The organism is Vicinamibacterales bacterium (assembly GCA_036504215.1).
Lineage (GTDB): Bacteria > Acidobacteriota > Vicinamibacteria > Vicinamibacterales > Fen-181 > FEN-299.
The window spans coordinates 1-57,671 of sequence record DASXVO010000037.1 but is presented as its reverse complement, the minus strand read 5'-3'; the positions used below and the strand labels follow the sequence as shown (position 1 = coordinate 57,671).

General features: G+C 65.5%; 48 protein-coding genes (1 of these 48 running past the window's edge). 24 read left to right on the top strand and 24 right to left on the bottom strand.

Annotation, left to right across the window (positions count from 1 at the left end; all coding sequences use genetic code 11):
• From VGK32_10570 to VGK32_10560, 3 genes are all read right to left on the bottom strand, one after another.
• Window positions 1-184, bottom strand: the start of a protein-coding gene (locus tag VGK32_10570; GenBank protein HEY3382202.1) for an ABC transporter permease subunit. The gene continues 656 nt to the left of window position 1, outside the view; the window shows 184 of its 840 coding nt (coding positions 1-184); its start codon is at window positions 182-184; its stop codon lies beyond the left edge, outside the window.
• Window positions 185-250: 66 nt separating this feature from the next.
• Complete coding sequence (locus VGK32_10565) at window positions 251-1,228, bottom strand: ABC transporter ATP-binding protein (protein HEY3382201.1); 978 nt, start codon at window positions 1,226-1,228, stop codon at window positions 251-253.
• 15 nt (window positions 1,229-1,243) lie between these two features.
• Window positions 1,244-1,816, bottom strand: a complete 573-nt coding sequence (locus VGK32_10560; protein HEY3382200.1) for an HD domain-containing protein — start codon at window positions 1,814-1,816, stop codon at window positions 1,244-1,246.
• A gap of 89 nt (window positions 1,817-1,905) precedes the next feature.
• Here VGK32_10560 and VGK32_10555 point away from each other — a divergent pair, with 89 nt between their 5' ends.
• Window positions 1,906-3,399, top strand: a complete 1,494-nt coding sequence (locus VGK32_10555; GenBank protein ID HEY3382199.1) for an amino acid permease — start codon at window positions 1,906-1,908, stop codon at window positions 3,397-3,399.
• The gene (locus VGK32_10550; GenBank protein HEY3382198.1) at window positions 3,399-3,821 is read left to right on the top strand and encodes a secondary thiamine-phosphate synthase enzyme YjbQ; all 423 of its coding nucleotides are present in this window, start codon (window positions 3,399-3,401) and stop codon (window positions 3,819-3,821) included. The genes VGK32_10555 and VGK32_10550 overlap by 1 nt, the downstream gene beginning before the upstream one ends.
• 14 nt (window positions 3,822-3,835) lie before the next feature.
• Here VGK32_10550 and tsaD read toward each other — a convergent pair whose 3' ends face one another.
• From tsaD to VGK32_10520, 6 genes are all read right to left on the bottom strand, one after another.
• Entirely contained in the window at window positions 3,836-4,903 is a 1,068-nt protein-coding gene (gene tsaD / locus VGK32_10545) for a tRNA (adenosine(37)-N6)-threonylcarbamoyltransferase complex transferase subunit TsaD (protein ID HEY3382197.1), read from the bottom strand.
• Window positions 4,904-4,975: 72 nt separating this feature from the next.
• Window positions 4,976-6,022, bottom strand: coding sequence for an S-methyl-5-thioribose-1-phosphate isomerase (gene mtnA, locus VGK32_10540; protein HEY3382196.1), 1,047 nt, complete (start codon window positions 6,020-6,022; stop codon window positions 4,976-4,978).
• A gap of 47 nt (window positions 6,023-6,069) precedes the next feature.
• Window positions 6,070-6,462, bottom strand: coding sequence for a cytidine deaminase (cdd, locus tag VGK32_10535; protein ID HEY3382195.1), 393 nt, complete (start codon window positions 6,460-6,462; stop codon window positions 6,070-6,072).
• 101 nt (window positions 6,463-6,563) lie between these two features.
• A complete protein-coding gene (locus VGK32_10530) occupies window positions 6,564-7,406 on the bottom strand; it encodes a purine-nucleoside phosphorylase (GenBank protein HEY3382194.1) in 843 nt (280 codons plus the stop codon).
• 48 nt (window positions 7,407-7,454) lie between these two features.
• Window positions 7,455-8,891 carry a NupC/NupG family nucleoside CNT transporter gene (locus VGK32_10525; protein HEY3382193.1) on the bottom strand — a complete coding sequence of 479 codons (1,437 nt, stop codon included), beginning with the start codon at window positions 8,889-8,891 and terminating at the stop codon, window positions 7,455-7,457.
• A gap of 228 nt (window positions 8,892-9,119) precedes the next feature.
• Window positions 9,120-10,424 (bottom strand): thymidine phosphorylase, encoded by a 1,305-nt coding sequence (locus tag VGK32_10520; GenBank protein HEY3382192.1) that lies wholly within the window; start codon window positions 10,422-10,424, stop codon window positions 9,120-9,122.
• A gap of 58 nt (window positions 10,425-10,482) precedes the next feature.
• On the opposite strand from VGK32_10520, the gene VGK32_10515 reads away from it, so the two are divergent.
• Both VGK32_10515 and VGK32_10510 read left to right on the top strand, forming a co-directional pair.
• On the top strand, window positions 10,483-12,672 hold the full coding sequence (locus VGK32_10515) for a HEAT repeat domain-containing protein (protein ID HEY3382191.1): 2,190 nt from the start codon (window positions 10,483-10,485) through the stop codon (window positions 12,670-12,672).
• 18 nt (window positions 12,673-12,690) lie between these two features.
• The gene (locus VGK32_10510) at window positions 12,691-14,067 is read left to right on the top strand and encodes an HD domain-containing phosphohydrolase (protein ID HEY3382190.1); all 1,377 of its coding nucleotides are present in this window, start codon (window positions 12,691-12,693) and stop codon (window positions 14,065-14,067) included.
• Between the two features lie 402 nt (window positions 14,068-14,469).
• Here the strand turns inward: VGK32_10510 and VGK32_10505 are convergent, their stop codons facing one another.
• The 6 genes from VGK32_10505 to VGK32_10480 all read right to left on the bottom strand — a co-directional run bounded on the left by VGK32_10505 (window position 14,470) and on the right by VGK32_10480 (window position 20,394).
• On the bottom strand, window positions 14,470-15,267 hold the full coding sequence (locus tag VGK32_10505) for a PEP-CTERM sorting domain-containing protein (protein ID HEY3382189.1): 798 nt from the start codon (window positions 15,265-15,267) through the stop codon (window positions 14,470-14,472).
• 760 nt (window positions 15,268-16,027) lie between these two features.
• Window positions 16,028-16,408 (bottom strand): response regulator, encoded by a 381-nt coding sequence (locus VGK32_10500; GenBank protein HEY3382188.1) that lies wholly within the window; start codon window positions 16,406-16,408, stop codon window positions 16,028-16,030.
• Window positions 16,405-17,538: a sigma-54 dependent transcriptional regulator gene (locus VGK32_10495; GenBank protein HEY3382187.1), complete on the bottom strand. Its 1,134-nt coding sequence runs from the start codon at window positions 17,536-17,538 to the stop codon at window positions 16,405-16,407. Before VGK32_10495 ends, VGK32_10500 begins: the two co-directional genes overlap by 4 nt.
• Before the next feature lie 223 nt (window positions 17,539-17,761).
• Window positions 17,762-18,373, bottom strand: coding sequence for a PEP-CTERM sorting domain-containing protein (locus VGK32_10490; GenBank protein HEY3382186.1), 612 nt, complete (start codon window positions 18,371-18,373; stop codon window positions 17,762-17,764).
• Between the two features lie 18 nt (window positions 18,374-18,391).
• The gene (locus VGK32_10485; protein HEY3382185.1) at window positions 18,392-18,961 is read right to left on the bottom strand and encodes a PEP-CTERM sorting domain-containing protein; all 570 of its coding nucleotides are present in this window, start codon (window positions 18,959-18,961) and stop codon (window positions 18,392-18,394) included.
• A 284-nt stretch (window positions 18,962-19,245) separates the two neighbouring features.
• Complete coding sequence (locus VGK32_10480; protein ID HEY3382184.1) at window positions 19,246-20,394, bottom strand: sensor domain-containing diguanylate cyclase; 1,149 nt, start codon at window positions 20,392-20,394, stop codon at window positions 19,246-19,248.
• Window positions 20,395-20,763: 369 nt separating this feature from the next.
• On the opposite strand from VGK32_10480, the gene VGK32_10475 reads away from it, so the two are divergent.
• The 10 genes from VGK32_10475 to VGK32_10430 all read left to right on the top strand — a co-directional run bounded on the left by VGK32_10475 (window position 20,764) and on the right by VGK32_10430 (window position 34,459).
• Entirely contained in the window at window positions 20,764-20,994 is a 231-nt protein-coding gene (locus VGK32_10475; GenBank protein ID HEY3382183.1) for a hypothetical protein, read from the top strand.
• Between the two features lie 58 nt (window positions 20,995-21,052).
• On the top strand, window positions 21,053-22,912 hold the full coding sequence (locus VGK32_10470; protein HEY3382182.1) for a TIGR03790 family protein: 1,860 nt from the start codon (window positions 21,053-21,055) through the stop codon (window positions 22,910-22,912).
• Window positions 22,913-23,174: 262 nt separating this feature from the next.
• Window positions 23,175-23,846, top strand: a complete 672-nt coding sequence (locus tag VGK32_10465; protein HEY3382181.1) for a PEP-CTERM sorting domain-containing protein — start codon at window positions 23,175-23,177, stop codon at window positions 23,844-23,846.
• 405 nt (window positions 23,847-24,251) lie between these two features.
• On the top strand, window positions 24,252-24,941 hold the full coding sequence (locus tag VGK32_10460) for a PEP-CTERM sorting domain-containing protein (GenBank protein ID HEY3382180.1): 690 nt from the start codon (window positions 24,252-24,254) through the stop codon (window positions 24,939-24,941).
• Between the two features lie 365 nt (window positions 24,942-25,306).
• On the top strand, window positions 25,307-25,996 hold the full coding sequence (locus VGK32_10455; GenBank protein HEY3382179.1) for a PEP-CTERM sorting domain-containing protein: 690 nt from the start codon (window positions 25,307-25,309) through the stop codon (window positions 25,994-25,996).
• Window positions 25,997-26,357: 361 nt separating this feature from the next.
• Window positions 26,358-27,014, top strand: a complete 657-nt coding sequence (locus VGK32_10450; GenBank protein ID HEY3382178.1) for a PEP-CTERM sorting domain-containing protein — start codon at window positions 26,358-26,360, stop codon at window positions 27,012-27,014.
• A gap of 288 nt (window positions 27,015-27,302) precedes the next feature.
• Window positions 27,303-28,754, top strand: a complete 1,452-nt coding sequence (locus VGK32_10445) for a PQQ-dependent sugar dehydrogenase (protein HEY3382177.1) — start codon at window positions 27,303-27,305, stop codon at window positions 28,752-28,754.
• Between the two features lie 76 nt (window positions 28,755-28,830).
• Window positions 28,831-31,086 (top strand): tetratricopeptide repeat protein, encoded by a 2,256-nt coding sequence (locus tag VGK32_10440; GenBank protein ID HEY3382176.1) that lies wholly within the window; start codon window positions 28,831-28,833, stop codon window positions 31,084-31,086.
• Between the two features lie 28 nt (window positions 31,087-31,114).
• The gene (locus tag VGK32_10435) at window positions 31,115-33,388 is read left to right on the top strand and encodes a tetratricopeptide repeat protein (GenBank protein HEY3382175.1); all 2,274 of its coding nucleotides are present in this window, start codon (window positions 31,115-31,117) and stop codon (window positions 33,386-33,388) included.
• Between the two features lie 252 nt (window positions 33,389-33,640).
• Window positions 33,641-34,459 carry a PEP-CTERM sorting domain-containing protein gene (locus VGK32_10430; protein ID HEY3382174.1) on the top strand — a complete coding sequence of 273 codons (819 nt, stop codon included), beginning with the start codon at window positions 33,641-33,643 and terminating at the stop codon, window positions 34,457-34,459.
• 74 nt (window positions 34,460-34,533) lie between these two features.
• On the opposite strand, the gene VGK32_10425 is transcribed toward VGK32_10430, so the two are convergent.
• Complete coding sequence (locus tag VGK32_10425) at window positions 34,534-35,847, bottom strand: nucleotide sugar dehydrogenase (protein ID HEY3382173.1); 1,314 nt, start codon at window positions 35,845-35,847, stop codon at window positions 34,534-34,536.
• 166 nt (window positions 35,848-36,013) lie between these two features.
• Here VGK32_10425 and nadE point away from each other — a divergent pair, with 166 nt between their 5' ends.
• From nadE to VGK32_10375, 10 genes are all read left to right on the top strand, one after another.
• Window positions 36,014-36,994: an NAD(+) synthase gene (gene nadE, locus VGK32_10420; protein HEY3382172.1), complete on the top strand. Its 981-nt coding sequence runs from the start codon at window positions 36,014-36,016 to the stop codon at window positions 36,992-36,994.
• Window positions 36,994-38,982, top strand: a complete 1,989-nt coding sequence (gene asnB, locus VGK32_10415) for an asparagine synthase (glutamine-hydrolyzing) (protein ID HEY3382171.1) — start codon at window positions 36,994-36,996, stop codon at window positions 38,980-38,982. Before nadE ends, asnB begins: the two co-directional genes overlap by 1 nt.
• Before the next feature lie 12 nt (window positions 38,983-38,994).
• A complete protein-coding gene (locus tag VGK32_10410; GenBank protein HEY3382170.1) occupies window positions 38,995-40,575 on the top strand; it encodes an AMP-binding protein in 1,581 nt (526 codons plus the stop codon).
• Window positions 40,572-40,880 (top strand): acyl carrier protein, encoded by a 309-nt coding sequence (locus VGK32_10405; GenBank protein HEY3382169.1) that lies wholly within the window; start codon window positions 40,572-40,574, stop codon window positions 40,878-40,880. Before VGK32_10410 ends, VGK32_10405 begins: the two co-directional genes overlap by 4 nt.
• 15 nt (window positions 40,881-40,895) lie before the next feature.
• Complete coding sequence (locus VGK32_10400) at window positions 40,896-41,510, top strand: serine acetyltransferase (GenBank protein HEY3382168.1); 615 nt, start codon at window positions 40,896-40,898, stop codon at window positions 41,508-41,510.
• Window positions 41,507-43,057, top strand: a complete 1,551-nt coding sequence (gene xrtW / locus VGK32_10395; protein HEY3382167.1) for an exosortase W — start codon at window positions 41,507-41,509, stop codon at window positions 43,055-43,057. Before VGK32_10400 ends, xrtW begins: the two co-directional genes overlap by 4 nt.
• Window positions 43,054-44,085: a FemAB family XrtA/PEP-CTERM system-associated protein gene (locus VGK32_10390; protein ID HEY3382166.1), complete on the top strand. Its 1,032-nt coding sequence runs from the start codon at window positions 43,054-43,056 to the stop codon at window positions 44,083-44,085. Before xrtW ends, VGK32_10390 begins: the two co-directional genes overlap by 4 nt.
• Window positions 44,082-45,266: a DegT/DnrJ/EryC1/StrS family aminotransferase gene (locus VGK32_10385; GenBank protein ID HEY3382165.1), complete on the top strand. Its 1,185-nt coding sequence runs from the start codon at window positions 44,082-44,084 to the stop codon at window positions 45,264-45,266. The genes VGK32_10390 and VGK32_10385 overlap by 4 nt, the downstream gene beginning before the upstream one ends.
• Window positions 45,266-46,396 carry a glycosyltransferase family 2 protein gene (locus VGK32_10380; protein ID HEY3382164.1) on the top strand — a complete coding sequence of 377 codons (1,131 nt, stop codon included), beginning with the start codon at window positions 45,266-45,268 and terminating at the stop codon, window positions 46,394-46,396. Before VGK32_10385 ends, VGK32_10380 begins: the two co-directional genes overlap by 1 nt.
• Window positions 46,397-46,565: 169 nt before the next feature.
• A complete protein-coding gene (locus tag VGK32_10375; protein HEY3382163.1) occupies window positions 46,566-47,030 on the top strand; it encodes a hypothetical protein in 465 nt (154 codons plus the stop codon).
• A gap of 273 nt (window positions 47,031-47,303) precedes the next feature.
• Here VGK32_10375 and VGK32_10370 read toward each other — a convergent pair whose 3' ends face one another.
• The 8 genes from VGK32_10370 to VGK32_10335 form a co-directional block, all read right to left on the bottom strand.
• The gene (locus tag VGK32_10370) at window positions 47,304-48,680 is read right to left on the bottom strand and encodes a hypothetical protein (GenBank protein ID HEY3382162.1); all 1,377 of its coding nucleotides are present in this window, start codon (window positions 48,678-48,680) and stop codon (window positions 47,304-47,306) included.
• Between the two features lie 231 nt (window positions 48,681-48,911).
• A complete protein-coding gene (locus tag VGK32_10365; protein HEY3382161.1) occupies window positions 48,912-50,588 on the bottom strand; it encodes a hypothetical protein in 1,677 nt (558 codons plus the stop codon).
• Between the two features lie 229 nt (window positions 50,589-50,817).
• The gene (locus VGK32_10360; protein ID HEY3382160.1) at window positions 50,818-51,795 is read right to left on the bottom strand and encodes a glycosyltransferase; all 978 of its coding nucleotides are present in this window, start codon (window positions 51,793-51,795) and stop codon (window positions 50,818-50,820) included.
• Window positions 51,796-51,798: 3 nt separating this feature from the next.
• Window positions 51,799-52,929 (bottom strand): glycosyltransferase family 4 protein, encoded by a 1,131-nt coding sequence (locus tag VGK32_10355; protein ID HEY3382159.1) that lies wholly within the window; start codon window positions 52,927-52,929, stop codon window positions 51,799-51,801.
• Between the two features lie 52 nt (window positions 52,930-52,981).
• Window positions 52,982-53,863, bottom strand: coding sequence for a hypothetical protein (locus VGK32_10350; GenBank protein HEY3382158.1), 882 nt, complete (start codon window positions 53,861-53,863; stop codon window positions 52,982-52,984).
• A 64-nt stretch (window positions 53,864-53,927) separates the two neighbouring features.
• Entirely contained in the window at window positions 53,928-55,151 is a 1,224-nt protein-coding gene (locus VGK32_10345; GenBank protein ID HEY3382157.1) for a CapA family protein, read from the bottom strand.
• Window positions 55,152-55,254: 103 nt separating this feature from the next.
• Window positions 55,255-56,283, bottom strand: a complete 1,029-nt coding sequence (locus VGK32_10340) for a polysaccharide deacetylase family protein (protein HEY3382156.1) — start codon at window positions 56,281-56,283, stop codon at window positions 55,255-55,257.
• 19 nt (window positions 56,284-56,302) lie between these two features.
• Complete coding sequence (locus VGK32_10335) at window positions 56,303-57,412, bottom strand: sugar-transfer associated ATP-grasp domain-containing protein (GenBank protein HEY3382155.1); 1,110 nt, start codon at window positions 57,410-57,412, stop codon at window positions 56,303-56,305.
• Window positions 57,413-57,671: the final 259 nt, after the last annotated feature.

Here is a 57,671-nt window from a genome sequence, read left to right as displayed (position 1 = left end):
TCGCGTTGAGGTACACCATCACCGCGCCGACGACGAACGGAATCCAGGCCAGCAGCAGCAGGCCCAAAAACAGGCGCTTCTGGATAATGGTGCGGATGCCGCTGATGGCGATGACCATCCACGCCTGGCCCGCCTGCTCGCGCTGGCCCGCGTAGCGCCGATAGGTTTGATCATGTATGGGCACGGTTCGCAGCCCTCACGTCCTTCGATCAACACGGATCGCAGGGGCGGTATTCAAACCGCCCCTGCGTCATTCTTCCCCGACCGCCTTCGCGAAGACGTCCTCGAGCGTCGGCAGGCTCGGGCGCAGGTGGCGCACCTGGACCTTCTCCCGGGCCGCCAGCGCGAACAGGTCGCGCGCGGCCTCTTCTGCCGGCGCGAACACGCGCATCACGTCTTCGTCCGTCTCGTGGCACTCGAGGCCCGCGGCGGCCAGCGTCGCCGCGAACGCGTGCCGGTCGCCCTTGATGCGCATCTCGAAGACCTGCCCGCGCGGCCCCTTCAGGTCGTCGATCGGGCCCTGCGCGACGACGCGTCCCTTGTCGAGCACGACCACGCGGTCGCACGTGAACTCGACATCGGGAAGCAGGTGCGACGACAGGATCAGGTTGATCTGCTTCTCGTGTGCGAGGTCGCGCACGAGCTCGAGCATCTCGTCGCGCCCCTTCGGATCCATGCCGTTGGTCGGCTCGTCGAGGAAGAGCAGGTCCGGATCGTGCACCAACGCCTGCGCGAGCTTGATGCGCTGCTTCATCCCGGTCGAATACGTCTCGACGTTGCGGTACCGGGCCTCGCCGAGGCCCACGTAGTAGAGCACCTCGTGCGCGCGCTGCATCGCGTCGACGGCGGGCAGACCGGCCAACTGGCCGCAGTAGGCCACGAATGACACGGCGTTCATGCCGGGGATGTGTCCGTCGGTCTCGGGCATGTACCCGAGGCGGGAGCGGATTTCGAGGGGCGCCCGGGCGACGTTCAGGCCGAGCACCGTCATGTCGCCCTCGGTCGGCACGAGGAACCCGAGGAGGGCCTTGAGCATCGTGCTCTTGCCGGCGCCGTTCGGCCCAAGCAGGCCGATGGCCCCGGCCGGGAACGACGCGGTCACCTCGCGCAGCGCGGCGTTCTTCCCGTACGCCACGCTCACGTTCTTCAGTTCGACAACGGTGTTGAGATACGGCTCGGCCATGTCACTTACCAGATACGAAGCGTGAAGCGTATTGGTTCTGGCCACGCGGGCCGCCGGAGGTCACAGGCTGCCCCTGAGGCCGAGCGCGTCCGCGTGCTCCCGCATCCCGGCGATGACGTTGGTGATGTGGTCCGCGAGCGGCAGACCGAGCTCTTCCGCACCCTTCTTCAGATCCTCTCGCTTCACGGCACGGGCGAACGCCTTGTCCTTCATCCGCTTGACGACCGACGAGGCCTCGAGATCGAGGACACTCTTCGACGGCCGCACGAGGGAGGCCGCGGTGACGAAACCCGCCATCTCGTCGCACGCGAACAGCGTGTGCTCGAGGCGCGATGCTCGCGGGGTATTGGTGTGGTCGGCATGCGACAACACGGCACGGACGACCCACTCGGGGTATCCCTTCTCGCGCAGGACCTCGGCGCCGCGAAACGGGTGGTCCTCGAGCGTCGGATACCGCTCGTAGTCGAAGTCGTGGAGGAGCGCCACGGCGCCCCATTCCTCCTCGTTCTCGCCGAACGACCGGGCGTAGTAGCGGACGGCCGCCTCCACCGCCAGCGCGTGCTTGCGCAACGCCTCGTTCTGCGTGTATTCGGTCAACAGGGCCCAGGCCGCATCGCGTGTCGGAGTGTTCATGGTCCCGCCATGATATATTCGCCCCCCGACAGGTGACAACCACGGCGACCGGACACCGGCGGTGAGCTATCTCGAAGGAGCGGGTGACCATGGCCAGTACGCCTCAGGCGCAGCAGACGACGGCGACGACGCTCGACACCGAATTCAAACGTGGGCTGGGCCTCTTCGATTCGACGATGGTCGTCGTCGGCTCGATGATCGGCTCGGGCATCTTCATCGTGTCGGCTGACATGGCGAGGCGCGTCGGCAGCCCGGGGTGGCTGCTCGTGGCCTGGCTGGTCACAGGCGTCCTGACGATCACTGCAGCCCTCTCGTACGGCGAGCTGGCGGCGATGATGCCGCGGGCCGGCGGACAGTACGTCTACCTGCGGGAGGCCTTCTCTCCGCTCTGGGGGTTCCTCTACGGCTGGACGCTGTTCATGGTGATCCAGACCGGCACGATCGCCGCGGTCGCCGTCGGGTTCGCCAAGTACCTCGGTGTGCTGTTCCCGTGGATCTCCGATGACGTGTTCATCATCCCCGTCGTGCACGTGTCAACCGGCTATGCGATCTCGCTCTCGCGGGCCCAACTGGTCGGCGTGGTCCTGATCGGCGTGCTCACCTGGACGAATACGCGTGGCCTCGACTACGGCCGGATCATCCAGAACGTCTTCACGAGCGCGAAGACGCTGGCGCTCGCGCTGCTCATCGGCATCGGCCTGCTGATCGGATGGCACGCGAGTGCGGTGGCCGAGAACTTCGGCAATTTCTGGACGCCACGCGGCTTCGAGCCCATCGTGCCGGGCCTCGATGCCACGAGCGTCTTCGGCCTGTTCGTGGCCGTCTGCGTCGTCCAGACCGGGTCGCTCTTCTCGTCGGACGCCTGGAACAACATCACGTTCACCGCGGGCGAGGTCAAGAACCCGCGACGCAACATCCCGCTGTCGCTGGCGATCGGCACGTCGGTCGTCATCGGGCTCTACCTGCTCGCGAATCTCGCCTACCTCGTGATGCTGCCGCTCGGCGCCATTCAACACGCCCCGGCCGACCGCGTGGCCACGGCAGGCCTCGAGACCGTGTTCCCGGGCCTGGGCGTCATGATCATGGCCATCGCCATCGTCATCTCGACGTTCGGCTGCAACAACGGCCTGATCCTCGCCGGCGCGCGGGCGTACTTCGCGATGGCGCGTGACGGCGTGTTCTTCAAGGCGGCGGGGCGGCTCAACCAGGCGAAGGTGCCGGCCTGGGGGCTGCTGCTGCAGGGAATCTGGGCGGCGCTCCTGGTGCTGCCGCGCACGTACAACCCGGCGACCAAGACGTACGGCAGCCTCTACAACGATCTGCTCGACTACGTGATCTCGGCGGCGTTCATCTTCTACATCCTGACGATCGGCGGGATCTTCCGCCTCCGGGCGACGCGCCCGGACGCCGACCGGCCGTACAAGGCGTTCGGCTACCCGGTGGTGCCGGCCCTCTACATCGTCGGAGCGACGACGCTGCTGGTGGTGCTGTTCGCGTACCGCACGTCCACGACCTGGCCGGGCCTCGTCATCGTGCTGCTCGGCGTGCCGGTGTATTTCCTTTGGCGCCGTCGGGAGGTGTGATGAAGGTCTTCACCGACTACCTCTTCTTCAACACCCGCGAGGAGCGGGAGATGGTGCGCATCACCGACGAGGTGGCGGACATCGTCCGGCGGAGCGGGGTCGGCGAGGGCATGGTGCTCGTGTCGGCGATGCACATCACGTCGGGCGTCTACGTGAACGACTGGGAGGACGGCCTGATTGCCGACTTCGGCGAGTGGCTCGAGAAGCTGGCGCCCTCGGGGCGCAACTACCGGCATCACCAGACCGGGGAGACCAACGCGGACGCGCACCTGAAGCGGACGCTGATGGGCCACCAGGTGATGCTGCCGATCACGAACGGCAAGCTCGACCTCGGCCCGTGGGAGCAGGTCTTCTACGCGGAATTCGACGGCCGGCGGAAGAAGCGGGTCGTCGTGAAGGTGATGGGGGAAAGTCGGAGCTGACGCTGGTCGGTCGCCTATAGTGCCAGCGCGGGGTCCGCGTTGAGGTCCCAGCCCGCGCGAACGCCTTCGTGGAAACGGCGCAGGCCGGCCGCGGCAATCATCGCGGCGTTGTCGGTCGAGAGCGCGAGCGTCGGCAGGTAGACCGGCAAGGCGAGTTCCTCGCCGCGGGTGGCGGCGTCCTTCCTGAGCCGGCTGTTCGCCGACACGCCGCCTGCGATTCCCACGCTCCGCGCGCCGGACCTCCAGGCGGCCTCGAACAACCGATCGAGCAGCGCCTCGACGACCACCCGCTGGAAGCTGGCGCAGATGTCGGCGCGCTCCTTCGGCGAGAAGACCGACGCGATGTCGGTCGCATCCCCCGCCCGCCCTCTCACGTGCCGCAGCACCGCGGTCTTGATCCCGCTGAAACTGAAGTCGAACCGGCCCGCGGCCTCGGGCGCGTTGCGATCGCGATGGGTGATGCGCGTCGCCGGGAACGGGATCGCGCGGTCGTCGCCCTCGCGCGCCAGCGCGTCGATAATCGGCCCACCCGGATACCCGAGGCCCAGCAACCTGGCGACCTTGTCGTAGGCCTCCCCCGCCGCATCGTCACGGGTGCGCGCGAGCCGGCGGTAGACGCCGGGCGCGGGAACCAGGTACAGGCTGGTGTGGCCGCCGGAGACCACGAGAACGACGGCCGGGAGCGGCAGCGGACCGTTGTCGAGGAAGAGCGACTCGATGTGGCCGGCCAGGTGGTGGACCGGGATCAGCGGGCGCTCGATCGTCGCCGCGAGCGACTTGGCGAACGACACGCCGACGAGCAGCGAGCCGACGAGGCCCGGGCCTTGCGTGACCGCCACCGCATCGAGATCCGTCAGCGCGATCCGCGCGTCCGACATGGCGCGTTCGACCACGCCGCAGATGTCGCGCACGTGCTGGCGCGACGCGATCTCGGGAACGACGCCGCCCCACTCGCGATGGATGTCCACCTGCGAGGCGACCGCGCTCGACCGGATCACCCACGGCCGCGCCACGTCGTCGGTTTCCTCCACGACCGCGGCCGCCGTCTCGTCGCACGAACTCTCGATACCAAGGATCAACATTGGGAAGTCGGAACCGACGCTTCTCAGCCGGAGCGGCATCTTCGACCGACCCGCGCCTTCGCCTGACCAGTATCACCGACCGACCATCGCCTGCCTCAGCGTTTCGTCGTACGGGGCGCGCCACACGCCGCGCTCCGTGATGATCGCCGTCACGTATGTGTTCGGTGTCACATCGAAGGCCGGGTTCCGGACCTTCGCCTGTTCCGGTGTCAGCCGGGTCGTGCCTACGTGGGTCACCTCGCGGATGGGGCGCTCCTCGATCGGAATGCCGGACCCATCGGCCGTGGCGAGGTCGATCGTCGAGCTCGGCGCCGCCACGTAGAACGGGATGCCGTGCACGTGCGCCAGCACGGCCACGCCGTATGTTCCCACCTTGTTCGCCACGTCACCGTTGGCCGCGATGCGGTCGGCGCCGACGACGACCAGGTCGAGGAGACCCTGGCGCATGAAGGTGGCCGCCATGTTGTCGGTGATGACCGTCGTGTCGATGCCGTCGTGCGTGAGTTCCCAGGCCGTCAGCCGCGCGCCCTGGAGGAACGGCCGCGTTTCGTCCGCGAACACGCTGATCGTCTTGCCCTGCTCCACGGCCCCGCGGATGACGCCGAGCGCCGTGCCGTAGCCGGCGGTCGCGAGCGCGCCGGCGTTGCAGTGCGTCAGGATACGCGCCGTGGCGGGGACCAGGTCGGCGCCGAACCGCCCCATCGCGCGGCAGAACTCGATGTCCTCGTCGTGGATGGCGCGGGCCTCCGCGGCGAGCTTCAACTTGATCTCGTCCACCGAGGCGCCAGCCTGCGCCGCCGAGGCGAAGCACTTCTTCATCCGGTCGATCGCCCAGAAGAGGTTGACGGCGGTCGGCCGGGTCGCCGCCAGCAGGTCGCACGTCTTCTGGAACTCCGCCGTGAAGCGGCCCGTGCCCGTGGCCTTGCTCTTCCGCATGCCGAGCGCGATGCCCATCGCCGCCGACACGCCGATTGCCGGAGCCCCGCGAATGACCATCGTCTTGATCGCGCGGGCCACCTCGGCCGCGGTCCGGCATTTCACGTACACCTCAGCGCCCGGCAACTTGCGCTGATCGATCATGACCACGACATCGTCCTGCCACGCGACGGTTGGAAGCATAGAACCAATGATACTGAAAAGTACTGAGCACTGAGCGCCTTCTTCCGCTACGTTTCCAGGCTCCTGGCATCGAACGGCATCGGCAGCAGATCCTTGAGCCGGTAGCGGCCCTTCTCTTCGGTGAGGTTGGCGAGGACGACCTCGATGTCGCCTGCGAACTCCCAGAGGATCTGGCGGCATGGGCCGCACGGCGGCGTCGGCTGACCGGTGTCGGCGACGACGGCCACGCGGCGGAAGGTGTCGTGACCCTCCGAGAGGGCCTTGAACATGGCGACGCGTTCCGCGCAGAGCGTCAGCCCGTACGTGGCGTTCTCGATGTTGCAGCCGGTGATGATCTGGCCGTCCGCGGTCTCGAGCGCGGCCCCGACCTTGAAGTGCGAGAACGTCGCGCGGGCACGCTCCCGCGCCTCACGCGCCGCTCTCACCAGAGGATCAACCATATCCACGTTCTCTCCTCGCGGCCCAGCCCAGCCCCGACTGATCCGCCCGTCCTCCGACCGACAAGTGTCATCGACTGACTTGGATCTTCGACTGACCCCCGTCAGCCCAGACTGACTGCGTCAGCCCCGACTCCTTCAATCACTCCTTCGAGCAGCGCGATGAACTGGTCCTTCACGCGCGCCGCGGTCGCCATCACCTCGGCGTGGTTCAGCGGCGCGTCGAGCACGCCGGCCGCCATGTTGGTGATGCAGGAGATCGCCAGGACCTCGATGCCCATGTGGCGGGCCACGATCGTCTCGGGCGCCGTGGACATCCCGACCGCGTCGGCCCCGATCGCCCGCAGATACCGGATCTCGGCCGGCGTCTCGTAGCTCGGGCCGTGCAGCGCCGCGTACACCCCGTGGGCCACTGTCACGCCGCGCGCCCGCGCCGCCGCATCCGCAATCGCCCGCAGGCGCTTCGAATACGCGTCGGTCATGTCCGGGAACCGGGGACCGAACCTGTCGTCGTTCGGCCCCACGAGAGGGTTGGTGCCCATCAGGTTGATGTGATCGTCGATCACCATCAGCGCGCCCGATTCGAAGGCCGTGTTGATTCCGCCCGCCGCGTTCGTCAGGATCACCGTCTTGACGCCGAGCAACCCGAGCACTCGGATTGGAAACGTCGAACGCTTCAGGTCGTGGCCCTCGTAGTAGTGGGCGCGGCCGGCGAGCACCGCCACACGTTTCCCGCACAACTCACCGAGCACCAACTGGCCGGCATGACCGACGACGCCCGACGGCGGCCAATTGGGGATCTGGCCGTACGGCAGGATCACCGCGTGCCTCACCCGCTCGACGAAATCGCCGAGGCCGGAACCGAGGACCACCGCCACGTCTGGCATGGCGCCAGCCTTGCCCTTCACGAACGCCGCTGCGTCCGCCGCCTGCTCGTAGTAGGCCATGTGCTGCCTCTCAGAAGGAGCCAGGAGTCAGAATTCAGGAGCCCGCTCTCACAGCAGGAACCCGGCGATGGTCGCGGTCACGAAGTTCGCCAGGGTGCCGGCCAGCATCGCACGCAGTCCCAGGCGGGCCAGGTCGTGACGCCGGTTCGGCGCCAGCGCCCCGATGCCGCCGATCTGGATGCCAATCGAGCTGAAGTTCGCGAAGCCGCACAGCGCGAACGTCGCAATCGTGAACGACTTCGCATCGAGCTGCCCGAACAGCGGTCCGGCCGCGTGGATGGCGGTCGCCCCGGCGTACTGCCCGAGGCTCGCATACGCCACGAACTCGTTCAGCACCATGCGCGTGCCGAGCAGGTTCCCGATGATCTGCGAGTCCTTCCACGTCACGCCCATCGCCCATGCGACCGGCGCGAACGCCCAGCCCAGCACCTGCTGCAGGCTCAGGTTGGCGATCGACGTCATGCCGAACTGCGTCGCCGCGAAGCCGCCGACGACGCCGAGCAGCGCGTTGACGAGCGCCACGAGCGCGAGGAACGAGATGAGCATCGCCCCGACGTTGAGCGCCAGGTGCAGGCCCTCCCCGGTACCCCGGCCGGCGGCGTCGATCACGTTCACGTCCGTCCTCGGCACATCGAGCTTCACCGTGCCCATCGTCTTCGGCGAGTCGGTCTCGGGCACGAACATCTTCGCCATCATCAGCGTGCCCGGCGCCGTCATGATGACGGCGGTCAGCAGGTGCTTGGCATCGATGCCGAACAGCACGTAGGCCGCCATGATGCCACCCGAGATGTGCGCCATCCCCGACGTCATCACGGTCATCAGCTCGGACTCGGTCATCTCCGGCAGGTACGGCCGGATCGTCAGCGGCGCCTCGGTCTGCCCCATGAAGATGCTGGCGGCGACGTTCAGCGACTCCGCGCCGCTCGCCTTCATCACCCGGCGCATGCCCCATGCGAAGATGCGAACGACGAACTGCATCACGCCGAAGTAGTAGAGGATCGCGAACAACGCCGCGATGAAGATGATCGTCGGCAGCACCTGGAACGCGAAGATCGTCGAGTACTGCGCCCCTTCGGGACCGAGCACCGTCGTCATGATCTTCGGCCAGGCCTGCTTGTTGCCGAGCGGGCCGAACACGAACGACGACCCGACGCTGGCAAACTCGAGCAGCGCGGTGATGCCCTCGCTCAGCTTCTGGAAGACAGCCTGCCCCGCCTCGGTTTTCAGCACGAGCAGCGCGAACACGATCTGAAGGCCAAGGCCCCAGGCTACGGTCTTGATGTCAATCGCCCGCCGGTCGGTCGAGGCCAGGTACGCAATCCCGAGGATGACGACCAGCCCGACCACGGCCTGGGCCCGTGGCATGCCGCCGAACTGCGCCGCCAGCGCCGCGAGCACGGCGATGAGGACGGCCGCGGCGACGATCAGGAATTCGGTCCGGCGGGACTTTGGTGGCGCGACCGGCTTGGATTTGGCTCTGCTCACGATGACTCCTTGAACTCGGTCAACGCACTGCTTCGACGACAACCGGCCGCATCCCTCGACTCACTGCGCTCGCTCGGCGACACGCCTCCCGGCTCGGCTTATGACCCCGAGCCGTGTGCGTATCTCCTCCCGAGCCGGCTCCGCCGCCGAGCCGTGGGCCCCGCAGTTGCGCTTTGCCAGATCGCCCAGCTTCCCCGGCAATCGGCACAGGTCTCCGCTCGGCGCTTCCTACTTCACCTCTTCGATGACCAGCGGCAGCACCGTCGGCGCTGCCTCGCTGATTTCAATCGCCCGCCCGACCAGGTCGAGCGCCGCCGGCAGGTCGCGTTCCCGGCGATAGTGCAGCTCGAGAATGGGGTCGCCCTTGGCCAGCCGGTCACCCGGATGTGCGAAGACGACGGCACCGACCGCCGGATCCACCTGGTCGTCCACCCTGCTCCGGCCGGCACCGAGCGCGAGCCCCGCGCGTCCGACCAGTTCCGCGTCGAGCACCGACAGGAAGCCCGCGCGGTCCGCGGTCACCATCCGGCGCGTCGTCACAGACGGCATGCGCGAGTAGTCGTCCACCGTCCGCGGGTCGCCGCCCTGCTGCGCCACGATCTCCCGCCACTTCTCGACTCCCGCGCCCGACGTCAGCGCGGCACGCACCCGCCGCTCGGCCTCCTCGGGCGTCGTGGCAATCCCGGCGAACAGCACCATGCGCGCCGCGAGAAGAACCGACAGATCCTCGAGGTCCTTCGGGCCGCGTCCCTTGAGCGTCTCCACGCACTCGATCACCTCGAGCGCATTGCCAACGGCCGCGCCGAGCGGCGCGTCCATCGCGGTGATGAACGCCTCGGTGCGCACGCCCGAGCGGTTGCCGATGTCCACCAGCGACCGCGCCAGCCGCCGCGAATCATCCACCGTCTTCATGAAGGCGCCGCGGCCGGTCTTCACGTCGAGCACGAGCGCGTCGATCCCTTCGGCGATCTTCTTGCTCATGATCGACGCCGTGATGAGCGGGATGCTCTCGACCGTCGCCGTCACGTCGCGCAGGGCGTACAGCTTCTTGTCCGCGGGCGCAATCTGCCCGGTCTGCCCGATCATCGCCACGCCAGTCTGCTCGAGCGCCGCGGTGAACTCCTCGAGCGACAGGTCCACCCGGAACCCGGCAATCGACTGCAGCTTGTCGAGCGTGCCGCCGGTGTGACCCAGCCCCCGGCCGGACATCATCGGCACTTTCACCCCGCATGCCGCCGCGAGCGGCGCGAGGATGAGCGACGCCTTGTCGCCCACGCCACCAGTGCTGTGCTTGTCGACCTTGATGCCCGGGATTCTCGACAGATCGACCTTGATTCCGGACCGGACCATCGCATCGGTCAGCCACGAGGTCTCCTCCGGCGTCATCCCCCGCAAGACGACGGCCATGAGCAGCGCCGAGGCCTGGTAATCGGGCAGCGATCCGTCGGTGACGCCGGCGACGAAGAACTCGATTTCCTCCCGGCAAAGCGCTCCGCCGTCCCGTTTGGTCCGGATGATGTCGGTCACACGCATAGGGCGGAAGTATAGTCGATATCAAGCTTCGGCCGGCCCACGCCGATAATCCGGTAGGATGGAGTCTGCTCTCGCCCCGGACGTCGCTGCCCAGCTGACGGCCTTCGCCCGCGCCTGCAAAGCTGCGGCGCGGGTTTTCGCCCTCTATCCGCCCGAGCACCCGGCCATCGAGGAGTCGCTCGGCCGCCTGGCCCGCGTGGCGACCTCCATCACCGAGCACGGGGTCTTCTCGATGGTGGTGCTGCCCGACAACCTGCTGGTCGGCGGCCGCGCGCCCGCACGCCCCGATTCCGCCATTGCCGAGTTTGCCCGGCTCCTCCACGGCCACCTCGTCGGCGAACTGGTCGTCGGCGCGGACGTGGACGCCGGATCGTGGCGGATCTTCCTCGGCCTGGTCGGACGCGATCCGCTCGAGTTGCGAACCAAGGGCGGCATCGTCCGAGCCTGGACGACGGCCGGCGGGTACGGGCTCGAGCTGACCGAGCTGGACTACAGCAGCATCGTCCGCGAGCGCCTGTCGGGCGAGCGGGCGTCCTGGGACGTCATCATCGCGCGCTGCCTGCGATCGGACGCGCTCGACCTCGACGAGGAGACGCTCCGCGCGCTGACCGAGATTGCGGGCGATCCGGACCGGCTCGGCGAGTTCTTCGCGCAGTCCGAACAGGCCCATCCCGATCACGACCTGCGCGCGCGCACCAGCGGCCTCCTGCGCGCGATGCGGGGCGTCAAGGGGTTCTTCATGCGCCACGATCCCGGTGGCCTCGACAAGGCGCTCGACAACATGGCTGGCGCCACCAGCCGCCTCTCCCCGGCATTCGTGCTCGACCTGCTGGCGGCGCGCGGTGCGACCAACGAAGAAGAGGCCCAGTTCGCGGCGCAAGTCACCGACAGGATCACCGAATCGACCGTGGCCCGCCTGGTCGCCCGAACCGTCGCCGCCGAGCACGGAGGCACCGCCCGGCTGGCCGACGCCTTCCGGGCGCTCGTGCCCGACGCACAGCGGCGCGAGAGCGTCGCCCGGCGCGCACGCGTGGAGCTCGAGGCCTCGGCGCTCGGATCCGAGCCCGACTTCGACCAGATGTGGTCCCACGTCGAAGAGATGCTGGTGTCGTACAACGACGCCGCGTGGGTGTCGGACTCCTACGACCAGGAGATGACCGCGGCGCGAGCCCGTGCGCTCGAGCTCGAGCACGTGAGGGACGATCCGCCGGAACGGATCTCGGCCTGGCTCAAGAGCGTCAGCGACGTTGCCGTCCGAAGGCTCGACTTGCGGCTCCTGCTCGATCTGCTGGCCGTCGAAACCGACCTCGATCGCTGGCGGGAACTGGCCGCGATCGTCGTCACGGGCACCGACGACCTGGTGGCCATCGGCGACTTCGCCGGAGCCCGACAGCTCGCCGAGGCGCTGTCCGCGCACGCCCGCGACGCCTCGCCGCGCGCCCAGCCCGCCGCCGCCGCCATCGAGACGCTCGTGGCGGGCCAGATGATGCCGCAGCTCGCGTTCCACCTCAACACCGCGCGCGACGACGAGTTCACCGAGATCATGGCGATGTGTACCGCGATTGGCCCGTCGCTGATCCCGCGCCTGGCCGAGACGCTGTCGGCCGACGGCCGGGCCCGCGCGCGCCAGCGCATGACGGATCTCCTCCTGGCATTCGGCGCCGACGGCCGGCACTCCGTGGACCAACTGCGGCAGTCACCGCTGCCGAGCGTGCGCCGGACGGCGGTCCAGTTGCTTCGCTCGTTCGGCGGCCACGAGGCCACCGTCGTGCTCGAGGAGATGCTGAACGACGCGGACCCGACCGTTCAGCGCGACGCGGTGCGGGCGCTCATCGCCATCGCCAGCGACGAGGCGTTCGGTCTGCTCGAGCGCGTGCTGCTATCGGATACCGGGCGGGTGCGGGCTGCCGTGGCGCAGGAAATGGACTCCACGCGCGACCATCGCGCCACGCCGCTCTTCTGCCACATCGTGCGCACCTGCGACGCGCGTGGCCCGCTCCGCGAGGTGTATTTGAGCGCGCTGTCCCGGCTTGGCGCGCTAGGCGGACCTGACGCCGTGGCGGTCCTCACCGAGGCGCTCCACATGGGTCGCTGGTGGACCCCGTTCGCCACCCGCGAGGTGCGGACGGCGGCCGCCGCCGCCCTTGGACGCATGAAGACGGCCGCCGCGCTCGACGCCCTGAGGGAAGCGGCGACGAGCGGCGGGTTTGGTGTGCGCCGCATCGCCAGGGCCTATTTGAAGGAGTAGTTCCGGACACGAAGCGTCATGGCCGACCAACTGACACGCCGCCACGCCTTGATCGACGAACTGGTGCGCCGCTTCGCCGCCGCGCTGCGGGGCGCGCAGCTCTATGCTCCCGGGCATCCCCTCGTCGTCCGAAACATCAACGCATTCGCGGACGTGGTCGCCCGATTGCTGACCGACCTGCCGGCCGTGTCGCTGGCACTGGTGGCAGACGAGCTGGTCGTGGACGACCTGCCGCTCCCCGACGGCGCGAAGATCCTGGGCGAACTGTTCGAGCGGCTGAAGGCTCGCGGGATCGAGCGGATCACGGTCGAGCGCGGCGCGACGCCCGAGGAGTTGGTAGCCGCGGTCAACGGGATCTGTCAGCGCCTGCAGATCAATGCGTCCGACGAGGCGCCGTGGGCCGACCTGCCTCACGTCCGCGTGGGCCTCGTGCGCGTCGAGCAGGACGTGGAGACCAGCCTGGCGGACATGGTCACGATCCGGCGCCTGTACGCGCAGGCGACCACTGCCGCGCAGGCGGCCTGGGAGGCCGCCGGGCGCGACGCCGCGTCCGGCTGCGCCGAGATCCAGCCCGTGGTCCGAGACCTCGCGCAGGCCGTCACGCAGAACCGCAGCGCGCTGCTGGCGCTCACCGCGGTCCGCAGCGCCGACCGCTACACGTTCACACACATGGTGAACGTGTCCGTGCTCGTGATGGCGCAGGCGCGCGGGCTCGGCATCGACGGGACGCTGCTGCGGGAATTCGGCGTCGCCGGGTTGATGCACGACATCGGCAAGGTGCGAACGCCCGCGGAGATCCTCACGAAGACGACCGCGCTCGACGACCGCGAGCTGGCGATCATGCGGCGCCACCCCATCGACGGGGCCGAGATCCTCCGCCGGTCCGCGGACATCGCGCCGCTGGCCGCGATCGTCGCGTTCGAGCACCACCTGCGTCTGAACGGCACCGGCTACCCCGAGGGCGTCACGCGCAACGGCCTCAACCTGTGCACGATGCTGTGCACGATCGCGGATGTCTACGACGCCATGCGATCGAAGCGCAATTACCAGCAGGCCTACCCGCACGATCGCATCCTGGCCGTGCTCGAGCGCAACGAGGGCGCCGAGTTCGAACAGAACCTGGTGCGCCGATTCGTCCAGTTGATGGGAATCTACCCGGTCGGTTCGGTCGTGCGTCTCAACACCGGCGCCATCGGCGTCGTGCTCAAGCCCTACCCCCCCGATCCGCACCGGCCGCGCGTGCGGGTGCTCTTCGCCGCCGACGGCCACCGGTTCGATCTGGCGTACGACCTGGATCTCTGGGACGTCGAGCCGGCCCCGAACCGCTCGTCTTCGATCGTCGGCTCCGCCGATCCTCCAGACCCGTCGTTCGACGCGCTGGCCGCGATGCAGTAGGACGAACTGGCACAGGCGCGCGACGGCCGCCGACGGAGCGGGGCGGGTCTCGCAAAGCACGGCGTAGACCGCCCACGTTCGTCAGGGCCCCGAGCCGGACGGCGGCGGCCTGGTGATCTGGCCGTGGGGGTATGGGGGCTCCACCCCGTCCTCTCCGCCCGCGGCCTATCAGGGGACGGAGAGCCGCCGCCGGGAGGCTTCGCCAGGACAGCGCCGAGCGGCGCGAGACCCGCCCCACTCCGTCGGCGTCGGCGCCCACACCCGCGACCAACGAGGTGCTCGCACCAAACCTTGCCTGATCGGCAACTCGAGGCACAGCCCAGAAAAATGGCCGCCCAATGATCCAGGCGGCCATCGTCGAACACGGCTTGAATATGAACGGCAGCAATCGCGCGTTGCAGCCTACCTCTTTCGCCGCCGAGCCAAACGCGCCACACCGGCCAGACCGACGCCAAGGAGTGTGAGACTCGCCGGCTCGGGAACGGGGTTGGGCTCGAGATCGACTCGGGCGGACGCGCCACCATTCAGCGAGATGTTGAAATCATCGAGATAGCCCGTGAAGCCATTCGCCCAAGGATTGCCGGTGGACAGGACGATGTACTTCACGTACTCGCCGCTGTAGTCGACCTGCTGCGTGGTGCCGCTGTTCTGGTAGGCACCCCAGTCGATGATACCGGCCTGCACTGCGGCGAGCGTCGGACCGCCGTAGAAGCCCAGATTTCCGCCGCGCTTACCGTCGTACATCGTGACCTGGTTCGTGCCGGCGCCAGACTGATACGTGTTCCACGTGTTGGCAGGCGTGCTGAAGTTGTTCGCGTAGAGCCCCTCGAAGGTGAGCCTGCGGCCGTACCAAGTGGCGTCGTCGCCGACAGTGTCGGTTGTCGTGTAGAGGGTCAGGTACCAGTCCGGGGCAGAGCCTCCCGTCGTGGCTTTGAACGTGCTCCAGCTGAAGCCAGCGATGTCACTGATCTTGAAGTTCGACCCGGCCCCAAAGAGCATGGCTGGGGTCATGTAGAGCTCAGACTTATTCGTCCCGTTGGCCACCCAGGAACCTGAGCCGACGCTTGCCTGAGCCGATGAGCCGATCGCACCGATGCTGACCGCAACCGTGCCGTTGAGGGTAATCGTGGCGGCCTCAGCCGTCCCGCACAGGGACGCGAGTCCTATTGCGACGAGCAACGCGAACAGTCTCTTCATCATTAATCCTCACGATTGAGACCAAGGGTGGCGAACAAGACGAGGGCGCCTTCTGTCCTCAAGCCAGTGTCGTGCCACCTGAGCAGTGGGACCACGCGGAACGGTCTCTCATCCAACTAAATCTAGTTAAATAGGAGGCTTATGGTCACACGGTCTGAGAGAGACGACGCCAGGCGGGCCCACCGATTGCGCACGACAAGTCTCGCCCTTGGGTACCTTTTGTTCTCGGCCTCGTCGGGACGTTGGAATCTTGGGCTGGTCGTGGCGCGACACATGGCCCGCGCCAGGCGGAGTTCGAACAGAACCTGGTGCGCCGATTCGTCCAGTTGATGGGAATCTACCCGGTCGGTTCGATCTGGCGTACGACCTGGATCTCTGGGACGTCGAGCCGGCCCCGAATCGCTCGTCTTCGATCGTCGGCTCCGCCGATCCTCCGGACCCGTCGTTCGACGCGCTGGCCGCGATGCAGTAGGACGAACACGAACAGGCGCGCGACGGCCGCCGACGGAGCGGGCCGGGTCTCGCAAAGCACGGCGTAGACCGCCCACGTTCGTCAGGGCCCCGAGCCGGACGGCGGTGGCCTGGTGATCTGGCCGTGGGGGTATGGGGGCTCCACCCCGTCCTCTCCCCCCGCGGCCTATCAGGGGACGGAGAGCCGCCGCCGGGAGGCTTCGCCAGGACAGCGCCGAGCGGTGCGAGGCCCGCCCCGCTCCGTCGGCGGAAGCCCCAGCGGGCGCCCGACGCGCTTCCTAATCGTTGTGGCTTATGTCTGCGGCGGCTTTTCGCCGAGGACCTGCTCGATGGACGCGAGCAAAATGGCGCGCTTGACCGGCTTCACGAGGAACAGCGCGCCCGAGTGGGCGGCTTCTTCTCTGAGCGTGGGATCCTCGTACCCGGTGAGGACGATGATCGGGATGTTCGGGTGGCGGTCGCGTCCGAAGATGGCGAGTTGCAGGCCGTTGTAGGCCCCGAGCCGGATGTCGGTCAGGAGCAGGCTGGGGCGCGTCGTCGCGAGCAGCGTCTTCGCATCCTGGAACCGATCGCAGGCCGTCGTGTCGTAGCCCGCCTCGGTCAGCACTTCCGTCAGATACCGCAGGACCTGGCGATCGTCATCGACGACGAGGATCTTCTTGGACTCTGTCATACGCCGGCCCCTCGTCGCTCGTTTGCGGCGACCGTATCCTCGCCATTCCCGTGGTCACGCCGCACCGTGACGCTCCTGAACCGCTGGAACGGCATCTGGCAGTCGTGCTTGCGCAGGAAGTTGAGGAAGCGCTTGTAGTCGCCTTCCGGCATGTTGAACATCTGGACCAGGATTCGGTAGCTGCCTCGCGTCTGTTCCAGGCCCCGGCTGACAATCGCGCGCAGATCGTCGCGCGTCATGTCGCGGGCCATGAACGGCTCGTAGACGACACCCCAGAACGACTCGTGGCCGTTGATCATGCGGTCGTACATGCGTTCGATCGCGGCGCCGCGCACCGGCTCGCGGATGGCCACCTGGGGCGGCGGCATGATCTCCATCGGCAGGTCGGCGGGCGTGATGAGACCGCTGCGGGCGCGGAGCACGAGGCGTTCGACGAAGTTCTTCAGCTCGCGCACGTTGCCCGGCCAGTTGTAAGCGACGAGCTGCGCCAGCGCTTCGGGCGCGAGGCGCGGCACCGGCAGCGTGTGGCGCGTGCTGTAGAAGTCGATGAAGTAGTCGAGAAGCTCCGGCACGTCCTCGCGGCGTTCCCTGAGCGGCGGCATCGTCAGGTGGATGACGTTCAGCCGGTAGTAGAGATCTTCGCGAAAGTCCTTCGACGCGATGCGCTCGGTGAGGTTGCGGTTCGTGGCGGCGACGACGCGGACGTTCGTGCGGGCCTGGGCGCGCTCGGCGCCCACGCGCTGGATTTCTCCGCTCTCGAGGAAGCGCAGGAGGAGCGCCTGCATCCGCAGGCTCATCTCCCCCACTTCGTCCATGAAGATCGTGCCGCCGTTGGCCGTCTCGAGGAGTCCTGGCTTGTCGCGGTATGCGCCGGTGAACGACCCGCGAACGTGACCGAACAGCTCCGACTCGAGGAGGGAATCGGGCAGGCCCGCGCAGTTGATCGTCACGAGCTGCGCGCGCGCCCGGTTGCTGTGCTTGTGAATCAGACGGGCGAGGACTTCCTTGCCGACGCCACTCTCGCCGGTGATCAGGATCTTCGCGTCGGAACGGGCCGCGTACTCGAGCTCCGCACGCAGTTCGCCAATCGCCGAACTGGACCCGATAAGCTGCTCGCCCTCTGTTGCCATCTGGTAATTGGACTGGGCAGGGGTCTCTCCCACCGCGCCAGCGTCTTATTCCACGTATCGGTCGAAAATAGTCAGCCTAATAGAGCCATTCAGTGTACCGCCGAGGGAATCCCACGTCAACGGAACCGAGGGCGCGGGCTGGAAGGCCTACGGGACCTCAATAGAAAAAGGGCCACCGCGGTGGTGGCCCCAGGTCGCGAACGAGCGAAGAAGAGTTGAGGAGCTACTGCTTCCGGCGACGTGCCGCGCGCGCCAGACCCACCAGGCCGAGGCCGAGGAGGGAGAGGGTGGCCGGCTCCGGGACGGGAATCGTGGCGATCTCAAGGCTGACAACCTTGTTCAGGTAGAAACACTCCGCATCAATTCCAATCCCGAACTTGCCGTCGGCGAGCCAGGCGTATTCCGCAGCCGGGACAACGTGATGGACTATCTGGCCCGGGGGAACGTGCCCCAGACTGTCCGTACCGAGGAGGAGGTTCCCGGCAAGGTAGTGGGAGACAAAGTAGTCGTTGCCGTCGCTGTGGTAGCCCGACGTCACCTTCCCCCCGGTGGTCCCCGGTCCGGACACGAGCGGCGTGTCGAGAACATGCGAATACAGCGTGTTCGCCCCGCCGGTCAAGTCGTAGATGTTCGTGTACGTCAACTCTGCCGACGCGATCTTCTGCCCGGCAGGGAGCGTCCACTCAATGCCCCACACCCACCAGTAGCCGTGCGGAAACACAGTGAGTTGGCCGGGCTTGGGCTCGAACTTGAACGTGTCAGCGCTGGCCACGCCAGCGCCGGCGAAAATCAGGATGAGCACGGCGAACGTGAGTCGCCGAAGGAGGCTGGGCATGACGAGTTCCTCTCGTTCCTACTTCCGGCGACGCGCCGCGCGCGCCAGACCCACCAGGCCGAGGCCGAGCAGGGAGAGAGTAGCCGGTTCGGGGACAAGTTCGACGGAGGCATAGATATCGCCCCTCATGTCGCCTCCCCCGTTCGTGATCGGCGCCGTTGCCATTGGCGTCACCAGCACGGTTCCATAGGGAGTACTAAAGGCAAACTGATTCCCCTGCAGAAAGTAGAAGGTATCGGAGGAGCCGATTTGTCCTGCGTACGGGTGGGTGATTTGGGAGGGCCCGAAACCCAAGTCGAAGCTCCACTTCGCATCACCGAGGAAAGACGGAGTTCCGTACGAACTGGGACCAGCAGTGAACGTGTACTCGTTGACCTTCACCAACTGTGGAGTGAACGGCACCAGAACGAAGGATCCGGTCAGGCCGTGGACAGACAGGATGTCCCAGCTGCCAAGCGCCGGCGCGTCGTTTCCGAGGTAGTCAACATAGTACGTGCCGGAACCGAAGGTAAACGGGGCGGCCTGGCTGCTCTGTGCCATGCACACAACCAGCGCCAAACCCAACGCGATCCGAAGCGCGAGTCTCATAAGCCATCTCCTCCTCGGCTCGACCACCGCCGGTGGCGAACCCTAAGCAATATGTTGAGCGCCGGTGGCCGGACCGTCGTGCCGACCCTGCGTGGGCCAACCACTAAGCGTTATCCGTGCCGGTTCACATCCGGAGACGGTTCTGAGATGAGCTGCGGCAACACAAGCAACTGAAAGGACTTCCGCCGATGCGTGTCGCATCCTGACCAATTGCATGAATCTGGAAGTCTCGGCCCCGGGCGACTTTTGTCTTGAAGAAGAGAGTTCCGGATGAATTCGAGCGACTACTCGCTTGCCAGCTTGACGCAGTTCTTCCCCGCCGCCTTGGCGGCGTAGAGCGCACGGTCGGCGTTGGCGATGAGTTCCTGGACGGAATCGTCGGCGCCGAGCACGGCGACACCGACGCTGATCGTGGGATGGATGTCGGGAGGAACCAGGAGCGGATCGAATCGGTACTGCTCGATGCGCTGGCGGATGCGCTCGGCGCTCTGGACGGCGCTGGCCCCGTTGCTGCCGGGCATCAGGATCGCAAACTCCTCGCCGCCAAAGCGCGTGCAGACGTCGAACGCACGCACCGATCGGCGCAGCGTGTCGGACATTGCCTTCAGCACCCGGTCGCCCACCAGGTGCCCGAGCAGGTCGTTCAGCGCCTTGAAATCATCGGCGTCGATCACGAGCAGCGCCAGGTCGAGGCCGTAGCGGCGGGCGCGCTGGATTTCCTCGTCGATACGAGTTTCGAAGTAGCGCCGGTTGAAGAGCGCCGTGAGAGGGTCCACGGCGGCAGCGTGCGCCATCTCGCGTGCCTTGCCCGCATACCGTGCCGAGGCCAGACTCAGCGCGACCGGAGCGGCCAGCGCCCGCGCCAGGGTCAGGTCGCCACGGGTAAACGGCTGGCGGTCCTGGCGATCGGCCAGCGTGAGGACGCCGAGGCCCACGGCATCGGCGAATAGCGGCACGGCCATGAACGATCCGGTCCGATACCGGAGCCGCCGCGGTGCTCGCCGCTCACGCGCGGCATCGACCACGAGCAGCGGGGTTCGCGTGAGGAATACCTCACCGATGACGCCAGTGCCCGGGGGAATCCGCAGATCCTCGACCAACACCGACGGGTAGCCACGCGTCGCCACGACCCTGAGCCGACCGGTCGCATCGTCGAACAACGCGAGGCCCGCCTGCTGCGCGCCGACGTGATCGGCGATGGTGGACACGATGAGCTGGTGGAGGCGGGCGGGCTCGGAGGCGTGCGCGAGTTGACGGGAGAAGTTGTAGAGGTCGGCCACGAGCTGCTGACACCGTCGCTGGCCGGCGAGCGCGTGGGAGACGCGGTCCACGAAGACCGCGGCCGCGGCACCTTCGTCGGCGGCGCGCTCGACGTCTGGCCAGATGTCCTCCAGCCGACGAAGATCAGTCTCGTTGAGTTCAACAGTCAGCACGTGATGACGGCACAAGAACGCGGTTGACGCCAGTGGCCGATGATTGACACGAGCAGAAACACGATTGACCAGGAGGAGGCAGCTTCCGTGCCAAGCTCCGCCGTGGCTCAGAGCGCCGCCAAACGGGGGTTCGGCATGCCTGCCGCGAATAAAGTCTGCCCGAGGTACACCTAAAGACTGCTAGTCTCACGAACGAGGAGTCCGCGAAAACCGTGACTATAGGGTATCTATTTTGCACCTTGTTTCGGACTCATACAGACCGAAAGTCGATTTTGCTCCATCTTTCAACAGGTGCGGCAATGGCCGCGACGGAACGGGCTTTGCTCTGCAGGAGGTGGTAACTCGTCCGGGGGAAGCCAGGAGAATGCCATGGAAATCCATCTGGTCTCGTCGCTGACGCCAGAAGATGAAAGCCGGTTGGCGCCGGTCATGCTCACGGCCATCAACGACGTGCTGACCCGGCTGCCGGTGTCGTACTCGGTCCGCATCGAGATGTCCGCGGGCAGCGCGATCCAGCACCATCACACCGCCGCAGCCGCAGGCGCGGACGACGAACCGGTGGCGGGGCCGGTTGCCGAGGTGCGATTCCCGAAGGCCTGATCTCCTCCTCACGCCGACAGCACCGCTCTCGTCGGTCGGTGCTGCTATCATTGGCCCGATGCCGCCCATCCCTTCGCCCCGTCGTCCCCGGCCGCTTCCCACTCCAACCTCAATTCGCCGACACGCCCGCACGGGGGCTGTTGCGATCGTCCTGCTGCTGCTCCCCTGGCTCGCCGCGGCCCAGACCGCGGACAACGTGCTGCTGGTCGTCAACGAGTCCTCGCCAGATTCCGTGCGTGTCGGCGAGTACTACGCCGGGCGCCGACATGTGCCGCAGAGCCAGGTCTGCCGCATTCGAACCGACGCCGCCGACGAGGTCGAGCGCGGCATCTTCGAGACACAGATCGAAACACCCCTGGCCAAATGGCTGCAGCGGAACAGCGCCGTCGACCGCATCCTCTATATCGTGCTCACCAAGGGCGTGCCGCTTCGAATCAAGGGCACGGCGGGCCGCGACGGTACGATGGCGAGCGTTGATTCCGAGTTGGCGCTGCTCTACCGGAAGCTGACGGGCACGTTGGTCCCAGTGGTGGGCCGTGTGGCCAACCCCTATTACCTGGGAGACGCTCCGGTCGCCCAGGCGAGGCTCTTCAGCCACCAGTCGTTCGATATCTTCCTGGTCACCAGGCTCGACGGCTACACGTTCGAGGACGTCAAGGGGTTGATCGATCGAGCGATCGCGCCGGTGAGCACCGGCCGGGTTCTCCTCGATCAGAAGGCCGGATTCGGTGACGCCGGCGGAAATCAGTGGCTGCGCGCGACAGCGGACTGGATGGCCGCACGTGGCTTCGGCGATCGGACCGTGCTCGAGACGACGAGCCGCGTGCTCACGAGCGAGAAGGACGTGCTGGGGTACTACTCGTGGGGATCGGGTGACCCGTCGATTACGGCCCGGCACCTTGGGATCGAGTTCGTCCCGGGCGCGATTGCTGCGACGTTTGTCAGCACGGACGCGCGAACATTTCGCGAGCCCCCCGCGGAGTGGAAGATCGGCACGTGGACCGATCGGAAGACGTTCTTCGCGGACTCGCCCCAGTCGCTGGCGGGCGATCTGATTCGCGACGGCGTGACCGGCATCGCGGGGCACGTGGCGGAACCGTACCTCGACGCGACGATCCGGCCGAACGTCCTGTTCCCCGCGTACTTCTCCGGGTTCAACCTGGCCGAATCGTTCTATCTGGCCATGCCGTATCTCGGCTGGCAGACGGTCGTCGTTGGCGACCCCCTCTGCACGCCTTTCCCGCGCCAGGCCCTGCAGCCCACGGACATCGACAAGGGCATCGACGCGACCACCGAGCTGCCGGCCCTGTTTTCGGCCCGCCGCCTGCAGACTATTGCCGCATCGGCGGTGAAGCCGGACGCCGCCCGCAGCTTCCTCCGGGCGGAGGTGCGGCTGGCCAAGGATGACAAGCCGGGCGCGCGGATGGCGCTCGAACAGGCGACCGTCCTCGATCCCCGCCTGGTCACGGCGCAGGTCCTGCTTGGCACGCTGTACGACGAGGGCGGCGAGTACGACAAGGCGATCGAGACCTACCGGAAGGTGGTGGCGGGCAGGCCCAACGAGGCGATTTCGCTCAACAACCTCGCGTTCGCCCTGGCGGTGCGCAAGAAACAGCCGGCCGACGCACTGGCGTATGCCGAGCGGGCGTACGCGCTGGCGCCAGGGAATCTGAATGTGGTCGATACGCTCGCGTGGGTGCAGCATCTCTGCGGGCGCGACGAGGATGCGGGGAGACTACTGTCCCAGTTGCTGCCGAAGGCGGCGGATCACGCGGAGGTGCAGTTCCATGCGGCGGTCGTGTTTGGCGCGCTGGGGATGCTCGACCGGTCGGCGGCGGCGCTCGCGGAGGCGGTGCGCCTCGACGCGGCGCTCGAGGGGCGTGAGGAGGTGAAGGCGCTGAGGGCCAAGCTCAAGTAGATCCAGCCGAGACGCCGCGTCCGCGGCCTCAGAAGTCCGCCATATTTTCACTTCAGCGACAAAAGGTATCTCTCGCGCAGCCTTCTGTCATCGCCTGGATCCATCCACGACATGCACTAATGATATAAGATACTCATTATCAATAGCTTACTCTAAGTCGAGCGCCTTCATTGCAGCCTGGCACAACCGTTGCTATATGGATGAGCATTCGGTGTTGCGGATGTGCTGTTGGTCGTCACAGACGACCTGGAGGCCCGACGTCATGAAGAAACTGGTTCTCATCCTTGCCATCGTCGCCTGCCTGGTGCCGGTCGCCGCCAAAGCTGATTCAATCTACGTCCCGGGCATGGGGCGGCGCGTGGTAGCCGGAATCAACATCCCGCAGGTCAAGGACGGGGATCAGGTCGTGCTGCCGGCGCTCAACGGCAACTTCTACGTGGGCGAAATCCGGATCGACTGGAACAACCACGAGTACCTGGGCTACTGCGTGGACCTCTTCACCGACTTCAACGCGCCGTCCGGCTGGAACGTCGAGCGCCGCTTCATGTCGGACCTCCCGACGGCCGGGAACCCGCCGTACGTGGCCGCAGGCACCGGCCCCCACGCGGCGTGGCTGGCGAATCACTACGCCCCGCTGGTGCAGACCAACGAGGATGCGGCGACGCTGCAGGTGGCGCTGTGGATGGTTCTCTATCCCCGCCTGGACCCGACGTGGTTCTCGGTGAGCAACGACATCAGGACGAACGCATCGACCTGGGCCAGCCTGAGCGCCAACCAGCACGAAAACGCAATCTGGCTCGACTTTCCGGGCTCTGGCGTCGGCGGCCAGGACTTCGTGATTCCGGGCCAGGTTCCGGAGCCGGCCTCGCTGATGCTGTTCGGCGTCGGCCTGATCGGCCTCGCCGGAGCGGTGCGGCGTCGGACACGCCGGTAGCAATCGCCCGGCGCCTCACGCGAACGTGGACTTTTGAAGGCGGAGGACCTCACGGGGTCCTCCGTTTTTCGTGTACGGTCGCGGCACCCTTTGGCGGCCGCTCACTTCCAGCCGTGGCCAGCGGATCGGGCCCAACGAGTCAACCATAATTGAACCATGGCGATATAAGTCTGCCCCATGGGCGACCTTGTTCCGCCATGCAAATCGCGTGATCGCCTAACAAACCATTTAGACACAATGTCTTGAAGCCATTATGACCCTCGTCGTCGAGCGCCGCGAGCGAGGCACGTCAATTGCTGAAGTCCTGGCGTCGGGTGGTGTTCAGGCTGGCTTGGCACTCGCTCTCGAGTCCGCCGCCTCTCGCTTTACTCCAACGAGTCGCCGGAAGGCGACGGAGGGTTACAGATGAAGAAACTCATTCTCATTCTCGCGATCCTGGCGCTCGTGCCGGCCGCCAGTGCCCGGGCGGACGGCATCATTCATCTCGGGGGATGGACGCCCGGTGGCGTCGAAGACATGGCGTTGCCGGGCTATGCCGGTGGCGTCTACGTCGGCACGGTCCCCGCACGGATCGGCACGTTGACCTTCGACGCGTACTGCGTCTCCGACCTGAACATCTCGCTCGGCGGCGGCGCGGATTTCTGGTACACGGGGCCAGGCAGCATGGCGACGGACTGGCCGGGTCACCAGGTGCCCGCGGGAACGGCCCTGCAGGGCCATCAGGGCGCATGGCTCTACAACAACTTCGCGACCATGCCTGGCGTCAATAAGGAAGCCCTTCAGATCGCCATCTGGAACGCGGTATTCGACAACGACTTCAGCGTGAGCAATCTGGCAGGCAGTGTCTACATCCGCAACGCCGGCTCGGGCCGCATCGCCGTCGCGAATGGCTATCTGACGGCGCTTCAGAATGCCGGCGCGAACGACGTCCTCTCGGCGGACGCCGCCTACTATCAGATCTACAACCTGAACGACAGGAGAACCGAGTACCAGGGCTTCATGGGACCCCAGGTTCCCGAGCCGGGTTCCATGCTGCTGCTCGGCACCGGCCTGATTGGGCTTGGCGCCGCAGTGCGTCGTCGCGCCAAGAAGTAGTTGAACGTCTGCCAAGCCGCCTGACTTCACGAGGGCACGGGGAGAACTCCTCGTGCCCTCGGTGTTCACACGGTCCTTCAACCCTGCGGCCGCGATTCACCTTAACTTCCAGCCTGCGCCGACAGAAGTCGCCCTGGAGACTGACTTCGTAATCCCTGCCGCGCCTCGGGCAGCCGGTTTAAGACGTTATTGTGCAGTGCCTTAACTGCCCAACCGTACCGGTTGTGAAGCCCCGCACGAGGAGGCACATCAATTGCTTTGCTCCTGGTGTCTGGTGGTCCTCAGGCCGGCTTGGCACTCACTCGAGTCCGCCGCCTCTCGCTTCATTTCAATTCGAGTCGCCAGAAGGCGACGGAGGGTTACGCATGAAGAGACTTCTCATTCTCCTCGCCGTGCTGGCGCTGGTCCCTGCGGCGAGCGCCCGCGCCGACGGCATTGTGAACGCCGGCTTCTGGACCGACGGAGTTGCAAGTGTCCACCTGGCTAGTTTCTACAATGGCGGCGTTCGGATCGGTGCCGTACCGTTCGACATCAACGGCTGGAAGTTCGACGCGTACTGCGTGTCCGATCTGAACATCGACAACCTGCCCAACACGTACCGCTACGAGGGTCCGCTCAGCATGGCCAACGACTGGGCGACGTTCCCCAGCAATTTCGGTTTCGCGGCGGACGCGGGCAAACGGGCTGCGCTCCTCTATAACACCTACGCGAACCATGCTGGGATCGATCGTGGCGCTCTTGGGATTGCAATTTGGAATGCCGTTTGGGACACCGACACCAGCGTCACGTCTGGCGCGGGCTCAGTGTACGTGAACGGCTCCGGCGCCTTGGTGGACCATGCAAACAGCTACTTGCTCGCGCTGACCAATGCCAACGCGGTGGCCGCGGCGGACGCCTCCTACTTCAGGCTCTTCTATCCGGCAGCGGGCACGACGGCGGGTACCGAGGTCCAGGGCTTCATGGGCCCACAGGTTCCTGAGCCGGGTTCCATGCTGCTGCTCGGCACCGGCCTGATCGGCCTGGCCGCCGCGGTGCGTCGTCGCGTCAAGAAGTAGTTGGACGTCTGCCAAGCCGCCTGACATCGCGAGGGCACGGGGTCCTTCTCCGTGCCCTCGTTGTTTTTCCGCTCCTCGATCCCCGCTCCTGCGATTCATCCTACTTCCCGCTTACGCCGAAAGAAGTCATCCTGCAGAGTGACTTCGCTACTCTCACCGCGCGTGGGACTACGGGTCCAAAACGTTAGTTTGCAATGTCTTAGCTGCGCAGCCGTGCCGGTCGTGAGGCCGCTCACGCAGAGGTACATCAATTGCTGTAATGCTGGTGTCTGGTGGTCTTCAGGCTGGCTTGGCACTCATTGGAGTCCGCCGCCTCTCGCTTTCCTCAAACGAGTCGCCGGAAGGCGACGGAGGGTTCCGCATGAAGAAACTCATTCTCATCCTCGCGCTGCTGGCACTCTTGCCGATGGCCAGCGCCACCGCGGGGCCGTTGCTCGATCCCATCTCGGTAGGCGACGTCGTCAGAGTCTACCAGTCGACTGGCGGCGCGGATCAGGGTGGGTCGTTCCTGGTCGTCGGGACGGGCTACGAGTTCCTCACGTTCTGCATCGAGGACAAGGAAGTCTTCTATCCAGGCAGCCCGTATACCGTCACCCGGCTGGACACCGTCTCCATCAACGGGAATACAGGGTACCCGACGCTCGCCGGTCCGCTTCCGCTGTCGGCAGGGGCGGCGTTCCTTTACACGCAGTTCCGGGAGTTGTATTACCCGGGCAGCGGGAACGTATTGGATGACGCCACGGCGAATGCGTACCAGCACGCCATCTGGTACTTCCAGGGGCAGAACCCGCCCGGCGGAATCAACTCTCTCGTCACAGATGCGGACGCCGCGATCGCCGCCGGCAAGTGGTCCGGAATCGGCAACGTGCGGGTCCTGGGTTTCGATTCGAGCGTATATGGCGATCCCAACCGCGTCCAGGACATGCTGACGCTGGTCCCGGAGCCAGGCTCCCTGATGCTCCTCGGCACGGGCCTGATCGGCCTCGCGGCCGCCGCTCGCCGTCGCGCCAAGAAGTAGCCGACGACACCCGTCAGGCCGACTGACTGTGCAAAGAGGCACGGGGTTCTGTCCCGTGCCTCTTTGTCTTCGTGCCAAACTTCTCCGTTCCGCCGCTCCGCAGCCTCCGCCGGCTCCTGTCGCCAACAACCTCAGCACTTCGACTCGCAACTACGGCCACAATCCGCAATTGGCGCACGCGGCCGGTGTTGCTCGCTCAGCACCAAGTCCTGAGGGCACGAATACGTTGCCGCATTTGTGCATCGAAGGACTCAACCAGAGCGCTCTCGCGCTATGATGGCCTCCGAGATGGGATCTCACCAGAGGCTTGCCGCACTCCTGCTGGTCATCGGTCTGCCCGCCTGCGGCCCATCGTCCCCACAGCCCACGCCGGCGCCGGCAACCAACCAACCGGTGCGGATCAACGGGACCGAGCATCTCGCATGGAACGAGTCCGTCGCGAGCCGCGATCAATTGGGGTCGCTTCGGTTCTTCGCGTTGGTCGATGGCAAGAGTTGGGAACTGGCGGGCGTGTCGTGCGACGCCGTCCCTGTCGCCGAGGGCTACGCGTGCTCGAGTCCGCTGCCGCCGATGTCAGTCGGACCGCACACCATTCAGTTGATCGCGTTCAACGGCCTTCTCGAAAGTGAACCCTCCTCACCACTGCTGTCGGTCATCGTCGTCACCGGCTCGACCGCCCTTGCGTCGGCGGGGGTGTCGGCAGGCGGGTCCACGACGACCACCACGTCGATCACCACTTCCGACGGTGTGACGCTCCGCCTCGATCCGCTGGCGCACGGCCTCAGCGACGTTACCGATGTGGCGCTGGCACCCGGCGACCGGATCTTCGTGGCAGAACGCGCGGGCCGGATTCGCCTCTACCGAGACGGCGGTCTTCAGCCGGAGCCGGCCGCGACGCTCAGCCAGACCATCAGTTCCGGTGGCGAGTTGCTTGCGCTCGCGGTCGACCCCCAGTTCAGTGGCAACCACCGGGTCTACGGGGTCCACACGACGGCGCCACGGCGGGACGTCGGCACCACCCTCGGCTTCACACTCACCCGATTCGTTGAGACTGGCGGAACCCTCGTAGACCCGGTCGTGCTACTCTCCGAGGTCCCGGCCACCTCCGGCCGCGCCGCGGCTGCCCTCCGGTTCGGTCCCGACAGCAGGCTCTACGCGGCCTTCGACGATGGTGGGAACGAGCATCTTGCCGGCGACGTCGCGTCGTTCAACGGGAAGGTGCTGCGCTTGAACCCTGACGGGAGCACACCGGAAGACCAGGCGGGGGCCAGCCCGGTCTTCGCCCAAGGTATCCGGTCGCCCCGGGGTCTCGCCTGGCCAGCGGCCGGCGGGATGATGTGGGTCGCGGACGCCGCCCCGGCCGGCCAGGAGCAGTTGACGCCGTTCGTGAACGTCGGGGATCGCCCAATGCGGACGCAGTCGCGGCAGGCATACCGTTTTCCGGAGCCCGTCGGGGTCCGCGGCATCGCGCCCTACGGTGCCGCGCTCGTCCCGCAATTTCGCGGCGACCTCTTCGTCGCAGCCGACGAGGGGCGCTCCATCCTGCGAGTCCGCTTCGACCCCGCCGATCCGCTGACGATTGCTTCGACCGAGCGACTCCTGGCGGATCGCGTCGGTGGCATTCGGGCAGTTGCCATTGGGACGGACGGCGCCATCTACTTCGCAACGACGGACACCCTCGCGCGGCTCGTCCCAGTGAGCGCGCCGCCTGCAGCCCTCGCCCGTTCGCGCCGACATTAAGAGAGGACGTGTGTCGAGCTCTGCCCGCCGAGCGCCGCGGGGCTCCCATTTTCGGCCTGCACCGAGGAGTTCAGAAATGCATCGCCTCAAGTTCGTCGCGGTCGCGGCACTGGTGGTCGTCCTGGCGGCCGGCTGCTCGAAGAGCGCCCGGCAGTACGTCGATTCCGGCAACGCCTACTTCGGCCAGCAGAAGTTCCGGGAAGCCGCCATCGAGTACCGCAACGCGATCCAGAAGGACCCCAAGCTCGGTGAGGCGCACCTCAAGCTGGCCGAGAGCTGCGTGCGCATCGGCGACATCCGCTGCGCCCTTCGCGAATATGTCAACGCGGCGGACCTCCTGCCCGACAACCTGGACGCGCAATTGAGAGCCGGCGACCTGTTGCTGTTGGCGAGGCGCCTCGAAGACGCCAAGGCCCGCGCGGACAAGGTGCTCGCCAAGAACCCGAAGAACCTGCAGGCGCAGCTCCTGCTGGCCTCGGTAAGTGCCGCCAAGCAGGACGTGGACACGGCCATCGGGCAGTTCGAGGAGGCGCTGCGGCTCGACCCGAAATCCGGCGGCGCCTACGCCAGCCTGGGCTCGCTGCAACAGAAGAAAGGGAACATCGAAGCCGCCGAAAAGGCCTTCCGGCAGGCCGTGGACATCGACCCCAAGTCCGCGATCGCCCATCTCCTGCTTGGCAACTTCCTGTTCACCACCGGCCGGCAGGCCGAGGCGGAAACCTCGTTCAAGCAGGCGCACCAGATCGACCCGAAGAATCCGAACGCCGGCCGCGCACTGGCCGCCTTCTACATCGCGTCGAACCGCGCGCCCGAGGCGGAGCCGTACCTCAAGGCCATCTCCGACAACTCGAAGGAACCGGGGCCAACGCTGTCGCTGGCCGACTACTACCTCGGGCTCAACCGCGTGGACGAGGCCGTTGCCCTCCTCAACAAGGTTGCGTCCAACAAGGACGCCTACGTGGACGCGAAGACGCGGCTCGCCGGCATCCAGTACGCGCAGAACAAGCAGACCGAGGCGCACAAGACGATCGACGAGGTCCTGACCAGCAACCCGAAGAGCGCGCCCGCGATGCTCGTCAAGGCCCGGTTCCTCCTGCAGGAGAAGAAGGTGGACGAGGCGCTGGCGCGCGTGAAGGCGGCCGCGGCCGCGGACCCGCGCTCGGCGCCGGCCCAGTACCTCCTCGGACAGCTCTACGCGCAGAAGAACAATACGGACGAGGCGATCAAGGCGTTCAACGAGGTGCTGAAGCTGAACCCGGGAGCCGTGGCCGCCCAATTGCAACTCTCTCGGCTCCAGATGTCGAGGGGCTCCGCCGATCCCGCGCTCCAGTTCGCCGAGCAGGCCGTCACGACGAGTCCTGAGAACCCGCTGGCGCGCCTGATGCTGGCGCGCGCGCTGATGGTCAAGGGGGACTTGACGCGCGCCGAAACGGAGATCAAGGCGCTCGTGGCCAAGTACCCGCAGGCCGCGCCGGTTGTCGCCAGCCTCGGCTCGCTGCAGATGGTGAAGAAGGACCAGGTCGGGGCCCGGAAGTCGTTCGAGCAGGCGTTGAAGCTCGATCCGAATTCATTCGAGGCGTTGGTCGGCCTCGTCACGCTCGATGTCGCGGCGAAGCGTCTTCCCGATGCCCGCGGCCGTGTCGAGGCGCGCTTGACGCGTACGCCGGCCGATGTGAACGTGCTAATCCTGGCGGCGCGCACCTACGCGACCGGGGGCGACCTGCCCAAGGCCGAGCAGACGCTGCTCAAGGCGCTCGAGATCGCGCCCGAGAACCTCCAGGCCTACGGCGTCCTCGCACAGCTCTATCTCTCCCAGAAGAAGCTGGATCAGGCCAAGGAGAAGTTCGCCGAGCTGGCCAGGCTCCAGCCGAAGCCCGTCGCCGCCGAGACGATGGTGGGGATGATCCTGCAGATGCAGGGAAAGAGCGCCGAGGCGCAGAAGCAGTACGAGAAGGTGATGACCATCGACGCGCGGGCCCCGGTGGCGGCCAACAACCTGGCCTGGATGTACGCCGAATCGGGCGGCAGCCTCGAGATGGCACTGCAGCTCGCGCAGACCGCGAAAGCCGGCCTCCCCGACGCCCCGGAGGTGAACGACACGCTCGGCTGGATCTACTACAAGAAGAACCTGCCCGGCCTCGCGTTCGGTCCGCTGCAACAGGCGATCGAGAAGACGCCGACCAACGCCTCGTACCACTACCACCTGGGCATGCTTTTGGTAAAGACGGGCGACTCGGCCAAGGCGAGACAGTCGCTCGAGAAGGCGCTCTCCATCGATCCGAACTTCGACGGCGCGGCCGAGGCGCAAAAGACGCTGGCCACGCTCAAGTAGTCCAGGCAGGCATTTCGAGGACCGCTCTATGCTCCATCGCCATCGTGTCTCATGGGCCCTCGTCGTCGCGGCCATGCTGCTGGCCGGGTGCCGGCAGGATCCAGAGGTCGAGAAGCAGAAGGCGCTCGACCGCGGGAATGCCTGGGCGGGCCAGAAGAAGTTCGCCGAGGCCACCATCGAGTACCGCAAGGCGCTCCAGTTCGACTCCAGGTTCGCCGAAGCGCACTACAGGCTCGGCCTCGCGTACGAGGCCATCGGCAACCGCGCCGACGCGTTGCGCGAGTTGAGCCTGGCGTCGGACATGGCGCCGGACCGGAAGGACATCCAGGTGAAGGCCGGCCAGTACTTCCTGTTTGCCGGCAAGTTCGACGAGGCGCGCCACGCGGCCGAGCGCGTGCTCGACAAGAACGTGCGGAACGTGGACGCGCAGTTGGTATTGGCCAACGCGCTCGCCGGACTGAACCAGTTCGATGCCGCCGCGAGCCAGGTGGAGGCGACCATCCGGGCCGAGCCGGCCAACGCGGCGATCTACTCGAACCTCGCCGCCCTCGAACTGGCGCACGGCGACATATCCAAGGCCGAAGAGGCGTTCCGCAGCGCGCTGACGGTGGCACCGCAGTCGATCGAGGCACGCATCGGGCTGGCGAACATGTACTGGTCGCTCCAGCGCATGCCGGAAGCCGAGAAACTCCTGAAGGAAGCCGTGGCGATCGACGCCAGGCACGTGCTGGCCAACCGTACGCTGGCTGCGCTTTTCGTCGCGACCGGCCGGCTGGCCGAAGCCGAGACCCCGCTGAAGACCGTCGCCGACGCCAACCCGACAATCATCGCCCCGCGCCTCGCCCTGGCCGATTACTACCTGGGCGTGAAACGAACGGACGAGGGGTTGAAACTGCTCGAAACCGTCGCCCAGCAGAAGGACGGCTACACGCCCGCCATGCTGCGCCTCGTGCAGTACGAGTACTCGCACGGCCAGCAGCCAGCCGCCTACGCCCGGATCGAGAAGGTGATTGCGGCAGACGCGCGGAATCCGCAGCCGATGCTCGTGAAGGCCGCGCTGCTTTTGACCGACGGCAAGGCCGACCAGGCGCTGACGCTGGCACAGGCGGCCGTCAAGGCGGCGCCGCGGTTGGGCCGCGCGCATTTCGCCGTCGGCAGCATCCAACTGGCCCGTCGGGCACCGGACGAGGCCCGTCAGGCGTTTCAGGAGGCGCTGCGCCTCAGCCCGCGCTTCGGCCCGGCGTCGCTCGAAATCGCCCGGATCGATCTGGCCATGGGCCAGGCCGAGCGGGCCGTGCAATTCGCGGACGAAGCCGTGAGGAGCATGCCCCAGAACGCCGACGCGCGGTATGTCCTGGTGCGGACGCTGATCGCCCGCGGCGATCGCGAGCGGGCCCGGGTGGCGCTGACGCCGCTTCTGGCCCAGTACGGCGGCGTGCCGCGGGTACAGACGCTTGCCGGTCAGGTGGCGCTCGCCGGGCAGGAGCGCGACGTGGCTCGCAAGGCCTTCGAGCAGGCGCTCAAGCTGAATCCACGCGATGACGAGGCGCTCTCGGGCCTCATCAGCCTCGACATGGAGGCCGGCAGGCAGGCCGAGGCGCGGCGCCGCGTGGAGGTGAGGCTAACCGCGACACCGCAGGACGCCACGGCCCTGGCAATGGCCGGGCGGGTGTACGACGCGGTGGGCGCGACGGCGAAGGCCGAAGAGACGTGGAGGGCGCTCATCGCCGCCGATCCTGGCGGCCTCGAGGGCTACATGGCGCTCGGCCGGATCTACTACCAGCAGAAGCGCGTCGACAAGGCGCTCGCCGAGACCGAGCGCCTGTCTCAGCAGCAGCCTTCATCTGCCGCCGCGCACACCATGGCGGGGTTCCTGCTGGAGGTTCTAGGTCGGTCGGCCGAGGCGCAGCAACGCTACCAGAAAGCGCTGTCGATCGATCCCCACGCGGCAGCAGCGGCCAACAACCTGGCGTGGCTCTACGCGAACGGCGGTGGCAACCTGGATCAGGCGCTGCAGTTGGCACAGGCCGCCAAGGCCGCACTCCCCGACTCGCCCGAAGTGAACGATACGTTGGGGTGGATCTACCACAAGAAAGGGATGCGCGACCTGGCCGTGGGGCCTCTCGAACAAGCTGTGGCTGCGGCGCCCGGCAAGGCCGCCTATCACTACCACCTCGGGATGGCCTACCTTGGGGCGCACAACTGGACGCTGGCCCGGGCCTCGCTGCAGCAGGCGCTGAAGCTCGGCGCCGACTTCGAGGGCGCGGCGGAAGCCAGGAAGACGCTGGCATCCCTCCAGTAGCGGTGCCCACGGCGAATTACCTGCGGCCTAGTGGAATGTGGTCTTTTCTCTCTCCAGGGGCAGACTTTGTCCTCCATGTCTGTCCCTTAAATCGCTGTTCTGACGCCACCTAACAACATATCCGCGTGTAGGTTACGGTTGCTGCACGGGTAATATCCATCAGCCATTCCAACGGCACACCTTATGCTTTTATAGCCGGTGACTGGGGCGTTGTGCTTTCGGACACCGGTCGGTTCCCATAAGGGAGAACTTGTGAAGCATCGATTGTTTGCCGCGGCTGTCATCCTTCTTCTGACCTCGGCTGCCCTTCCCGTCTGGGCGGACACGCTCGATATCGTTCGAGGGACGGGTGGCTGGAACAACTTCCAGACGCCCAGCACGGCGTCGAAATTGTGGGGCTCGAACCAGACCTCGGTCCCTTCGGCTGCGTACTGGAACAATTACAGCATGGACCCGGGGGACAACGCCAAGGCCGAGTGCAATATCGGCTACTGGTTGAGCAACGCCGGTGGGTGCGGGGCCAGCTTCCTGGCCGGCAGCCCGAAGCTCGTAGAGCCCAAGTTTCTCGGAGACGCCACGACGGGGTTCAACGTGAACAAGGCGCCGACGACCAAGTCGGTCACCGTGACGACGCATCTGCAGGTCACGGCCTATCACGAGACCGACGAACTTGGTTGGTACGACGCCACCGACCCTAACCAGGTGAAATTGACGTCGCTGCTGACGGGGCCGAAGCTGATTGGCGGCAGCGTCACGTTCGTTCCGTCCGGGGTCTACGGTTTCTACCTCAAGTCGCCGGACGGCACGTATCTGACCAACGGGACGGGCGACAGCCGCACGCATTTTGCCGTCTTCCAGATGTCCGGCACCGATCACTACATGTTTGGCGTCGAGGACATGTTCCAAGGTGGGCTGAACGGCACCAAGGGCGCCGGCTGGATGCCCGACTGGGACTACAACGATTTTGCGCTGGAGATTCAGGGGAACCCGGTGCCGGAGCCCGCGACGATGGTGCTGCTGGGCACGGGTCTCGTCGGCCTCGCGGCTGCGGTTCGTCGCCGCCGCCGGTAACGCGGATTTGATCGCTCGAAACACAAGAAGGCCGCAGGACGTCCAATCCTGCGGCCTTTTCTTCTTCAAGTCCCCTACGCCTTCACGATCCGTCCCTTCGCTCCCGCCGGCAGCCGCACCGCGTTCCGCGTGTCCACCACGAGCCGCGCGTCCGCGTAGAGCGCTGGATCCTTGAACTGCTTGTGGCCGGTCGAGAGCACCACCGCGTCGTAGCCGCCGAACGCCTCGGCGGTACACGGCACGGACTTCAACTGGATGTCGTGCTTGCGGCCGCGGCGCGCCACCGGGAAGAAGGGGTCGCAGTACTCCACGCGGGCTCCCCGCTCGCGCAGCAGCTCGATGATCTCGTACGACGGCGACTCGCGGTCGTCGTCTATGTCTTCCTTGTAGGAGAGGCCGAGCACCAGGACCTTGGCGCCGTTGATGCTGTGGCCATCCTGGTTCAGCGCCGCCACCGTTTTGTCGACGACGAAGTGCGGCATGTGGGTGTTGATCTCGCCGGCCAGCTCGATGAAGCGCGTCCAGATGCCGTACTCGGCGGCTTTCCAGGACAGGTAGAAGGGATCGAGCGGGATGCAGTGACCGCCGAGGCCGGGGCCGGGGTAGAACGGCTTGAAGCCGAACGGCTTCGTCTTCGCCGCCTCGATGACCTCCCAGACGTCGATGCCCATCCGGTCGAAGGTCATCTTCAGCTCGTTGACGAGCGCGATGTTGATCGAGCGGAAGATGTTCTCGAGGAGCTTGGAGGATTCCGCGACCCTGGCCGACGACACCGGAACCACGGTATCGATCGCGGACGCGTAGAGCGCCACGGCCGCATCTGTCGATTCCTTGTTCACGCCACCGACGACCTTGGGGATCGTCCTGGTATGGAAGTCGGGGTTGCCCGGATCCTCGCGCTCGGGCGAGAAGGCCAGGAGGAAGTCATCCGGCGTCTTCAGGCCGGTCTCCTCGAGAATCGGGAGCACGTCCTCGTCGGTCGTACCCGGGTACGTGGTGGACTCGAGGACGACGAGCTGGCCCTTGCGGAGGCGCCTGGCCACGTCGCGGGAGCTGTTGATCACGAATGACAGGTCGGGCTCGCGGTGATGACCGAGCGGTGTCGGCACGCAGATGAGGACGGCGTCGCATCCGCTCAGTTCACCGAAATCCGTGGAGGCCCTGAATCGCCCGTTCCGCACGGCGGCCGCGACCCGATCGGCCCCGATGTGCTTGATGTACGACTCACCCTCGTTGAGGGCGCCGACCTTGGCCGGGTCGGAGTCGAGGCCGATCACTGAGAATCCGGCCTCGTTGAAGACCAGGGCGAGCGGCAGGCCGACGTAGCCCTGCCCGACGATGCCGATGGTCGCCTTGCGGGAGTGGATGCGGGAGAGGAGATCGGACATAAGGGCGCAATCCTCATACTCGAAAGGTTACCGTGCGCGGCCATCGCGCGCCGGAATACTATACTATGCGGCCCACGGGTTCTGGCTGCAGAAACAGGGCTTTCCTGCCGATAACCCGAGGGATGGCACCCTCGCCGCAAGGCTCCGGTGTGCCGTTCTGACACCAATGTTCTCGAGACACGCGCTCACCATCGACGCCGAGGAAGTGGCCGGAGAGATCGAGGCCGCCATCCGGGAGCAGGTTCTCGGCACGTTGCGCCGACGGGGCGCCGTCCTCGGCCTCTCTGGAGGCGTCGACAGTTCGGTGGTCGCCGCACTTTGTGCCCGGGCTTTGGGCAAGGAGAGAGTGCTGGCGCTGTTCATGCCCGAGCGCGAGTGCTCCGGCGATGCACTGTCTCTCGGCCGCCTCGTCGCCGAGCACCTCGGCATCCAGGCGATCGAGGAGCCCATCGGCGCCGTCCTCGAGGCGTCCGGCTGCTACGCGCGTCACGACGCGGCGATCCGCATGGTGTTCCCGGAGTTCGTCACCGGTTGGCGCTTCAAGGTGACTCTGCCGTCCGCGACGCAGGGAGCACGACTCAATGTGTCCACGCTGACGATCGAGTTGCCCGGTGGCGGGACGAGAAGCGCGCGGATGCCGCTCGATGCCTACCTGCAGCTCGTCGCCGCGATGAACTTCAAGCAGCGGACGCGTAAGACGATGGAGTACTACCACGCCGACCGGCTGCACTACGCGGTAGCTGGGACGCCGAACCGGCTGGAGTACGACCAGGGCTTCTTCGTGAAGCAGGGCGACGGCGCCGCGGACATCAAGCCGATTGCGCATCTCTACAAGACGCAGGTCTACCAACTCGCGCGCCATCTCGGCGTGCCCGAGGAGGTCCTCCGGCGCCCGCCCACGACCGACACGTACTCGATGCCGCAGACGCAGGAGGAGTTCTACTTCGGCCTGCCCTACGAGCAGATGGACCTGTGCCTCTACGGCCGCAACAACGGCGTGCCTGTCGCCGAGGTGGCTGCCGCGGCCGGTCTCACGCCGGAGCAGGTCGAGCGCGTCTACGCGGACATCGATCAGAAGCGGAGATCCACGCGGTATTTGCACGCCCGCCCACTGCTCGCCGCGCCCGTGCCGGAGGTGGCTGGCTGATGTGCGGCATCGCCGGCATCGTCGCGCTCCGCGACGGCCTCGAGCCGCCGACGCGGGAGCAACTCGCGACGATGGCGTCGGCGCTTCGGCACCGTGGGCCAGAGGAGTTCGGCGTCTACCGGGATTCTCGAGCCGGCCTTGCGCACGCGCGGCTCTCGATCATCGACCTGGCGACCGGGTCGCAGCCGCTCGCCAACGAGGACCAGACGCTCTGGATCACGTTCAACGGCGAGATCTTCAATTACGTCGAGCTGCGAGTTGAACTCGAGGAACTGGGCCACCGTTTCCGCACGAAGAGCGACACCGAGGTGATCGTCCACGCGTACGAGGCGTGGGGGGAATCGGCCTTCGAGCGGTTCAACGGCCAGTTCGCGCTCGCGCTGTGGAACAGTGTCACCAAGACGCTCGTCCTCGCGCGCGACCCGGTGGGCGTCAGGCCCATCTACACGTGCGAGCACGCCGGCCGTCTCTACTTCGCGAGTGAGGTGAAGGCGATCTTTGCCGCCGAGCCGGGAATCAACCGCGCGTTCGATGCGGTGGGCCTCGACCAGGTGTTCACGTTCTGGTCCACCGTGCCCCCGCGCACGGTCTTCACCGGCGTCACCGAACTGGAACCCGGGCACGCCTCGGTCTACCGCGCCGGCGTGCGAACCGATCGCGCGTTCTCAGCGCCGAAATTTCCCGAAGGTCCCGGCGATGAGTTCCAGGGTTCGCCGGACGATGCCGTGGATGCCACGCGGGCTGCGCTCGAGAAGGCCACGCGGCTGCGGATGCTGCGGGCTGACGTGCCCGTCGGCAGTTACTTGTCCGGCGGCCTCGACAGTTCGCTCGTCGCCGCACTCGCCTACCGTGCCACTGAAGGCCGGCTGCAGACCTTCTCGCTGCGGTTCGCGGAGGCCGAGTACGACGAAACGGCGTACCAGCGGCTGATGGTCGAGCGGCTTGGCAGCGACCACCACGACGTGATGGTCACGCGGGCCGATATCGCCCGCGTATTTCCGGACGTGGTCTACCACGCCGAGCGCCCGGTGCTTCGCGCCGCGCCCGCACCGCTGTTCCTGCTGTCCGCCCTGGTGCGCGATGCAGGCATCAAGGTCGTGGTGACCGGCGAGGGCGCCGACGAGGTGTTCGCGGGCTACGATCTGTTTCGGGAGGCAAAGATCCGGCGATTCTGGGCGAGGCAGCCGGCGTCATCGTGGCGCCCGCTCCTTTTCGGCCGGCTGTATCCTTACATGGCGCGCTCCCCCGTCGCCCGTCCGGCGATGGCGCAGCAGTTCTTCGGTCTGGGCCTCGGAGAATGGGCGTCTCCAGGTTTCGGTCACGGTCCGCGCTGGCGGTCTGCGGCCGCGCTCAAGCGCCTCTTCTCCGCGGACATGCGCTCGGTGCTCGCAGGCCGCGATGCCGTCGGGGAGTTGCTCGGCACGCTGCCGCCGGAATTCGTCAGGTGGTCCTTCCTGGCGCAGGACCAGTACCTCGAGATGCGGACGCTTCTGGCCGGCTACATCCTGCCGTCGCAAGGCGACCGCATGATGATGGCGCACTCGGTGGAGGGGCGCTTCCCGTTCCTGGACAAGGACGTCGTCGCTCTGGCGCATTCACTGCCCGCCAGCCACAAGCTGCGCGTGCTCGACGAAAAGCATGTCGTGAAGCGGGCGGCGCGTGACCTCGTGCCAGCGGAGATCGTGACGCGAAAGAAGCAGCCGTACCGTGCGCCAGACGCCGTGTCGTTCGCCGGCCCAGCCGCCCCGGCGTGGGTGGCGGAGGCGGTTTCACCAGCGGCGGTTCGGGAAGCCGGTGTTTTCGACCCGGCCGCGGTGGACTTGCTATGGCGCAAGTGTACGACACGTGCGAACGACGCGACGCTCTCGAACGCCGACAACATGGCGCTCGTGGGCGTGCTCTCGACGCAGATTCTGCACGAGCGCCTGGTTCGCCGCCTGCCGGAAGCAGGCCCCAGCATCGCACCGACGATCCTTGTGGAGGCGTGAGACCGATCCCAGATGGCTTCCTCCCCTGACCGTTTCACCGCCGCCATCCCCCAACTCCACGACTACCTCGTGGACTCGGCGCAGCGCGTGCCCGACAAGGTGGCGCTCGTGTGCCAACGGGGACGGCTGACGTACGGGGAGTTGGAGGCTGAATCCAATCAGCTCGCGAATGCGTTCGTCAGACGGGGCGTACGCCGCGGCGACCGTGTTCTCATCCTGGCTGACAATACCGCAGAAACCGTCGTTGCCTTCTGGGCGGCACTGAAGGCGAATGCGGTCGCCTGCCCGGTCAGCCCGTTGATGAAGGCGCCGAAGCTTGCAGGGCTCATCGAAGACTGCACACCTGTCGCACTCATCGGGGCGGCCATCCACGTCCCACTCCTCACGGCTGCTGCGGAACACCACCCGCTACCGGCCACGGTCGTCCTCGCAGGTCCTGAAGGTGCGGCTCGTCTCGCAGAGGCCGGTCCCGAGGTGCTGGCGTGGAACGACGCGACTGCGCTGGAGGGGGCAGGTACAGCGCCCTCGCGTTCAAACATCGACGTCGACCTGGCAAGCATCATCTACACGTCCGGCAGCACCGGTGCGCCGAAAGGCATCATGCTCACGCACCGGAACATGCTGACTGCCGCGACGTCAATCACGGCCTACCTCGAGAACAGCGAAGACGACGTCATCCTCTCCGCGCTGCCGCTCTCCTTCGACTACGGGCTGTATCAGGTCATCATGGCCTTCCGAGTCGGAGCCCGCGTCGTCCTCGAACGGTCGTTTGCCTACCCTACGCAGGTGCTCAGGGATCTGGCTTCCGAGGGCGCCACTGGGTTCCCCGGGGTTCCCACGATGTTTGCGACGCTTGCCGGAATGACTGGCCTGGAGCAGTACGATTTCTCGAGCGTGCGCTACGTCACAAACACCGCTGCGGCAATCGCGGCCAAGCACGTTTCGTTCATTCGTCGGACTTTCTCGTCTGCGCGCTTCTACTCGATGTACGGCCTGACCGAGTGCAAGCGCTGCACGTACTTGCCGCCAGAGGACCTCGACAGCAAACCCGACAGCGTAGGGATCGCGATCCCCAACACCGAACTGTGGATCGTGGACGACGATGGAAACCGCGTTGGACCAAACGCCGTTGGCCAGTTGGTGATCAGGGGCGCGACCGTCATGAAGGGCTACTGGAACAAGCCGGAGGCAACAGCCCACCGTCTTCGCCCAGGGCCTCTGTCCGGCGAACAAGTACTCTTCACGGGCGACCTGTGCCGGACGGACGAGGACGGCCACGTGTATTTCGTCGCCCGCATGGACCAGATCATCAAGAGCAGGGGCGAGAAGGTGGCGCCCCGGGAAGTCGAGGCGGCGCTGCTGGACATTCCCGGCATCCTGGAGGCCGCCGTCGTGGGGATTCCGGATACAATTCTCGGCGTGGCAGTGAAGGCATTCGTGGTGCTGGAGGCCGAGAGCCGCCTCACGCCAGCCGACATCCGCGTTCAGTGCCAGGCGCGCCTCGAGCCGCACATGGTGCCGGCGCAGGTGGTGATCGTGCCGGAGTTGCCGCGGACGACCTCGATGAAGGTGGACAAGAAGGCACTGCTATGAGAACTGGCTCGGCTGACCCCAGCCCGGATCAGGACCGCGACGCGGCGATTCGGCAACGCCTTCGGGAGTTCCTGCTGTCGACGTTCTACGTCCCAGAGGTGGACCATCTGTTCGACGACACGTCGCTCCTGGAGGCCGGCATCGTCGATTCGACTGGGATTCTGGAGATCCTGGCGTTCCTCCGTACCGATTTCGGCGTGAACGTCGAGGATTCGGAGGTGACCCCGGACAACTTCGAGACCATAGGCCGCCAGGTTCGGTTTGTCGCTCGCAAGCTCGCCGCCTCGTCTGCCCAGCTGGGCTGATCCACGTGAGGCTCCATGTTCGATCGACTCCGCGCTGACTTCGCCCACTACTGCGTGATCGACGCCGGCGATCCGTTGCCAGGGTTCCTCAAGCGACTGCGGGTCGTGGCCGACGCTCCGTCCCTCCAGGCCATCGCGGTCTTCCGCTTCGGCTCCTATCTCCACGAGCGCCGTCTGAGCCTGCCAAGGATTGTCAGCAAGCCGCTCGGCCTGCTCCATTTCGTCCTCGACAAGATCACCGTGATTATGTGGGGAATCACGATAGACGCCCGCGCGGAGATCGCCGGCGGCCTGTACCTCGGCCATCAGGGAGGGATCGTCATCGGACCGATCGTCATGGGCCGAGACTGCTGCGTGGCTCACAACGTGACGATTGGGGTTCGAACAGATGGCGTCGGCTCCGGAAGGCCGAAGATCGGCGACCGCGTCTGGATCGGCACCGGAGCGGTGGTATTTGGCGGCATCAGGATCGGTGAGGGAGTGACAATCGGCCCTCTCACCCTCGTAGGCCGCAACCTGCCCTCGCGGACGCTGGCCATCGGAAACCCCGTGCAGATCCTGTCGCGAGGCTACGACAATAGCGCGCAGATCTTCGGGAAGTCCCGTCAGGCGGTGGAGAACCAGAAATGACCTCCGTTGTCGTGACCCAGAACCCCTGGCGGCCTTTGCCCCTGCGCGTCGCGGCGGGCCTCCTCGCGACAGCCGTCGCGTTCTCTGCAGCCTATGGTGGCGCGATTCGGATTCTCGTGAGTAGATGGTACACGGACGACTTCTATTCGTACGGGTTCCTGATTCCGTTCATCTCCGTGTATATCGTCTGGATGGAGCGAAAACGCGTCGTGGCGTCCGTGGGTGCGCCGGATTACCTGCTCGGCCTGCCGATGCTGGCCCTGAGCCTCTCAGCTCTGCTCGTCGGCCAGGCTGGCAGCTTCGCCGTCCTGCAGCCGCTGTCGATCGTCCCTGCGCTCGGCGGCCTCATCGCGCTCTCTGCCGGGCGAAGGGCGCTTCGGACGGTTCTGCTCCCGCTGCTCTACCTGACGCTCGCGGTGCCAGTGTGGGACATCTTCACAGACCGTCTCCACGAGCCCTTCCAGCAAATCTCGGCGCGAATCGGCCTGGCGTTGATGGGCGCGATGGGCGTCCCCGCCTACCTCAACGATAAGGTACTGCAATTGCCGAACATCACCCTCGAGGTAGCCAGAGCCTGCAGCGGCGTCAACTATCTCATATCCGTTGTGGCAATCGCGATTCCTTACTCGTACCTCTCGCTGTCTCGCATGACCCGCCGTGTCGCCGTCATCTCCTTCGCTGTCGTCGTGGCGATCCTGAGCAACGGCGCGCGCGTCGCGTTCATCGGCGCACTCCAGTACTACCAGCTCTCCGGCCCGGAGGACCTGCATGGCCCCTATCACACCCTACAGGGCATGTTCGTGGCCGTGGCCGGGTACGTCGCTCTCTTCGTGGGTGCCAGACTCATGCGTGAGCCGGATGCTCCCGCACCGGATGTAGGGGTGACGAGGTTGCCCGCCGTGGCCGCGGCAGCACCTCGCTGGACACCCGTTGTCCTCGGCATCGGCCTGCTCTCAGTTGCCGCGATCCTCGTGCCCTACGCCGATCCCCGGCCCGTGGCGCTGGCTGACGCCCGTTGGTGGCCGGAGGCGATCGGCGAGTGGCGGTTGGGCGAGGCAGATCTGAACGCCGCTCCGATTCGCGCGGCCAGGCCCGACGTCGAGTTTTGCCGAGAGTACCGCGCGCCCGGGCGGCGTATCCTGGTGTACATTGCGTACTTCGCCGTCCAGCAGGAGCGTCGCAAGATCATGGGATTCGGTGGGATCGCGCTGCCGGATTCTGCCCGCCGGGTCGTGCTGCAGACCGCCGATGGTGGCGGCGTGCACGCCAGCGGCTATGAAGAGACCTCCCCAACGGGCGGCCAACGGTACGTTATCGGGTGGTACGACCTGGGCGGAACCGTCGTGGGGGACGTGTACCGAGCGAAGCTCGTCACGCTGTGGAACTCGGTGTTCCATCGCCGCTCGAACGGCGCGGTCGTCGCCCTGACGCTCGACGGCCCGCTGGTTCCTCCCCCCGACAAGGCCCGCGCGCTCCTGCAATCGTTCGCGTCGCAGTTGCTGCCTGCGGCGCGCGACTTCGTTGGAGCCGGAGCCAGACCGCGATGATCCGCGAATGGAGAGCCGGCGACGAAGCGGCTTGGGACGACTTCGTCGCCAGGCAGGCCGGGGCGCGATCGTGCCACCTTCTAGCCTGGAAACGCGTGGTTGAACACGCGTTTGGCCGAGAGGCCTGCTACCTCTTGTCCGAAGACGCCGGTGGGCAGATCGATGGTGTCTTACCGGTCGTTCGCCTTCGGAGCTGGCTGTTCGGAGACTACCTTGTCTCGGTACCGTACCTGAATTACGGTGGGCCGTGCAGTGGCAACTCAGGTGTCGCACGTCAGCTGATCGACGCGGCTGCCCGGACGGCAGCCCGGCTGGGAGTCCAACACCTCGAGGTGCGGACCGAAACGCCCACCGACCTGGGACTCAAGGTGCGGAGCACCAAGGTATCGATGCGGTTGCCGCTGCCGGAGTCGGCCGATGCGCTGTCGAAGCGGTTCCCGGCCAAGTTGCGCAGCCAGATCAGGCGGTCGGAGCTGGAATTGCCCATTGTCACGATTGGACGCGATGCGGCGCACGTGTCGGCCTTCTACGAGGTGTTCGCCGAGAACATGCGCGACCTCGGCACGCCGGTGTACGCGAAGCGGTTCTTCGAGACGATCCTCCGCGAGTTGCCCGGCTCCTCTTGGATCTGCAGCGTCCATCTCGGCCGGCAACCGGTGGCCGCCGGGTTCCTGGTGGGCTTTCAGGACATGCTCGAGATTCCCTGGGCGTCGTCGCTTCGACGGTTCAACCGATTCAGCCCGAACATGCTCCTCTACTGGAACGTCCTGAAGTTCGCGTGCGAGCGCGGCTACAAGGTCTTCGACTTCGGACGGTCGAGCCCTGACAGCGGCACCTTCAGGTTCAAGGCGCAGTGGGGGGCCGAGCCGGTGCCGCTCTATTGGCACTACTGGACTCCGGAGGGGCGTCCACTGCCAGACCTCTCGCCGAAAAACCCAAGGATGCGGCTGGCGATCCGGGCCTGGCAGCATCTCCCGGTGGCCGTGACGAAGATCATCGGTCCGCCCATCGTGAAGGGTCTGCCGTGACACTCCGCTGGCTTCCCCCGGTCGCGGCGCCCGTCACCCTCACGGACATCGGCCGTGGAATTGCAGGACTGGTCCGGCCGCAGCGGGCACTGGCGGCGACGGTCGCTGAGCTGCGCGCCACCCTGGGCGTCGAGCACGCCTGGCTCGTCTCGAGCGGCCGCGCCGCGTTGACGCTCATCCTCCAAGCGCTGGCCTCCAGGTCCGACCGCACCCGTGTGGTCATTCCGGCGTACACGTGCTACTCGGTGCCCGCGGCCATCGTCAGGGCCGGCCTGGACGTGGTCCCGTGCGACATCGACGCCACCACGTTGGACTTCGCGTTTCAGGATCTGGAGGCGAGACTGAAGGAGGGGCCGGTCCTGTGCGTCGTGGCCACGCACCTCTTCGGAGTGCCCGCCGATGTGGAGCGAACCCGGCGACTCTGCGAAAGCCACTGCGTCGTCGTCGTCGAAGACGCGGCGCAGGCCTTTGGCTTCAAGTGCAGCGAACGTTGGTTCGGCACGCTCGGCGACGTCAGCTTCTTCAGCTTCGGACGCGGCAAGACGCTGAGCACGGGTGGAGGCGGCGCGATCGTCTGCGATCGGCCAGACATCGCCGATGCCATCGAGAGGAAGTACTCCCAGTTACGCCCGCAGTCTGCGCTGAAGGGGCTCCGGCTATTGGCCGAAGTCGCGGTGACCTCACTGCTGCTACACCCGTCCGTGTACGGTCTCCCCGCCCGCCTGCCGTGTCTCGGCCTCGGTGAAACCACGTATTCGACGGCCTTTCCAATTGGCCGTCTGGGAGGCGGCCAGGCGGGCCTTCTCCGGCGGTGGCCGGATCGCATCGCCAGGATGAACAAAGCGCGTGCGCGGGCGGTGTCGGCGCTGGTGCCCCTGGTCTCCTGCCCGCGCGTGGCGGTTCAGGTGTGCCTGCGGCTTCCGGTCGTGTGCAGATCACGGGAGGAGCGGGACGGGTTGTGCCGAAAAGGAGTAGGGGCGGAACTCGGGATCAGCCCGATGTACCCGGGCGCCGTCAGCCAGATCCCCGAACTGAGGGACTCTCTGGGGCGAACGCGCTATCCGGTCGCCGAGTCCGTCGCAGAGCGGCTGCTCACGCTGCCCGTGCATCCACTCGTTTCTGATGCGGATCTGCAATCGATGGCGCGCCTTCTGTCGAGGCCAGACGTGTTGAGATACTGATGACATTCCTGTTTTGGTCCAGCGTGGGCTTCGTGTTCTACGCGTACTTTGGATACCCAGCACTGCTCTTCGTGCTGGCCCGCTCGCTCGGGCGCCCTGTCCGGCGGGCACCGATGACGCCGTCGGTTTCGTTCATCGTCGCCGCCCGCAACGAGGTATCGCGCATCCGCGCGAAGATCGAGAACACGCTGGGTCTCGACTATCCGACCGAACTCCTCGAGATCATCATTGCCTCCGACGCCTCCGACGATGGCACGAACGAGATCGTGCGGGAGTACGAGCCGCGCGGCGTGAGGACGGTCGTGTCACTCGAACGCAAGGGGAAGGAATTCGCACAGTTCCAGGCAATACGTTCAGCGAGAGGCGAGATCCTCGTGTTCTCCGATGCGGCCACGCAGTTGGAACCGGAGGGCGTCCGACGGATCGTCCAGAACTTCGCCGATCCTGGCGTCGGCTGCGCGAGCAGCGTGGATCGTGTGATCGACGCTGATGGGCTCCCGTCCGGTGAGGGTGCGTATGTGCGCTACGAGATGTTCCTGCGAAGCCTCGAATCGCGAATCGGGTCGGTTGTAGGCTTGAGCGGCTCCTTCTTCGCCGCCCGGCGGGAGGTGTGTGACCCCTGGCCGGTCGACCTGCCCAGCGACTTCAACACGCTGCTCAACACGATTAAGCGGGGCCTGCGGGGCGTGTCGGACGCCACGGCCGTGGGGATCTATCGCGACCTCTCGAGCCCGGCCGCTGAGTACCAGCGCAAAGTGCGGACGGTGACGCGGGGCCTGAGGAGTCTCCAGCGTAATCTGCAACTGCTGAACCCCCTACACCACGGCCTCGCGGCGTGGCAGGTTTTGAGCCACAAGTTGTGTAGGTGGCTGGTGCCGTTCGCGCTCATCGGCGCACTGGTGAGCAGTGTCATTCTCGCGCCGGGCTCGAGTCTCTTCGCGGCGTTCGCGGCGGCACAGATCTTCTGCTACGCCGCATCCGCATACGTGATCTCGACGAGCGCACGGGTGACCGGGCTCTGGAAGGTGCTTCCGTTTTTCGTCCTGGTGAACCTGTCGATCCTTGGTGCCTGGATCGACTTGTTGCGGGGCAGGCGAGCGGTAACATGGCAACCCTCGCGAAGGAACTAGGCCACGGCAGAGCGCCCACGGTAGCCTTGAGGCACCGAGATCGCGGAACGAGGTGGCACTGGGAGGGATAGGCGATGCGATACGCACTGAAGTGGATGGCCAGCACGCTTCCGCTCCGCTGGCAGCTCTCAGATGACTCTACGTAAGGCGAGAGATTGGTCGGGGAGCGTTGGCCTCCGAAGAACCCGAGCACTTCCACTTCGCGGACTGGGTCAAGCCCGGAGACTGGGAACTGAACATCGGCGTCAACGTCTGCCACCCCACGTTCGGACTCTCCGAGGTCATCGGCCCGAGAGGCAGGGTGATCGCGCTCGAACCGGTGCCTGATACATTCGGACTGCTCACCGCGAACACAGCTAGATTCCGGTACAAGAACGTCACGCTCGTGAATGTAGCCGCCTCGGATGCGACAAGAATCGTCAGGATGACTCTGCCCAAACCCAGGTCAGGACTCAACAACAACTGCGCCGGGAGTATATCGTCAGACGCAGACGGCGAAATCTCCGCCCTGTCGATTCCCGTAAACTCGCTCGACCAGCCACGCACCATAGCGCTGGTCGAGCTGGACGTTGGCATGAACTGTCTGCGCTCAAGGGCCTGCGACATCTCCTCGCGAAGGACGAACCGACGCTGATCACCGAACGAGATGCCTCCAACGTCGAACGCGAGTTGCGCTGCTTGGGCTATCGCTTCGTGCAGGCACAAGGCTCCCCCAACAGGGTCTTCCATGTGCTGCGACCGGAATTGGAACCTGTCCCGTGAGCGGGGGACTCGTCTCCCACTCCGGTCGGTCGGTCGGTCGGTTCGATAGGGTCTAATTCAGTGCTCGAGCGCCTGCTGAAGATGCCGGAGCGAGGCTGAAGAGAGGCTCAAGCTGGCCTCGAGCAAGCGGCCCGCCCGGACACGCTCATGCGGGCTTGTCGGAGAAACCCCGCGGGCCTGGCAATTCGTTCGTCTCCGACACGAAATACCTGAGCTTTCCAGAAGCCTCCCGCTCGATCCTATCGACGTAGTCGAACTTGATATCGACCGCCTGACCGAGGGCGGAACGAACGTTTCGCTCCACACGCGCTTCCGTTCCCTCCGAGAACGAGGGGGAACGGACGATCTGGATCACGAAGGAGTTAAGCGCCTTCTGGCGCATCTTGAACTCCCGGATCGCGTCATCCTTCAGGGTGTAGCAGAGGTACGCGGCGTGAATCAACGTCCCCGATTCCGTGCGAATGAAGTCCTCGACGCGGCCTTCGACGATCTCCATGATGGGTAGGCTCACCCCGCATCCGCAGGACTCGTCCGAGTACCGCCCCATATCACCGATCTCGTATCTGATGAGTGGCATTGCATAACCCGAGAGGTCGGTGATCACAATCGTCCCCAATTCTCCCGGCCCGACCGGCTTTCCGTCTCGCCCCAGGAACTCGATCACCAGGTGGTCGCTCATCATGTGCATTCTTCCACGGGCACACTGGAAAGCGATGACCCCGTTCTCGCTCGACCCGTATTCATCCACGACCGGGCATGAGAACGAATCCTCCAGCAGAGTGCGGTGGTGCGGGTACATCTTCTCGGCCGTGCAGATGACTGCCTTGAGCGGAAGCGCGGCGAGATTGAATCCCAGCCTCTTTGCCGTCAGGGAGAACCCGTAGATCGCCGTCGTGTAGCCGTAGATGTAGTCCGGTGCGAACCGCAGCATCCGCCGGTAGGTCGTTCGGCAGCTTGAATCCGAGATGTCGAACGCGGAGATTCGGATTCGATTCCCGATGGCATCCTTCACTTTCTCTCGCCACCGCGGTGCCGCGGTGACCGGTACGCCCCAGAACCTCGCTTGGCGGTCTCCGATCCCAATCCCGTACCAGGCGTAGCAGCGGTACATCACGGCGTCGTTGGCAGCGAGGGCGCTCCCGTCCTTCGTAAAATGCAGTGTCATCCCCGTGGACCCGCCCGTTTTCCTCGGGAACACGCGGCTACGAAACGGTGCCGCCAGGAGTCTCCCTTCATTCTCAAGGATGACGCTCTTCGTCAGGACCGGGACGCCAGTCAGGGCTCGGCAGTCTCGAATGCGGTCCGCGCGAATACCGCAGCGACCGAACAGCTCGCGATAGTAGGGAACAGCCTCGGAAGCGTACGCCACGAGCCGGCGTACCTTCTCGTCTCGAAGAGCCGCGAGTTCGTCAGGGCACAGGTACTGCGCGCGGATCGCCTCCCGCAGGTGGGGTCGTGGATCCTGTCCCCTCACACGCTGCACCGGAAAGTACACCAGGTTGCGGGCAATCCAAGTGTTCATGTCTTCTGACTCCGTGTCCGACGCCTTTCTATACCAAGCCGCAGCGGCGACGCAAGTCAGCGCCACCGAAGTGTCATCTTCTGGTGCAGGGGTTGCGCGGCCTCGGCGTGGGGGGCATGCGACGAGGCCGAGATTCTTATGCCGCTCGAAGGAAGGAAAGACGCGGCCAACACCCCGGGTATCGACCGCATCGTCTTTCAGTGGTGAGAGGTCTCGACAACGCGGCGCTGCCTACTTGATCCGCACTCCTGTGGGCGCAGCTGGGGCCGGTATACTCCTCCCCATCGTGGGCAGCGACGTGGGCAAGGACACCACAGTGTCCAGCCACGCGCTGTCCGACGGGTCGGTTGCGCCAACGTAGGACGGGATGGTCACGCCCGGCAGGTAGGGGTGCGGACCACCGATGCCGCCGTTCGCAATCGTGGTGCTACCGCTCAGGACATGTCCTCCGCGCGCCTTGTACTGGTCGGTCCCGCTCGTTCCAGCGTAGAGCAGATCCCGGGCATCGTAGGCGTTGCTGAAATCTCTCCCGCCCCACGCGGCAGCATTGATCTGAGCCAACGTGTAGTCCGTCAAGCGAATGCGACTCAGGCTGGCATTGGCGGGGCGATAGAAGTAGTTCCCATGTACCCGGAGCAGCGTATTGATGTCCCAGGTCGCCCCGAGGACCGAGTAATCGCGGTTGAATGAGAGATCCTGGCGGCCATCGCTGTCGGTCGGCGCATCGAGAATGTTGTTGTACGCCCACCACTGCGCATGACAGACCGTATCTTGGTTCGACTTGTCCTCAAAGTAGATGCCAGGGCCACCACCGATGACCGTATTGTTGTAGACGACCGCGCGCCACGGGCCGCGAAGCCCGCTCGCCCCCACGAATGGTTCGCCAATTTCGATCCCCGCCTCAGTCACGCCGGATGGCATCACGATGACGTTGTGATGGACCTGGCCGAAGTCGGTGCTCATCTGCCCGACGCCGGAACGCGAGTGATTGATGATGATGTTGTGGTGGACATCGTCTCCTTGATCTGACCAACCACTCGTGTCCACAGGCTGGCCACTCTTCGTATTGGACGCCAAGTACTGCACCGCCTTGAAGTGAATCGCACTTGGCGTCTTCAAGGCACCATCTCCACCATCAAAGAAATTGTAGCGGATCTGGTTATTGTGGCGGGATGTTGAGAACCCCGTTGTCGCGCTATGCAAGGTAGTGGGCGGCGCAGTCTGCTTGTAGTCCGACATGATCACGATCTGCGCGGAGTTCGCCGTCCCGCCCAGATGGGCGTTCGACTTGAAATGGCAGTACTCAATGGTCGTGTCGCCGGTCCCGTTCTCCAGCAGCAACCCTCCGGGATTGTTACTACTCGTCAACGTGTTGCAGTCGTGGATGTTCAGATGGTGGAACTTGTACGGCCCTCCACGAGTACAAATCCCCGCACCGTACACTGTGGCCGAGACGTTACGAATTTCAAGATAGGAGATCTCAACATACCCGACGGCGCCATTCGCGGACCCGCCGTAGAGCGGGAACACCACCTGTTCGCCGGCATAGGCCGCTGCGTCGATGACCGCCCACTCGCCCGGATAGGAACGTATCGTGTAGGCCTTGTCCCATGAGCTGGCGTTGTTCAGCGTCCAGAACGGGACGCCGCGGCCTTGGTAGCTACCATCGCGCATAAACGCGCCGAGCGGCAGCGTGCGGTAGACGCCGCCGCGCAGGTACAGCGTATTTCCGGGTCCCTGGGACTTAAGGGCGGCGATGCCCTTCTGTAGTGTGGCATAGGGCTGTGCCAGCGTCCCGTTGCCGCTCGTGTCGTCGCCGTCGGTCGCAATGAAGACGTCGGCTGAAGCCGCAGCCGAGAGCGAAAGGAATGCGATCGCATACACCAGATACTTTGCTCTTGCTCTCATGTCCGCTCCCTACCGCTGCCAGAGGTCGCTGTCGCGCCGGCCAGTTCCTGACCCTGACACCCGGCGAACGGTGCACGGGGTCCTGGTCAGACTGAAGAAGGGGCTGCAAGTCGAATGCCGCCAGGGTTTGGCCTGTAGAAACGCCCGTCGCTTGGAATCGCCAGCGGTCAGTTACACTTTTCGATCGCCAATGACAAGAACGGAGCCGGCGCCTGATGCGGTCCGGCGACTAACTGCGTCGCAATCCCGACACCGCGCACTCGAGGTGGGAATACTGCCCGCTCCACTCCCGCGTCAAGCGGTCCCTGAGGAGCCCTATCCGCTCCCGGTAGTGCGAGCCGTTCGCCAGGGCTTCGCCTATACCGGCGGCGATTCCCTCCGGAGTATTGTCCACGAAGATGGCCTCAGTGAAATAGTCGCGGAGAGCCTTCTTGTTGGACGTTACCAGTGGCGCTCCGGCCGCGACCGCCTCGTAGCAACCGCACAACATGCACGCCTCGGCGGTCGTCAACACCACGACCGCGTCGACCGAGTGGAGCATCCCGATGAAATCTTCCTCGCTGAGAAACCCGGTGAAAACGACGTTCGGAGGTGCCGTGCGTCTCAGCGCGGCACGCACGGAGGAGGACTTCCCGGTGATGTACAGGCGTACCCCTGCTTGGGTGAGACTCCTCATCGCATTGACCGCCTCCTCGATGGGCTCGTCGATGCCATGCGAAGCGATCAGAAGGACGTTTCGAGTCCCATCCAGCGTCATTGACCCCGGATGTTGGAATTCCGGCAGCCTGTCGGGCAATACGACAGGCCGCCCGCCCGCGTCGCGTACCAGACCCGCCAGGAATTCGTTCGTGACTATCGTGATGTCCGCAAGCCGAATCGTGAACTTGTGAAGCAACCGAAAGACCAGCATGGCCGGTGTGTTCGGGTATCTTCGATCCAGAAGAAACGTTGTGTGGCGATCAACGACGACAGGAAGCCCCGTGAGCACCTTGACGACACAAGCGACGGCCGCCAGCACCATGGACGGATTCTGGACGATCAGGACGTCCGGGTTGCTCTGTCTCAGGAGGTTGAGCGTCGCCCAGATGGATCTGGGGTATCTCTGCCACGCTCGCTCGTCCAGGACATGGAACTCGCAGCGGAGCTGCCGCGCCAACTCGCCAGAGCGTCGCTGTGTCTCCCAGGCGATGAACAACCGCTTCTGCACGCCTTACTCCCTCCCACCCGCCATCGGCTTCAGGTCCGAGTAGAGCGCTATCAGTTCCCGAGTGCGCGCCTCGACCGAGAACCCGCTCGAGATGCTGGCCCGTGCGCGGGTCCCTAGCCGTCGTGCCATCTCCTGATTGGCCATCAGCTCCATCAAGGCTTGAGCAAGGGCTCGATCGTCATCAGAAGGCACGAGCAGACCATTCTCGCCGCCCGTCACGACCTCGGGGATGCCTCCCACGGCCGTGCACACTACGGGCACGGATGCGCTCATCGCTTCGAGCAACGCCATCGGCATTCCCTCATGAAAGGACGAGAGGACAAACGCGTCGAGTGAACGGAGGATCGACCCGATGTCGGGCTCGAACCCTTCCAATCGGACGACATCTGCGACGTCGCATGCCCCGATCAGCTCGACCAGACGCTGCCTGAGCGGCCCCTCGCCGAATACCGAAATCACGAACGGTGCACGGGAGGCCTTGAGACGAGCCGCTGCCCTGATTAGCATCGGCAGGTTCTTCGGCTCAGCCAATCTGGCCGCCGTACCAATCCAGAACTTCCCTTCGGCGCCGGACCTTCGGCGTCGCCCGGCGTCTCGAGGCGAAGTACTCGTCCCATCGACGTCCACCCCATTGTGAATCTGCCGAACCACACCCCTGGGGTTCATTCGCGCCAGTTGGCTCGCCAAGTCCGCGGACACAGCCACCAGACCGTCGCTGAGGTGGCGAATGGAGAAATTGTCGATCTGTACGACTATGGATGATCGCAGCCGCTTCCCGAACCCAAGCCCCATCGGCACGGAGCGGGACCCGTGCACCGTCCGGACGATCGCGGGGGCGCCCCTTCCGTGTCTACACGCCAGCACGCTCGTCACGTGCTCCTTCACGGCATGGACATGGACGATGTTCGGCTGGCACCGCGCAACGACCTTCCGGAGTCCGGCAATCAGTTCGACCGCTCCTACCTGTTGCTCGTCGAGCAGTACGGGCGGGATACCTACCGCGAGCAGGTTTTCGGCAAGCAATCCATCGTTGAAGAGCACACATGAGAGTTGAACGGTCTCCAGGGCTGTCAGGGCGCGGAGGGTCTGGTAGACCTGCGCCTCGGCGCCAGCCCAGATGTCTCCGGAGATCACGTGGAGTACTCTGATTGCACCGGCGCGAGAAAGAGCCGCCGCTGAGCGCGTTCTACTGGCCGGAGACATAGAAAATGGCATCCAACAGGAGGTCCATCGTGTGAAGCGAGGTACCTTCCGCGATAACGTAGTCGTTACCGTACTCTATCTTCCCCCCCTCCGGATGGCTGCTGAATAGAACTACTTTGCCTTTCCCAAACTCGCGCGCACCAGCGAGCACCTCGTCTCCGAGCATCACCAGTGGTTTCAATGCGATGGCACCCGTAAGCAGACGCCCGTTCATGTGGAGGAAAGTGACATCCGTCGAGACCGGCGCGTGCTTGAATACGGTGTGGTCGACGATTCTGCCGGAGATAAGGCCCGTCACGGGCCACTCCACCAACTCGCCCTCCACAAGTCCAATCTCTTTGGCCGCGACCAAACCGAGGCAGATGCCGATAAACCCTCCGCCACCCTCGACAAACCGTCCAAGGGTTCGTCGCGTCTCCTGCGGGATGTTGCCGACGTCGTAGTGACCGCCCGGAAAGATGATGAGGCGGCATTCACGAATTGCGCCGGTATCGTCGTCGCCAAAGCGCACAACGCGGAAGCCGAGGCTCTCGAGTTGATTGGGAAAGAACGGCGTTGCGTTGATCCCGTTGCCAACGTAGACGCCTATCGTGTTGTGTCTGGTCCACTCTCTGATCATCGGGAGCCAGAGCCGGCCAAAGTCCTCAGGCAGGCTGTCGATGCTCTCACGACGATCCAGGTAGTAGCTACCCTTCACGACGTACTTCTGATAGGCGGTCTGCTGGTACGCAGGAATCAACGAGATGCGGAACCCCTGGATCATCCCGACCGCCACGCTGGCCAGCGAAAGCAACGCAAGCCCGAAACCCCACAGCGCGACCCGGGCCGCCCGCCGTCTTCCCTGCAAGTCATGAGCACTCGTCATACTGGGTCCCCGACGGAGTCCATCCGGCCGTAGCCGTTTGTCACGGCGAGCGGCGCTGTCTTCTTCACCACCGCACCCGGCGGCCTCGCAAGCGGTTCACCAAGACGCCCGCCGCTGCCCACAGCTTTCTCAGTATCGTCAGGACCACGGCTGGTCTTCTCGCGGCGCCCGCCAGGTGATCGAGAATTGCCAGAGCCTTCCCACGGTTGTATCGGTCTTCGTGGAGCCGGTACAGAACGTCGTCGCAAAGGACTTGCTCTTTGACTGGCGACGCGAGCCTCAACTCCGAGTTGGCGATAATCGCCCGGACCTTCGCGGCGTCTTTCTCCGACGCGGGTGAGGGCTGGAACGACCGATTGATGAAGAACGGGGTGAACTTCACGTCCGTCTTCTTGGCCTCGTCTACGTGGATCTCAGCGATCATCGAGTAGCGAGTCAATCGCCGCCGCATGTCGAAGACGAAGTTGCCCAAGCTGTACAGGATCAGACCATTCTTGTACGACTCGGCACCCTGGATGACATGTGGGTGGATCCCGATGATCAAATCCGCTCCGGCATCCACGAAGGTCCGTGCCTCACGGGTGACCCCGTACGGCGGAACCGTCACGAACTCGTAGCCCCAATGGGCGACGAGGGCCACGACGTCCGCCTCCTTCTTCAGCGTCCGAAGGTCCCGTATGACGTTGGCGTTCGCTCGCTCGATCGCTGTTACCGGGTGCTCGCGGTGCCAGGAGTAGTTGACGGCGGAATCGAGCGACTGCGCAATGTGCTCGTCCGCGTTCCCCAGTCTGTCAACGCTGATCCAGTTGTAGCCCACCAGAGCGGTCCGAATCCCTTGGGCGTCGAAGAATACGGGCTCCGAGTAGTACTTGTCGAGCCTGCTCCTCAGTCCGCACACCCTGAGGCCGGCCCTCTTGAGGATCCGGACCGACTCGACAAACGCCGCTTCTCCATGCTCGAGGACGTGATTGTTGGCCACCGATACGACGTTGAATCCCGCCCGCACCATCGCTTCCGCAAAATCCTCACGACCGCAGAAGGTCCGCGCCCTCTGGCCGCCCGACGACGCTTCGGACGATAAGTACCCCTCCAGGTTCGCGAGCACGATATCCCCGTGCGCGAGATGCGACTTGACGTGCTCGAATGGGAAATCCGAGCCGTGCCTCTGGGTCTTCGACCGGACACCCAATCCCATGACCGCCTTGTCGCCCGGACAAATGTCTCCGGCGGCCAGTATGGTCAGGGGCTTGTGTTTCCCAGGGCCGCTTAGAATATCGCCTTCGTGCATCATACCCATCGGCTGTTCTCACACCCGTTCTGCCTTGACGCCAGATCCCAATCGAGCGGGAATGTCCCGCACGTACCCAGGAATCAGGGGGAGCCACATGGACTCAGAAGAAGGGTACCGTCCGAGTGATGACACACGCGAACATTGGGACTGTGCTCGTCATGTCGTCGTGGATCATCAGTCTGTTGACGGCCATCGGGCTTCCGGCCAAGTCGACGCGTCCGCGCTCTGTTGTCACCGCGATCTGGAAGCCTGAGTCGGCGACCAAGTGCATCAGTTCCGAATTGTAATTGCCATTCGGATAGCAGAAGGTCGTGACGCGCTTGCCGATCTTCGCGGCCAGCATGTCCCTCGAATCCTCAATCTCGCGGCGCGCTTCGCCGACGGGCGCCTGAGTGAGAATCCGGTGGTTGTGGGTATGTGACCCGAACGCGATCCCCGCCTGGGACATCTCGGACACCTCGTCCCACGTCAACCACGGCCGTTGCCCGCGCAGGCCAGCGTCGGCCCCCGTCGACATGCCAGTCAGCTTTGCCAGGACGGCGTCTACGAGTGGAGGTGGCAGAGGTTTTAGAGCGGCTACCATGGCGTCCGCGGCGGCGTACCTGTCAGTTGACACGGCGCCCAGCCGCATTGGGGGTCTCCCGATCTTCCGGAAGGCCTCGTTGACTACGCTCAAGACGTCGCTGACGGGCAGAGTGTGCACGTGGAGGCAGAGGCGATCCGGCCATGGCCATTGCGTGGTGCCAATCAGGTTCGTGGCCAGGAAGATCGTCGCCGGAATCCCGTACGTCGCCAGCACAGGAAACGCCCAGGCGTAGTTGTCCGCCCACCCGTCATCGAACGTCACGGCGCACGTGCGAGCCGGCGTTCGCTGCGTGAAGATCTCGTCGAGCGGGACCACGTTGTACCACTCGCGGAGGTAACCCATGTGGCGCTCGAGCGTGGCGCTCGTCACGTACATGCCGGGTTGAATGAACGCGGCCTGTTCGTGTCCCTCTGGCAACACGCGATGGTACGCCAGGACAATGGGACCTTGCGGCCGCACGGCGTCGGCCAGGCGTAGCGCGCGGGTGTGGTAGAGACCAGCGGCGAAGGCACTCTTCGCTTGGATCCCCCAGTTCCAAGGCATGGCAGTTCGGCCGAGCTTTCTAGCTTTCGCCAGGCGTGAGCAGGGCTCTCTGATACCGGTTCGTGAGAAGCCCGTAGCGATCGAACTCCTCGAGCACCCGACGGTTGCGCAGCAGCGGGCCCGCCGTCTGTTCTTGAAACACGAGGTCGGGGTTTCCGTTGACCTCGATCACCTTCGGACCTGCCGGAGTGATCGCGACATCCAACCCCACCAATCGGTAATCCGGCAGTGTCACCTGCACCCGTTCGGAAAGGTCGATCACCTCGCCCCAGAACGGCACGCGGGTGCCTTCGAACGTCACGCCCGTTGTGGGATGAGCGGCGAACCGGCGGCCGTGCTTGTCGTACGCCCATCGCATCAGCGTGCCCTCCGAAGGGTCGACTCCGACGGCCACGCCACCGGCGCTCCAGTTGTCAACGAACGCGCCACCGACGCCGAAACGCATCACCGCGCTTATGATCATCGGTTCACCGGATCGGGTCAGCAGAGTGAGCGTCCGGACCGTGTTGATCGAGTGGGGATACAGACGGGCAATGCTCTCATGCTGAGTGAGCACTTCCTGCAAGAGGTACCTCTCACCCAAGGAATACGCCGGCAGCGGCATCGTCGCCGACCGCGACTGAACCTGGGGCTCTTCGGGGTGGGCGATCAGCAGACAGATCCCACGTCCCGCGGCGCCAGAGACCGGTTTCATGATAAGGCGGTCGGCGCCGCTCTCCGCCAGCGCAGTTCGTGCGAGTTGGCGATAGTCTCCCGTCGGGTCGAGCACGGCGTAGGTCCGAGGCATCGGGATCGCGTGCTGCCTGAAGTGGGCATCCAGTGTGGCTTTGTCCGCAAAGAACTCGAGCCAGTCGAACGGCTGCACCACCCTGCGCAGTTGATGGCGCGCCCACGGGTGGTAGCTCGAGCCGTAGTAGTAGACCCAGTCCGCCCTCGGCTTCTCGAACAGTCGACATGGGCAGTAGTTGTCGGGATAGTAGCGAAGGCGGAAGAAGATGTGGAGGAGGTCGAGAGCAACCTCGAATCGGCTCTTCCGACACTCCCGCCAGTCAATCTGGCCAAAGTAGCAGTAGGGCAGGGCGCAGAACCTCAAGAACTGACGAACCGCGGGATGTGCTTCAGCCAGCATCGAGATCCGATCGTCGAGAACTGCATGTCATCGCTGTGAACGCGCCAAGGGAACCCTCACGGCGCGGCATCCGTTCGCGTGCGCCGAGGCCATGGCACTCACTGCGAGTGGAACGTGTGCTGCCAACATCAGTGGCGCTGCAAGTGCGCCCGTGCCAGCGATTATCGCAGCCCTCCTCGATCTGTCAAGCCTGCACGCTGAGCGGTACCGGGATCTGAACCGTGTATGGTATCGTGTCGTCGCTGCGGCTCGGCCCGTG

Bases quoted from the DNA above. Each gene is read 5' to 3' on its own strand.
- VGK32_10530 (HEY3382194.1), bottom strand. From the start codon at position 7,406: ATGGCCTACTACGAGCAGGCGGCGGACGCAGCGGCGTTCGTGAAGGGC.
- VGK32_10405 (HEY3382169.1), top strand. From the start codon at position 40,572: ATGAGAACTGGCTCGGCTGACCCCAGCCCGGATCAGGACCGCGACGCG.
- VGK32_10500 (HEY3382188.1), bottom strand. From the start codon at position 16,408: ATGACAGAGTCCAAGAAGATCCTCGTCGTCGATGACGATCGCCAGGTC.
- VGK32_10340 (HEY3382156.1), bottom strand. From the start codon at position 56,283: ATGCCTTGGAACTGGGGGATCCAAGCGAAGAGTGCCTTCGCCGCTGGT.
- VGK32_10400 (HEY3382168.1), top strand. From the start codon at position 40,896: ATGTTCGATCGACTCCGCGCTGACTTCGCCCACTACTGCGTGATCGAC.
- VGK32_10550 (HEY3382198.1), top strand. From the start codon at position 3,399: ATGAAGGTCTTCACCGACTACCTCTTCTTCAACACCCGCGAGGAGCGG.
- VGK32_10490 (HEY3382186.1), bottom strand. From the start codon at position 18,373: ATGCCCAGCCTCCTTCGGCGACTCACGTTCGCCGTGCTCATCCTGATT.
- VGK32_10475 (HEY3382183.1), top strand. From the start codon at position 20,764: ATGGAAATCCATCTGGTCTCGTCGCTGACGCCAGAAGATGAAAGCCGG.
- VGK32_10345 (HEY3382157.1), bottom strand. From the start codon at position 55,151: ATGCACGAAGGCGATATTCTAAGCGGCCCTGGGAAACACAAGCCCCTG.
- VGK32_10555 (HEY3382199.1), top strand. From the start codon at position 1,906: ATGGCCAGTACGCCTCAGGCGCAGCAGACGACGGCGACGACGCTCGAC.
- tsaD (HEY3382197.1), bottom strand. From the start codon at position 4,903: ATGTTGATCCTTGGTATCGAGAGTTCGTGCGACGAGACGGCGGCCGCG.
- VGK32_10365 (HEY3382161.1), bottom strand. From the start codon at position 50,588: ATGAGAGCAAGAGCAAAGTATCTGGTGTATGCGATCGCATTCCTTTCG.
- VGK32_10520 (HEY3382192.1), bottom strand. From the start codon at position 10,424: ATGCGTGTGACCGACATCATCCGGACCAAACGGGACGGCGGAGCGCTT.
- mtnA (HEY3382196.1), bottom strand. From the start codon at position 6,022: ATGCTTCCAACCGTCGCGTGGCAGGACGATGTCGTGGTCATGATCGAT.
- VGK32_10510 (HEY3382190.1), top strand. From the start codon at position 12,691: ATGGCCGACCAACTGACACGCCGCCACGCCTTGATCGACGAACTGGTG.
- cdd (HEY3382195.1), bottom strand. From the start codon at position 6,462: ATGGTTGATCCTCTGGTGAGAGCGGCGCGTGAGGCGCGGGAGCGTGCC.
- VGK32_10495 (HEY3382187.1), bottom strand. From the start codon at position 17,538: ATGGCAACAGAGGGCGAGCAGCTTATCGGGTCCAGTTCGGCGATTGGC.
- VGK32_10335 (HEY3382155.1), bottom strand. From the start codon at position 57,412: ATGCTGGCTGAAGCACATCCCGCGGTTCGTCAGTTCTTGAGGTTCTGC.
- VGK32_10485 (HEY3382185.1), bottom strand. From the start codon at position 18,961: ATGAGACTCGCGCTTCGGATCGCGTTGGGTTTGGCGCTGGTTGTGTGC.
- VGK32_10505 (HEY3382189.1), bottom strand. From the start codon at position 15,267: ATGATGAAGAGACTGTTCGCGTTGCTCGTCGCAATAGGACTCGCGTCC.
- VGK32_10560 (HEY3382200.1), bottom strand. From the start codon at position 1,816: ATGAACACTCCGACACGCGATGCGGCCTGGGCCCTGTTGACCGAATAC.
- VGK32_10465 (HEY3382181.1), top strand. From the start codon at position 23,175: ATGAAGAAACTGGTTCTCATCCTTGCCATCGTCGCCTGCCTGGTGCCG.
- VGK32_10370 (HEY3382162.1), bottom strand. From the start codon at position 48,680: ATGAACACTTGGATTGCCCGCAACCTGGTGTACTTTCCGGTGCAGCGT.
- VGK32_10445 (HEY3382177.1), top strand. From the start codon at position 27,303: ATGGGATCTCACCAGAGGCTTGCCGCACTCCTGCTGGTCATCGGTCTG.
- VGK32_10390 (HEY3382166.1), top strand. From the start codon at position 43,054: ATGATCCGCGAATGGAGAGCCGGCGACGAAGCGGCTTGGGACGACTTC.
- VGK32_10435 (HEY3382175.1), top strand. From the start codon at position 31,115: ATGCTCCATCGCCATCGTGTCTCATGGGCCCTCGTCGTCGCGGCCATG.
- xrtW (HEY3382167.1), top strand. From the start codon at position 41,507: ATGACCTCCGTTGTCGTGACCCAGAACCCCTGGCGGCCTTTGCCCCTG.
- VGK32_10350 (HEY3382158.1), bottom strand. From the start codon at position 53,863: ATGACGAGTGCTCATGACTTGCAGGGAAGACGGCGGGCGGCCCGGGTC.
- asnB (HEY3382171.1), top strand. From the start codon at position 36,994: ATGTGCGGCATCGCCGGCATCGTCGCGCTCCGCGACGGCCTCGAGCCG.
- VGK32_10410 (HEY3382170.1), top strand. From the start codon at position 38,995: ATGGCTTCCTCCCCTGACCGTTTCACCGCCGCCATCCCCCAACTCCAC.
- VGK32_10470 (HEY3382182.1), top strand. From the start codon at position 21,053: ATGCCGCCCATCCCTTCGCCCCGTCGTCCCCGGCCGCTTCCCACTCCA.
- VGK32_10455 (HEY3382179.1), top strand. From the start codon at position 25,307: ATGAAGAGACTTCTCATTCTCCTCGCCGTGCTGGCGCTGGTCCCTGCG.
- VGK32_10380 (HEY3382164.1), top strand. From the start codon at position 45,266: ATGACATTCCTGTTTTGGTCCAGCGTGGGCTTCGTGTTCTACGCGTAC.
- VGK32_10450 (HEY3382178.1), top strand. From the start codon at position 26,358: ATGAAGAAACTCATTCTCATCCTCGCGCTGCTGGCACTCTTGCCGATG.
- VGK32_10425 (HEY3382173.1), bottom strand. From the start codon at position 35,847: ATGTCCGATCTCCTCTCCCGCATCCACTCCCGCAAGGCGACCATCGGC.
- nadE (HEY3382172.1), top strand. From the start codon at position 36,014: ATGTTCTCGAGACACGCGCTCACCATCGACGCCGAGGAAGTGGCCGGA.
- VGK32_10515 (HEY3382191.1), top strand. From the start codon at position 10,483: ATGGAGTCTGCTCTCGCCCCGGACGTCGCTGCCCAGCTGACGGCCTTC.
- VGK32_10440 (HEY3382176.1), top strand. From the start codon at position 28,831: ATGCATCGCCTCAAGTTCGTCGCGGTCGCGGCACTGGTGGTCGTCCTG.
- VGK32_10460 (HEY3382180.1), top strand. From the start codon at position 24,252: ATGAAGAAACTCATTCTCATTCTCGCGATCCTGGCGCTCGTGCCGGCC.